Here is a 56,165-nt window from a genome sequence, read left to right on the forward strand (position 1 = left end):
GGCGAACCGCGGGCTCGCCACCAGCTCCGCCAGCGTCGCCGCCGCCTCGTCCAGGCTGAGCCCGAACGGCTCCGGCACGTCCGCCAGCGGCGCGTCCACGAAACTCAGCACGTCCACGTCGAAGTGGACCACGAACCGGTCGGCCGCGCCCTCGGCAACCGACCGGGCCCGGCGCGCCGCCGCCCGCGCGTCGGCGTGCACCTCGTCGGCAGGCACGTACGCCAGCCCCAGCTCCGCCACCAGTTCCCGCTCGTGGTCACCCCGGGGCAGCGAGTCCCCGTACACCACCACCCGCTCCGGCGACAGCAGCGGCACCGCCGGCCCGACACCGGCCACCTCGGGCAGCGTCCCCGGCAGGCCCAGCATGTGCGCCAGCCCCATCGCATCAAGGTTGCCGTTGGCGCGGGTCTCCGGCGTGTAGAGATCCGGGCCGCCGTCCACGTACACCAGCGCGGGCGACAGCCCGGCCCGCGCGCAACCGGCGACCAGGCCGACGGTCACCGTGCAATCGCCGCCGAGCACCAGCGGCGCGCGCCCCCGGCCCAGCGCCGCCGCGACCCGGTCGGCCACCGCCGAGGCGACGGCGGCCACCGCGCCCGCGTTCTGACCCCTGGGGTACGCCGGATCCGGCCGCCACCGGAAGCCCGGCACGTCACCGGCGTCCTCGACGTCGGCGCCCAGCAGGTCGAGCAGGCCGGCGGCGCGCAGGGCGGCGGGTGCGCGCTCGATGCCGGGGGTGTGGGCACCGGCGCTCGACGGCGCCCCGACGACCGTCCACTGACGATGATCCATCGCCCCACCTTAACCGCGTGTTTCAGCGCAGCACGAGCAGATCCAAGGCGTCGACGACCGGGCGGTCGACCGTCCTTGCTGCCTCGCGTAGCCGCTGGACGCCGGCGGCGTACTCCGCATCGGTGATGAGCTGAAGCGGCGTGTGCGCCTCCCGGCGCAGACCGGCCGCCGCCTCCCGCAGCGAGGGTGCGGTGACCTGCGGGACCGCCTCGACCGCCGCGGTGGCGAAGCCGGCGGCGGCGAAGGCGGCCCCGACGTCGGCGATGCTCGGGTACGTGTCGAGCACGCGGATCGCCTCCGGGAAGTAGTCGAACAGCGTGATCGCCTCGTGCCGTCCGGCGAACGCGGACCGGACGAGCACCGGGGCCCCGGGCCGCAGCACCCGGCGCAGCTCGCGTGCCGTCGCGGCCAGGTCGGGCACGTGGTGGATGACCGTGGACAGCCAGGCGCCGTCGACACTGCCGTCGGCCAGGGGGATGTGCCCGGCGTCGCCTGCGACGAGTAGCGCGAACATGCAGCGGGCGCGCATCGCCGCCGAAGGCTCGACGGCGACGACCTCGATGCCGGGGAACCAGTCGGTGAACGCGCGTGCCCAGCTACCGGTCCCGGCGCCCAGGTCGAGCAGTCGCATGCCCGGACGCGGGGTGAGGTGCCGGGCGACGGCGGCCCGCCAGGCCGTGAGACCGTCGTCGGTGAGGTGCCGGGTCGCGGCGAACGCCTCGGCGTCGGCGTCGTGGTACGCGATGCGGGCCATACTCGACAGCCAACTCCCCGGCGGGCCGCCGGGGCAAGAGACTGTGGCGGATCGGGCTCGGCTTCGGAGAGGGGTAGGGGTGCGGTATCGGATTCACTTCGAGGCCGAGCTGCCGGCGGATGCCGTGCGTGCGTTCCTGCTGACGGAGTACGGCGTCGCGCCGGAGAGCGTGTACGTCGGGCGGGTCGAGGACCGGGCCGTCGACGACCCACGGCCGGTGGCGATGCTCACCCCGCCCGATGCGGACGAGGGATTCGGCTGGATCCTCACCGGTGACACCGAGCTGGCCGCCGCCACCGGCCACGGCGAGCGCGATCTCGCGGTCACTCTCGCCCGCGAGTTCGGCGTACGGGCGCTCGTCGACGACGGCGGCGTCCATCCTGACCGGTGGGTGCTGGTGAGCGCCGACGGCAGCAGCGGCCGGGTGCTGACCGACCCCGACGCCGCCGCCGACGGGGACCTGCGGATCGTGCACGCGCTCGAACCGATCAGCGGGGAGCCGCAGCTCGCCGTCGTACCGCCACCGGACTGGGCCCGCGACTGGTGACGCGCCCGGGGTGAGAGGTCAGCGGACGAGGCTGGCGTGCCAGTCCCGCAGGAACGCCTCGGCCAGCGCCCGCGCCCGAGGGCGTACGTCGAAGCTCTCCCCGACCCGGCGCCGGGCCATGTGCGACAGGCCGTCGGCGGCCTCGTTGAGCGCGTGCCCGCTGTGCGCCTTTACGTGCTGGAAGGTCAGGTCCGGGCGCCGGCTGACCTGGTCGGCAAGACGTACCAGCGTCGGCCGGTCGGCCCAGCGGCGCCGGCGCAGGCTGTACCCGGCCGGCATGTCCGCCACCTCGCCGGACTGCCAGCGGTGCAACCACCGCAACGCGGAGAGGCTGTCCACCAGCACCGTCATCGCCGGCGGCGGGTCGTCGTACGCGGTGAGCAGGAAGTCCACCGCCCGCAACTCGTTGATCAGCACACGGGACGCGCCGGTCGGGTCCAGACGGCCCGTGCCCCGGCTGCGCAGCCCGTACCGGCCGTCGCTCACCACGTACCCGATGCCGCCGGCACGGCCCTTCCAGCTCGCGTCGGTCGCGGCGACGACCGGCGCAGACGCCGTCGCCCACCGCTGGACCTGCCCACGTCCCCGTTCCGGCTCGGGGCGTGGCCGGCAGTCGGTGCCGTGCTCCTCGGCGAGACGGGTGGCGTTGTCCAGGAGCTGTCCGGCCGAGGCGAGCTGGTCGTAGTGCGCCGCGGTCAGGGCGAGGGTGACCGCGTCGCCGATGCGCTGGCACTGCGGGCAGGTGGTGCGGAAGACGTAGCGGCGCAGCGGCAGGGCGCGCTCGTACAGGGGTGCGGGCAGCAGGCTCAGGGCGTGGCGGAACTCGTCGGGTCGCATGGTGTCTCCTGACGGGCGGGGGAGGGCGGACGGTCAGGCCGGTGCGAAGGTCCAGTTGCCGTCGGCGGTGATCTGCACGAGCGCGGGCGTGGTGAGCGGGCGGACCCCGGAGTAGGCGCCGATCTCGTTGACGAGCAGGCCGCCCTCGCCGTCGTCCAGCGAGTACGCGTGCACGACGAAGTTGGACGACCCGCGCCGGTGGGTGATCCGAACTGCGGTGGCGTCGCCGCCGAGCAGCAGCACGTCGTCACCCTTGCCGGACGCCCTTCCGGTCTCCGACGTGGTGGCCAGCTGCGCGACGGTGCCGATGGTCAGCGTCCACGAGCCGCTGGCCTCGATCTCGAACTGCGTGGTCAGCGAGCCGTCCTCCAGGTTGATCCACCGCTTGCCGGTGTAGGAGCCGATCTCGTTGACGAGCAACCCGTCGCCGTCGCTGGTGAGGACCGTGTTGCTGCTGCACCGGCAGGTGAACTTGACGACCGCGAGGTCGGTCAGGTCGGGGATGCGCACCACGTCGTCGCCGCGTCCCTTGACGACCTTCGGCTTCGGGGTGGGCGACGGAGCCGGCGGCTCGGTGGTGGCCGGCGCGGCCGAGGTTGGCGCGGCGGTGGTCGGAGCCGCCGTGGTGGGCGCGGCGGACGGGGACGCCGAGGCGGGGGCGGCGCTGCGCTGAGCAGCGGTGACCGGCTGCGCCTTCTCGTCCTCGGTGAGCGCGCCGGCCAGGACGACGCCGCTGATCGCGAGCGCGAGCACGACGCCGCCGGCGACGAGGGGACGCGCGCCTGCGGGGCGGTTCGCCGCGGCGGGCGGGGTCGGCATCGTCGCGTAGCCGGTCGGCTCGGGCGGCGCGGGCTGGGTCGGGTCGGACATTGCGGTTCCTCTCGGTTGGGGGGTGCGGGACGGGGGTGGGACCCGTCCCGCCGCGGCTTCCGGTCAGGTCAGCTCAGAGAGACGGTCACGCCGCCGGAGAACGGCGAGTCGTGCAGCTCCAGGCGGGCGAGCTTGACGTCCTTCGGGATGTCGAAGACGACCACGCCGGTGACCTGGTTGCCGGGGTTGATGTCGTTGAGGAACGTCTCGGCGTTCTTGTTGGCGTAGAGGGCGGCCGAGCCGTCGGCGGAGTACTCGGTGCCGTTGGCGGCGTACGCCTTCTGGCTGCTGCCGTCGAACATCTGCGACTCCTTGCCGATGTTCTTCACATTGAGCGTGACCAGGCAGAACTGGCCCTGCGCCTTGGCGCCGAACGCCGACGAGCCGACCTTGCTGACGCCGCACTTGGCGGACTTGACGGTGAACTCGAACTTGCCGTCGCGCGCCGGCTGACCGATCTTCGCGGTCTTCGGCTTGTCGTCGCTCTTGCCGGCGTCCGCCTTGCCGCCGTCGGTGTCGGCGGCGGTCGCCTCGGTGCCGGATTCCGCCTTGCTGCCGGTGGTGTCCTCGGCGGTGCCGGCACCGCAGCCCAGGGCGACAAGGGCGCCGGCGGTCAGGGCGAGCGTGGTGGTCTTGCGCATCGTTTTCCTCCTGCTGTGAACGTGGCGGCGTCAATGAGAGCATCATCTGTGAACCGTGTCAACAAGCATGATGCTTGACATGTGTGACACACTCCGAACGTGCAGGAGACACCGACAATCACCGCAGCGGAGATCGCCCGGCTCGCCGGTGTCGGCCGGGCCGCCGTCAGCAACTGGCGCAAACGGCACGGCGACTTCCCCGACCCGGTCGGCGGCAGCGCCACCAGCCCGGAGTTCGACCTCGCCCAGGTCGAACGCTGGCTGCACGCCCAGGGCAAGCTCCCGGAACTCGCCACCGCCGACCGGCTCTGGCGGCATCTCGCCCCGGCCGGCGCCTCACCGGCCGCCGGACTCGCCGCCGTCGGCGCCCGGCTGCTCACCCGGCAACGCGGCCAACGCCCCACCCGCCCGGCAGACCCGCAGCTCAAGGCGCTGGCACCGGACATCGACGCGCTCGCCGACGAACTCGGTCCGCAGGGCGCCTTCGACGCGCTCTGGCAGCGCTTCTCCGCCCCCGGACCGGCCCGCCCGCACGCCACCCCCGACGACGTGGCCGACCTGATGGCCGGGCTCGCCGCCGTCGCGGGCGGCTCCGTCCTCGACCCCGCCGCCGGCACCGGCGCCACACTGCGCGCCGCCGTCCGCGCCGGCTGCACCTCCGCGTACGGGCAGGAACTCGACCCCGACCTCGCCCGGCTCGCCGGACTGTGGCTGGCGCTGCGCGACGTACCAGGCGAGGTGAGCACCGGCGACTCGCTGCGCGCCGACGACTACTCCGGACGCACGTTCGACGCGGTCGTCTGCCACCCACCCTTCGGCGCCAGCAACTTGGGCGACGAGGAACTCGGCCACGACCCCCGCTGGATCGTCGGCACCACCCCACGTACCGAACCGGAGCTGGCCTGGGTCCAGCACGCGCTGGCCCACCTGCGCCCCGGCGGCCACGCCGTACTCCTCATGCCCCCCGCCGTGGCCGGCCGCCGGCCCGGCCGCCGCATCCGCGCCGAGCTGCTGCGCCGCGGCGTGCTACGCGCCGTCATCGCGCTGCCGCCGGGGGCAGCCGCGCCGCACGGCGTACCCCTGCACCTGTGGGTGCTGCGCCGCCCACCGGCCGACGCGCCGCCACCGGCGCGGACGCTGCTCGTCGACGCCGCCACCGGCGACCACACCCGCATCCTCGACACCTGGCGGTTCTTCGCCAACGACGGCGACATCGACGAGCCCGGCTACGCCCGCGCCGTCCCGGTCATCGAACTGCTCGACGAGGAGATCGACCTCACCCCCGCGCGTCGCCAGCCCGCCGTCGCGGGCGAGGCGACAGGCGAACATCTGGTACGCACACGCGAGCGCCTCGCCGCCGTCGTCGCCGACCTACCCACGTTGATGCCGCAGGTCACGCCAGCAGCCGACGAGGGTCAGGGAGAGTTCCTCACGGTCGGCGAGCTGGTCCGGGCCGGCGCGTTGCAGCTTCTGGGGCCAATCCGAGGCGCTGCCTCCGGCGAAGACGGTGGGCCGGCCGGTGACGGGAGACCAGTGCTGACCGTGCCGGACGTGCTCGGCGGTGGCGAGCCCTCGGGCCGCGACGACGGGCGACTTGGGCAGGAGATCGCCCTAACGACCGGGGACGTGGTGGTGCCGATGATCGCGCGGCAGCTCACCGCCCGGGTGGTGACGGCGGAGGGTGCGCTGTTGGGGCGCAACCTGTATCTGCTGCGGCCGAATCCGGCGGCGCTGGATTCGTGGTTCCTTGCCGGGCAGTTGCGGACGTCGACGAATGAGCGGCAGGCGTCGAGCTTGTCGGGGACGCTGCGGTTCGACGTGCGGCGGGCGCAGGTGCGGCGGGTGTCGCGGGAGGAGCAAGAGGCTTACGGGGAGGCGTTCCGGCGGCTGCACGCATTCGAGTCGGCGCTGCGGCAGGCGGCGACGCTCGGGGCGGAACTGGTGCAGCTCACCGCCGACGGGCTGGCCCGTGGCGCGGTCTGCCCCGCGGACGGGCCAACGTGATTCCCCGGCGGACATTCCTTCCGTCAGATATCCGACGCGGGGGCGGCGCTTCGGTGACAGATGCGGAAGCCTGCGGGCCGGTGGCCCGCCGTGCATCCTCCGCCTGAGACGACACGCTGACGCTCGGTTGATCGTTTCGGCCGAGTGGGCGACTACAACGATGCAGGACGGCAGTGATACTGCTTGTCTTAAGGCAATCGAAAGGAAACTGGTGAGCACCAAGCACCAAGAGTTGGCCAACTTCATCTGGTCCGTGGCCGACCTGCTCCGCGGCGACTACAAGCAGTCCGAGTACGGACGAGTGATCCTCCCGTTGACAGTGTTGCGACGGCTTGATTGCGTGCTGGAGCCGACGAAGGACGCGGTGCTCGCCCGGCACCAGCAGCTCAAGGACGCCGGCGTGCAGAACATGGACCCGGTGCTGCGGAGGGCAGCCGGGCTGTCGTTCTACAACACGAGCGAGATGTCGTTCCGCAAGCTGCTCGGCGACCAGGACCACGTCGCCCTCAACCTGCGCGCCTACATCGGCGGGTTCTCGCCGGGCGCTGTCGATGTGCTGGACAAGTACGGCTTCGACACCCAGATCAGCCGCCTCGCCGAGGCCGGGCTGCTCTACCAGGTGGTCGCCAAGTTCGCCGACATCAATCTGCACCCCGACGTGGTCTCCAACCACCAGATGGGCTACGTCTTCGAGGAGTTGATCCGCCGCTTCTCGGAAATCAGCAACGAGACCGCCGGTGAGCACTTCACCCCGCGCGAGGTCATCAAGCTGATGGTCAACCTGCTGCTGGCTCCCGACGAAGACGACCTGGTCACTCCCGGCATCGTCCGCAAGATCTACGACCCGGCCTGCGGCACCGGCGGCATGCTCACCGAGGCGCAGGAGCACATCCAGGCCCACAACCCACACGCCACCGTCGAGGTCTACGGTCAGGAGCTCAACGGCGAGACGTACGCGATCTGCCGCTCCGACATGATGCTCAAGGGCGGCGACCCGACGAAGATCGCCTTCGGGAACTCGTTCAACCAGGACGGCCACGAGGGCGAACGCTTCGACTACATGCTCGCCAATCCGCCGTTCGGCGTGGAGTGGAAGAAGGTCGAGAAGTTCGTCAAGGACGAGGCGGCCCGCGGCCACGCCGGCCGGTTCGGCGCCGGGCTGCCCCGGATCAACGACGGCTCGCTGCTCTTCCTCCAGCACATGATCTCGAAGATGAAGCGCCCCGAGGACGGCGGCAGCCGCCTCGCCATCGTCTTCAACGGCTCGCCGCTGTTCACCGGCGCTGCTGGGTCGGGGGAGTCGGAAATCCGCCGCTGGATCCTGGAGAACGACCTCCTGGAGGGCATCGTCGCGCTGCCCGACCAGCTCTTCTACAACACCGGCATCTCCACCTACTTCTGGATTCTCACCAACCGGAAGGACCCGGCTCGCAGCCGGAAGGTCGTGCTACTCGACGGCCGCGACTACTGGACGAAGATGCGCAAGAGCCTCGGCGACAAGCGCAAGATGCTCACCGACGACCACATTGCCGACCTGACCCGGGCGTACGTGAACGCGCTGGCCATCGCGGACGACCCGGAGCACCCGCAGCACGCCAAGGTGAAGGTCTTCAAGACCACCGACTTCGGCTACCAACGAATCACCGTCGAGCGCCCGCTTCGGCTGCGTTTCGAGGTCACGGAGGAGACGGTTGCGCTACTCGCGGAGGCGAAGGCGGTCCTCAAGTACGCCGAGCGGGAGACGCTCCTGGCGACGGCGAAGTCGCTGATCGGTACGTCCTCGGGGACGCGGGCCGAGTTCGCGATGAAGCTGAACGGGCTGGGGAAGCTGCCGGCGGCGGTGGAGAAGGCGGTGTGGGAGGCGTTCTCGGTCAGCGACCCGGAGGGCGAGGTGCAGACGGACCGCAAGGGCAACCCGCTGCCGGACGCGGAGTTACGCGACAGCGAGCATGCGCCGCTGCATGAGGACGTTCGCGATTACCTCAAGAGCGAGGTGCTGCCGCACGTCCCAGACGCGTGGATCGACGAGACCAAGACTAGGGTCGGGTATGAAATCCCTTTTACTCGCCATTTCTATGTCTACCAGCCCCTCCGGCCTCTGTCCGAGATTGACGCCGAGATCTCGTCGATGGATGAAGAAATTCGCGCGCTAGTCAGCGCGGTGAGGGCATGATGGCTGCTGCTAATTGGCCCCGACAACGGGTCGGACGCGTCGCGCGTACTATCGGCGGTTCTGGCTTCCCTCCGGAGTATCAGGGTTCCACCGAGGGCGACTTTCCTTTCGCGAAGGTGTCGGACATGCGGTTCCCTGGAAATGATTCCGGTATAAAATCGGCCGCGAACTATATTTCACGCGCTCAGGCTCGCCGCCTTGGTGCTCGCATCGTACCCCCGGGTTCTGTCGTATTTCCGAAGGTGGGCGCCGCGCTTCTGGGGAATGCGCGAGCCCGAACTCTTCGCGAGTGCTTCATCGACAATAATATGATGGCGATCGTGCCTCATGGGGGCGACTCGCGCTATTGGCTTCACCTTTTCTCGACCATCGATCTGGGGGAGTTATCTCCCGGTGGGCCGCTCCCTTATGTAAGCGAGGCTCAAGTCCGTGAGATCTCGGTCCCGATCCCACCCTTGGAAGAGCAGCGTCGCATCGCCGACTTCCTTGATGATCAGGTAACGCTATTGCGGAGGGCTGAGAGTCTCCTAATCAAGCAAGAGCAACTTGTTGGTGAACGCGAGGCCAGTCTTCTTCAGCAGGAAACCTCCATCTCTGATGCTCCAGCTATCGCCGTCAAGCGTATCGTCAGCCGCTTGACGAGTGGTCCTCGCGGCTGGGGATCTCTGATCGCGGACACAGGTATCCCGTTCATTCGTATTGGCAACATTCCCCGAAGTGGGATCGCACTGCTTCCAGATAACCTGGCCTTCGTTGATGTTCCTGGAGGTGCCGAACGTGAGCGAACGCGGACTCGAGCCGGCGATGTCCTTGTTTCTATCACGGCGGACATTGGATCGGTTGGACTTGTCGAGGAGTGGGCGATTGGTGGAAATGTAAGCCAACATGTTGCCCTGCTTAGGCCGATTGTCGAGCGTTGCCATCCAAGATGGCTCGCCTATTCACTAAAAGCTCCCAGTGCGAAAATGTCTCTGACGATGTCTAGCTACGGTGGTGCTAAGGTCGGTTTGGGATTGACGAATGTCGCGGAGACCGTCATTGCTCTACCCTCGATAGCCGAACAGGATCGGCGGGTCCGGCGTCTCGATGAAGCTATGAAATGGGCGGATAGCCTTCGCTGCGGCCTTAATCGGCAGAGGGCGTTGCTTGTGGAGCGACGGCAGGCGCTGATCAAGGCGACGGTTACCGGGCAGATAGACGTCGCGACAGCGCGGGAGGTGGGGCTGTGAATCCCGTTCATCAGGAGCGCTTGTTCGAGGTAGCCATTCAAGGGGTGCTACGAAGTTCGGGCTGGCTGGATGGAACGGCGAGCAACTACAACGTACAAGTGGGGCTGGACACCGCCGAACTGTCCGCATTCATCGGAGCGACCCAGCCGGACGCGTGGACGAAACTGCTGACCTATCACGGGAACAACCCCGACGAGGCGCAACGTCAGTTCGCCCAGTACCTCGCCAAGCAAATCGACGAGCGTGGCCCCCTCGACGTCCTCCGCCGTGGCGTGAAGGACAAGGGCGTCCTGATCCGGCTCGCCTACTTCAAGCCCGCCCACGCCATCACCGACGACGCGCTCAAGCTCTACCGCGCCAACCGCCTCACCGTCACCCGCCAGCTCGCCTACTCGACAAGCAACAACAACACCCTCGACCTGGTCCTCTTCATCAACGGCATCCCCCTGGCGACCGCCGAGCTGAAGAACCCGCTCACCGGGCAGACCGTCGAGGACGCCAAGGAGCAGTACCGCAAGACGCGCGACCCGAAGGAACTGCTCTTCGCCCGGCGTACCCTCGTGCACTTCGCCGTTGATCCCGACCTGGTCTTCGTTACGACGAAGCTCGTGGGGGAGAAGACCCGGTTCCTGCCGTTCAACACCGGGTCGAACGGGCCCGGCGTGTCCGGTGGGGCAGGTAACCCGCCGGCCACGGACAAGGGTTACCGCAGCTCCTACCTGTGGGAGCAGATCTGGCACCCCGACGTGTTCATGGACCTGGTCCGGCGGTTCCTGCACTACGACAAGGAAACCAAGGCGCTGATCTTCCCGCGCTACCACCAATGGCACGCGGTCACCCAGCTCACCGACCACGCGGCCCGCCACGGGTCGGGTCACAACTACCTGGTCATGCACTCGGCAGGGTCCGGTAAGTCGAACACCATCGCCTGGCTGGCGCACCGGCTGTCCAGCCTGCACACCGCACCCGACATCGCCAAGGACGGGCTGCGTCCCAACGAGCCGGTCTTCGACAAGGTCATCATCATCACGGACCGGGTCGTCCTCGATCGGCAGTTGCAGGACACGGTCTTCCAGTTCGAGCACGTGCCCGGCGTGGTGCAGCGGATCGACAAGGACTCCGCTCAGCTCGCCGCCGCGCTTCAGGGTGAGACGGCCAAGGTCGTCATTACCACGATGCAGAAGTTCCCGTACGTGCTCAACCAGGTGCAGGGGCTCAAGGGCAAGCGGTTCGCGGTCATCGTCGACGAGGCGCACTCGTCGCAGTCCGGCGACTCGGCTGCCGCGCTGAAGAAGGTGCTGCTCAAACTCGGCAGCGACGACGTCGACGAGTCGGGCGACCTGCTCACGGCGTCGGCGCTGGCCCGTGGCCGGCACGAGACGCTGTCGTACTTCGCGTTCACCGCCACCCCGAAGCCGAAGACGCTCGAACTGTTCGGCACGCCGCACCCGGTCACCGGCAACCCACAGCCGTTCCACACGTACTCGATGCGGCAGGCCATCGACGAGGGGTTCATCCTCGACGTGCTGCGCAACTACCTCACCTACAAGTCGTACTGGAAGCTGGCCAACGCCAACCCCGACGACCCGGAGGTCGACCCGAAGAAGGCCGGCGCCCAGCTCGCCCGCTTCGCCAGCCTGCATCCCACCATGCAGGCCCAGAAGGCGGAGATCATCGTCGAGCACTTCCGCAAGCACACCGCGCCGCGCCTCGGCGGACGCGCCAAGGCCCTGGTGGTCACCGGCTCCCGCGAGGCCGCCGTCCGTCTGCACACCGCCATCAAGAAGTACGTCGAGATGCAGGGCTACGTCGGCTGCGACTCCCTCGTGGCGTTCTCCGGCGACCTGGAGGTCGACGGCGTCGAGCACACCGAGGCGCGGATCAACGGTTTCGGTGAGGGTGAGCTTCCCGGCAAGTTCAGCTACACCGCCGCCGACGACAAGCACGCCGGGACGCCGAAGGCCAAGCAGGACACCGAGTACAAGATCCTGGTCGTTGCCGAGAAGTACCAGACCGGCTTCGACCAGCCGCTGCTCACCACCATGTACGTCGACAAGCTGCTCAAGAACGTCGCCGCGGTGCAGACCCTGTCCCGGCTCAACCGCACCCATCCGCTCAAGACGCAGGGTGACGTGTTCGTTCTCGACTTCGTCAACGAGGCCGGCGACATCGCCGAGCAGTTCAAGCCGTACTTCGAAACCGCAGCCACCACGCCCACCGACCCGAACCTGCTCTACACCGCGCAGAACACGGTCACTGGCTACCCGGTCCTCGTCGACTCGGAGATGCAGGCGTACGCCGAGGCGCTGCTGGAAGCGGAGCGGAAGGCAACCACGGAGACGGGGCTCCAGCGGGCCCACGCCGCCCTCTACCGCTTCACCGAGCCGGCCGTCCAGCGCTTCAACGCCCTGGCCGCCGACGACCCGGAGGCCGCGGACGGCTTTCGGTCCGCGCTGCGCGACTACACCCGGATGTACGCGTTCCTCAGCCAGGTGGTGCCCTACCACGACGAGGAACTGGAGCGGCTCTACCTGTACGGGCGTGCGCTGCTCAACCGGCTCCCGCGACGGCAGGACCCGTCCGTCGATATCGGCGAGGTGCAGCTGACCCACCTGCGGGTCAGCAAGACCGGTGAGCACGACGCCTCGCTGTCCCCCGAGGGGGAACAGATGCTGCCTGGCTTCGTCGGCGGTGGCGCCGGCTCGCAACACGACCCGGAGAAGGTCGCGCTCTCGGAACTGATCGACGTGTTCAACGACCGGTTCGGTATCGGCCTGGGCGAGGCGGACAAGGTCTGGGTCGAGCAGCAGATCGTTGCCCTGGCCGAGGACGGCACGCTGGAAGCCGCAGCGCTCGTCAACGACGAGAGCAACTTCGGCGTCGTCTGCGACAAGCGGATCGAGGACGTGATCCTGTCCCGCCACGACGACAACGGCAAGCTGATGCAGCGCTACCTCGACGACGAGAGCCTGCGGTCGCAGCTCAACCAGTTCGCGCGCCGGCAGGCGTACCAGATGATCCGCCGCCGCAAGGGCATCGCCTGACCCTTTGCACCTCGCCGAGAGGAGGACGGTTGTCCCCGTCCGAGCCCACCTTCCACCTCTGGATCGCGGTGGACGAGTCCCGGGTCATGACCGCGCTCACCCCGCTGAAGGTGACCCGCTCGCCACGTCGGCACAAGTGGGGCAGCATCACCGACCTGCGGGCGGTCCCGACCACCCCGGAGCCGTCCAAGCTTCCTGGCGTCGTCGTGCTCTGCACCGTCGCGGTGCTCATCTCCGTCGTGCTGTGCTCCGCGGGCGCGCCACTGCTGGTGATTCTGTTCCTGGTCGCACTCCTGCTGTGCCTCGGGCTCGCCGGTATCACGGCGACGAAGCCGCCACCTCAGATCGAGGCGCCCGACCAGGCGGCCTTTCCTGCCCTGCACCACACCCTGACCGAGGACGAGGACCGGGAAGACTTCCTCGACCTGGTGGAGCTGGCGGAGCGAGCCGGACGGGCGCTGCCCGAGGTGGACCGTGTGATGGACGCCGCGGAGGGCGGGCAGATCCTGGCCCAGGCGCTCTGGGAGGCGAGCGACGTGCTCAGCCGCCGGCAGCAGTTGCGTACTCAGATGGGGCGCCGGCAGCCTAGCCCGGCGGGGGACTCGACGAGCAGCGTGGGCAAGGCGCTGACCGAACAGCGGCAGCGCGTGACAACGCTGTGGGACGAGACGGAGGCGGAACTGACCCGGGTGCGTAACGCGCTCGAACTCGCTGCCGTGGCGGCTGAGAACGCGGCGCACGATCCCGGTGCGGACGACGCGGTCCGGGAGGCTTATCAGGAGTTGCTCGACATCTATGGGGAGCGGTACTAGCCGACGACTCGTTGGTGTCGTCTGACAGGGCTGCCGGGGGAGACGGATGCACGCGCAGGAACGAGTCGCGGATCGATACGAACTGACGTATCCGATCGGTCACGGCGGTATGGGGGAGGTGTGGGCGGGCTTCGACGAGAAGCTTGACCGGCCCGTCGCCATCAAGTTCCTGCGTAAGCTCGCCGTGTCCGAAGCCGACCGTGACACCGCTGTCGACCGGTTCATCCGTGAGGCCCGGGTGACCGCCCGCCTGGACCACCCCGGGGTGCCGAGCGTGCACGACGTCGGCCACCACGGTGACGATCTCTACATCGTCATGCAGCTCGTTCCGGGTGTGCTCCTGTCCGACCTGATCGCCGAGCGTGGTTGGCTCGCCGTTCCGTGGGCGGCCGCCATCGGCACACAGATCTGCTCGGTACTGGCGGTGGCGCATGCGGCCTCACTCGTGCACCGTGACCTGAAGCCGCAGAACGTCATGGTGACCCCCAGCGGCGCCGTCAAGGTCCTCGACTTCGGGGTGGCCGCCCTGCTTGGACCGGACGTGCCACGGCTGACCGCCACTGGTCACACGCTGGGCACGCCCACCTACATGGCTCCCGAGCAGGCGCTCAACAGTGCCGTGGGTCCGCGCACTGACCTCTACGCACTCGGTTGCGTCTTGTTCGAGCTGCTCACCGGCAAGCCGCCGTACCGGGCCGATAACCCACTCGGCATGCTGCACCGGCACCTGAACGACCCCGTCCCGTCGGTACAGGAGCACCGCGCGGGCGTGCCGGACGTCCTGGTGGACCTCCTCGTACGGCTGCTTGCCAAGGACCCGCAGCACCGGCCCGAGTCGGCGGCCGAGGTCTACGAGCTGCTGGCACCGTTCGGAGCGGTCGATGCCGAGAAGGCAGCCGACGCTGCCCCGACCGTGGCGGACGGGCAGCGGGTCGACCCGACAATGCCGTACCGGTATCCGTTCGGGCCGCTGCCGCCCCGCTCCCCGCTGCCGCCGACGCGCGTCGACATCGTCCGTCCACGAGCAGCGGCAGAGATCGTCGAGCCGCCGTCGCTCGACCAGCTCGCCGAGGTGGAGGAGCGCGCCTGGGAGCTCGCCGAGGAAGAGCGGTTCACCCAGGCCGCCGAGCTGCTCGAATCGGTGTTGCGGCCGATCAGCGGCGGGCACGCGGCAAGGCAGCCGCGAATCCTGGAGCTGCGGCTCAACCTGGCCAACCTGTACGTCCTGGCCGGCGCGTTCCGGCAGGCGCTTCCGGAGTTCCAGCGGCTCGTTGTCGACCTCGCCAAGCGTCCCGTGCCGGACGAGGAATTGATCTGGCAGTGTCGGCAGCAGGCGGCGAGCTGCCAGGCGGAGCTGGGCGAGGCGACCGAGGCGTTGAGAGAACTGCGGGCGCTTCTCGCCGAGGAGCAGCAGGTGATGCGGCCGGAGTCGCCGGAACTCTTTCCCCTACGGCAGCAGATCGCCATGCTTATCGCTGGCCTGGGTGACGTTCCCGAGGCGCGGCATCAACTGGAGGGACTGCGGCGTGACATCGGCGCGCTCCACGGGTCAGGGTCTGCGCCGGCAGCTGAGATTCAAGCGCTATTGAACCACCTGCATCGGCTGGGGGAAGAGACGCCCGGATCGACGGGCCGGACTTCGTCCGGGGCAACACAGCGTGAAAGATGAGGAGCATGTTCGAACTGGAAGACGCCGTCAAGCAATGCCTTGACCGGTTGGCGCGCTTCCGGCGCCAACACCAGCGCATCGGTGAGCAGAACACCAAGGCCGGACTCATCGAGCCGATCATCGGAGCCCTGGGCTGGGACCTTTTCGACGTCGACGAGGTCCATCGTGAGTATCGGCGCCGTGGCGCCGACAACCCCGTGGACTACGCTCTCCTGCTGCTGCGCACCCCACGCCTGTTCATCGAGGCCAAAGGGCTCGGAGAGAATCTCGACGATCCGCGATGGGCCAACCAGACCATCAGTTATGCCGCCGTCGCGGGTGTGGAGTGGGTTGCCCTGACGGACGGGGCGGAATGGCGCGTCTACAACGCCCACGCTCCGGTCCCCATCGAGCACAAGCTCTTTCGCGCCGTGCGGTTCGAGGAGGACTTCGAGGGCGCTGTCGAGCTGCTCTCCTTGCTCAGCAAGGAGAACATGCGCGACAACCGCATCGAAGAGTTGTGGAAGGGCTACTTCGTAGACCGGCAGGTACATGCGGAGCTGCGAAAACTGTTCGAGGCAGGAGAGCCTGCACCCGAGATGGTGGCGATGCTCGATCGCCGGCTCGGCCGGCTGACGCGGGATGAGGTGCGATCCAGCCTCGTCAGAGTGCGCGCCAGCTTCGATTTCCCTTCGTCCGCCGCGTCTGCCACCGGCATTGGCACCGGTCCGGCGGTGGTGGCCCGTGGGGCAATGGCGCCAGCAGCCGCACCGGCTGTATTGCCGACCCCGCGGCCTCCTCGATCGCAACCACCTGCGTCCGCGACCCGTCGTACCGCCAAGCGACCGGTTTCGGAGGCGGAGCGCGCAATCAAGCTTGTCGACCTGATCAGGGCTGGCCGACTGCGTCCCGGTACCAAGCTGTATGCGAAATACCTCGGCAAACAGTATGTTGCCGAACTGCTCGCCGATGGCACCATCCGGTACGGCAACCGTACTCATGCGTCCCCCAGCGCCGCCGGCGAGGCGGTGAAGATCGATGTGTACGGACCAGAGATCAGTGCCACACGTAGGGCAACCGACGGGCTGGACTTCTGGTCCGCCGAGGACGCACGAGCCGGTGATGTGGTGGCGCTCAAGGAGATTCGGCGGCGCGTGGCGATCGGAAGTGGGGCATGAGACGTCCACTGTCTCTCGTCGAAGTTCTTGCGGCCTTGGACAGTCCTCGCTCGGTACCCGAGCTTCAAGCGTATTTCGGGCTCGGAGGTGCGACGCCTCGTACCGGAAGCCAGTTCGAGCGGCTCGGTGGCGGTGGGGACCGTCCGGATTCCTGCAACGTCATCACCGCCGACGACCTGATCGCGATCGAGTTGCTCAGCGTGCGGGTGCCCCCTCAGACGGCCCTCGACCTGCTGCAGGGGCGGCTTGGCCGGGAGCTGTCGGCTCACCTGGCTGAGATCCCGACCGGCGTCGACCTGAGCGATGAAGGTGCCCTTGCCTTCGTCGACGATGGAAGCCACGCCGACCGAGCATGGCGTCTTGTCAAAAAGGCCGACGGTATCGGCTGGGTGATTGCAGGAAAGCTGCTGGCGCGAAAGCGCCCGGCGCTGGTGCCCGTTTACGACGAAGTCGTCTCCTGCGCGTTCGGGACCCGCAGGGGGTTCTGGCGCTGGCTGCACGGCCGTCTTCGCGAGGACAGCGGCATGCTCGTTGGGCGCCTCGCGGAACTGCAGGCTCAGGCGAGGTTGCCGCAGGAGGTATCGCGCCTGCGCACCCTCGACGTGGTGTTCTGGATGCGGCACCGAAGCGAGCACACGGCATACCGATGCCCTGGTCTGCGGCCGCAAGATGTCGGCCAGAGCCGGTAGCGCGCTTGTGCCCGAATCTGATGACTACACGCTGACGCTCACCTCAGACGACCTGTCGCTTCTCATCGTGGCCACGAATGCGGCCCAGGCGGCCGGCTCGAAGCTCAATAGCGGGCCGCCGGGGTCTCTGGAATCCCGTACCGCGACCATGCCGGGGAGGTTGGTGGCGACCTCCACACAGTTGCCGCCGTTGTCGCCGCTGCGGGTGCTCTTGCGCCAGGCGGCGCCGGTCAGGTCAGTCATGACGTGTCTCTCCGATGACCCTCTTGATCATGTCTCTCGATTCTGCCTCACTCAACGCCAGCGCATCCAGCCCGGTCCAGGCGTTCTCATAGGCGCGCAACTCGTCTGGCTTGTCCAGGTAGAGCGCTCCGGTGAGGGACTCGCTGTAGACGACAGACGGCTCAGCGGCTCGACCTCCCTTGCTGATGGGAAAGTCGAGGATGACGAACGAGCCGGCGACTGACCCCGGGTGAGGGCCGGCCGCGAAGGGCACGACGCGCAGGGAAACGTTCGGAAGTTCCGAGACTTCGAGCAAACGGGTGAGCTGGCCGGTCATGACCCCTGGTCCATGAACCGTCCTCCGGAGTACCGCCTCGGACAACACTGTGTCCAAGCGTGGGGGCTGCGGCAGCCTGCGGGTTAGGAGACTCTGCCGCTGGAGTCGCACCTCGACCGCGCGCTCGCGTTCTTCAACGCTGAGTCGGCTGCCGGGCTGGTAGAGGCCCAGAGCATAGGCGCGAGTCTGAAGCAAGCCGGGGATCAAGTTGTCGCCGTATTCCCGGAGGTGGGCGGCGGCGGATTCCAGGCCGACGTACAGCTCGAACCAGCTCGGCACCGCGTCCCCGTACGCGTGCCACCACCCCTTCGACTTCGTCTCCGCCGCCAGCCCTCGCATCGCCTCGGTCATCTCCGTAGACACGCCGTACAGCTCGCACATCGCCTTGACGTCCAGCACCCGCACCGGCCCGAGGCCGCACTCGATGCGCCAGATCTTCTGCCGGCTGTATTCCAGCGCCTCGGCGGCGGCGTCGAGGGTCACGCCGGCCTCGTTGCGGAACTGGCGTAGCAGCCGGCCGAGCTGTCGGCGCGGCACGGTCGAACCGATGTCTTCCGCCATCCGGGCACTCCCTGGTTCCATCCGGCAACAACGAGTGACGTAGCTCTGCAACGTCTACTCGTTTCCACGAAATAAGTCAATGCACAAACCAGAAATGCGCCCTTGGAACGTTGCGCGTCCACTGCGCACTGTCACAGGATGACTACCGGCACGACGGCCTGGCGATCTCTACGGCCCGGCCGCTGTGCCTGTCGATCGGTGATCCGTTGAGCAGCCCTGGTGCCGTACCGCTGAACGAAGCTGCGGTGTCAGGGCGGGGTGGGCGCGCCGGCGCGGGACGGGCAGGCGAGCCCACCCCTTCCACGACAAGGAGGACAGTCCGATGAGCAGCCGTAGCGATCGACCGGGGCGGGGTAGCGGGACGACCGCGTACCCCTCACTGCTGCCGTGGCAGGTGCGCGAGCGCCGCTTCCCGCCCGCCCGGTTCGGGCGCCGCGGCCTCGACCCCGACGCGGTGTACGCCTACCTCGGCCGTGTCGCCGGCGACATGGCCTCGCTCCACGCCGAGATCACCAGGCACCGCCAGGAGACCCTGCGGATCAAGGTGGCGCTGCGGCGCTGGCAGTCCGAGCAGGCGCGGCTGGCGAACGGCGAGCGCCGGTGACCGGACGCTGGGTCATTCATCTGCCGGTGACCGCCGCCGACCTGCCCGCCGCGCAGCGCCTGGCCCGCGTCGTCGCCCGGTGGACCGGGATGCTGCCGCAGGCCGACCCGGGGGAGACCACCGTGTCGGCCGAGGACGACCAGAACGTACGCCATCGGGTCTTCTGCGACCTGCTCATGCCCGGCGGCCGGCGGTGCCTGCTCCGCGCCGACCATGACGGCCCCTGCTCCCGCCGCGTCCTTCGCTGACGTGCTCAGCAGGGGAGGTGGTCGCGTCGGTGCGAGGGGCCCGCGCGGACACCGATCGTCGTCGATTGAGGGTCAGCATCGCGAGCGTGCGCCACGTAGGGTGGGCTTCGGACGTCTCCCCGTAACCGGAGTACATCTTGAGCCTCAAGTACTACCTCTATCTGTCGCATCTCAAGATCGGGCTCCTTGCGGCGCAGGTCGTCTCCTCCGCGCAGCACGAGACTGAGCTCGCCGTGGACCTGAAGGTCGTCCGCTACAGCCGCAAGGCGGTGCTGCCCGAGCGCCACGACCTCGACAAGCTGGAGAAGGTGATCCGGCACCTGCAGGACGCCGACCAGATCGGCGCCGCTTACGAGGAACGACCCTACGTCCAGGCCTGCCTGGAGATGCGCTGGCAGGTCTTCCCGACCGTCGGCATCGTGGTCTTCGCGGGGACGCTCGACGACCAGGTCATCGTCCTCGGCGGGTCGGCGTCGCACGTGGTCGGTGGAGGTGACGCCGAACCGGTCGGATCGGTCCCGCCGTACCTGTTCCGCAAGCTCCAGGAACTGCGAGCCGACCCGGGCGAGTTCGACGACGAGCGCTTCCACGAGTCGTTGGCGCAGATCGGGGCCGCGCTCCCGGGGCCGGCGCAACGGGTCGAGTTCGTCGCGAAGCGGCTGGCCGAGAAGCCGGGCCCGAACGGCACGCTGCTGGGCAGCCCGATCTACGTGGCGCTCGTCGACTAGGGCCTCGGCGTGGACGCGGGGCAGGTCATCCGGTGGCGGCCGGGGGAGACCGTCCTCGACACGTTCCGCATCGAGGCGGTCGTCGAGACGGGCGGCACGGGGTTCGTGTACCGCGCCCATCACCTCGCCTGGGGCGTCGACCTGGCGGTGAAGACGCCGCGCCCCGACCTGGCCTCGGCGCCCGGGATCCTCGATCTGCTCGCGCAGGAGGCGCAGGCCTGGACCGATCTCGATCCCCATCCGAACGTGGTCGGCTGCAACTACGTGCAGCGCGTCGGCGCGTACCCGGTGATCTTCGCCGAATGGGTCGCGGGCGGTGACCTGACCGCGGCGGTCCGGGACGGGCGGTGCCGCGACCTCCCGCGGGCCCTCGACGTCGCGATCCAGATGCTGCGCGGCATCGGCCACGCGCACGCGGCAGGTCTGGTGCATCAGGACATCAAGCCCTCAAACGTCATGTATGACGGCGAGACGGCGAGGGTGACCGACTTCGGCACGGCCAAGGCGAAGGCGTCCGTCTCCGCGCCCCCGCAGGGTGGCGACAAGATTTCGTACGCGACGCTCGGCGGCTTCACACCGCAGTACTGCTCGCCGGAACAGGTCGATCCGGAGGGCCGGATCGGCCGGGCCAGCGACATGTGGTCCTGGGCGCTGACGGTGATCGAGCTGCTGCACGGGCGCCGGCTCTGGAAGTGGGGACACGACGGTACGGATGCGCTGACGACGGTGCGCGGTGATCTCCCGGGGCCGCTGCGCGACCTCCTGTCCGGCTGCCTGGTGCGCGACCCCCGGTCGAGGATCGGCGACACCGCCGAGGCGGAGGCCGTCCTGCTGAACGTCTACGCGGACTGCGCATCTGGTCCCTACCCGCGCCCCGACGAGGTGTCGCCGTCTCTCCAGGCCGACGGCCTGTCCAACAAGGCGCTGTCCCTGTGGGACCTCGGCGACCAACGCCGCGCGATCGAGATGTTCGAGCGGGCCAAGGCGATCGACCCGCACAACGTCCGCGCGGTCTACAACCACGGGCTCCTCAAATGGGCCGACGGCCTGCTCACCGACGAGACCCTCCTGTCGGAGCTGCGCGCCACGGGCGACTCCTGGGAGGCGGACTACCTGGCCGCGATGGTGCACATGGAACGCGGTGACGGCGTCCTCGCGGCCCGGCACCTGGCTGAGGCGGACCGCAAGCATCCGGGATCGCCGGAGATCGCGGCCGCGCGGGAGCGCTGTGCCCGACTGGAGCCGAGGGGCACGCTCGAGGTGTTCGGGCAGCTGTCCGGCCGGGTCGTCGCGATGGCCTGCGATCACGACGCGACACACGTGGTGGTGGCCGAGAGGTCAGGGCGGGTGCGGGTCTGGGACGCCTTCGCGGGCCGGGTCGTCGCGGAACTCGCCGCCTCCGGCCCGGCTCCCGTCGACGTCGCGATCGACCACGCCGGAGCGCGGATCCTCGTCTGCTACCAGGACTCCCGCGTCGAGCGGTGGCGGCTCGCCGACGGCACGGCCCACCTCGAAGGCCGGCTGGACGGAGGAACAGCCGTGGCGCTCAGCCCCGAGGGTGGCTTCGCGGCTGTGGGTACGGCCGACGGCCGCGTCCTCGTCTTCCGCACCGGCGCGTGGAAGCCGGTCGCCGAGATCCGGCCCCACGACGGCACTGTCACCCGGGTGATCCTCGGCCCGGACGCCGAGGTGTGCGTCTCCGCCTCACTGGGCCGTCCCGGCTCCGCCGTCGACCACCGGGTGGAGCAGTGGTGGCCCATGCGGGACACGAGGATGCGGGGCCTGCACATACCCACCGACGAGATGGACGGCGACGGCCAGAAGGTCGCCCTGGCGCCGGACGGGTCGACCGTCCTGAGGATCGGCTACCAGTCCCTGACAGTGGTGGACATGCGGGTCTGGGACGAACCGCGACGGTGGGAGATCCCCTGGCTGACCGGATACCGCATGCTCGGCATCTCCGGCCGGGCCGGCTGGGCTCTGCTCGACCCCGGGACCGGAGACCTTCAGGTCCTCGAACTCGCCATCCGCCGATGCGTCCGCACCTTCCCGAAGGACTGGGCGCGGGGTTCACGCCGCGACGCGACGGCGTTCAGCGGGGACTGCGGCTACGCCGTCATCGCCGAATCGCACGGCTACAGTGGCCAGACCTCGCTCTCCCGACTTCCCATGCCACTCAGCGGACACCTTGCTCCCTGGTCGTACGCGCCGCCCCGCCCGGTCGGTGCCCTCGCGCGCGACGAGCGGGCGTTCGACCAGGTCATGGAACGCGTCGAGGCGATGATCGCGGCCGGAGAGGAACGGCGCGCAGCAGACGCGATCCGCGAGGCGCGTGCCGTTCCCGGCCACGAACGTCACCCGCGGCTACGCCGGGCCTCCAGGGCCCTGGGCCGGAGCCTGCGGCGCACCGGACTGACCGGCATCTGGCTGGAGCAGGAGCTGTCCGATGTCATGCTCACCCGTGGCACCTTCGACATCGGCGCCTCCGGCCGGTTGTTCGCCTTCGCCGCCAACGTCGACGAGGTCGAGATCTTCGACCTGGAGACGCTGGAGAAGGCAGGCGGGGTCACCGAGCGGCGGAACCCGGCCGTCAGCCTGTCCTTCGCCAGGGGCGGCCGGGACGTGATCATCGGCTACTCGGACGGATCGGTCGCCTGCCACGACACCAGGACGTTCCAGCCCCGGTTCAAGGTGGCCGGCGCCCTGCCTCGCGACGACGGGAACACCACGCTCGACATCTCGGGCGACCTGTTGGCGGTCGGCTTCGGCCACGGGTTGGCGACGGTGTGGTCGCTGGAGGCGGCCGCCTGCGTCGCGACGGTCCGCACCGGACCCGGCACGATCGTCGGCGTCACGGCCGACGAGGCGTCCCGCTCGATCGCCGTGCAGCTGCGAACCCAGGACGCGGCCGCCGTGGAGGTCCGGTCGATGAATACCGGAAAGCCGGTGAAGACCTTTGCGGACGTCGACCCGCACACGGAGATCCGGTTCGCCTCCGGGATGCTGCTGCTGGCCGAGATGACCCGCCTGGCCGCGTGGCGACCGGGTGACAGGCGCCCGTCGTACCGGCTCGACCGGGTCAAGCACAGCTCGTCGGCAACGTTGGCCTTCACGGACTCCCGTCGGCTCGCCGTCATCGCCGGGCTGACCGGCTTCGTCGTGTGGGACGCCGCGAGCGGAGAGCTGGTGTTCGACGGGAGGGCTCTCGACGGCCCGGCCGGAAGCCTCACCGGGGTCGAGGAGGTGGTGGTCTCGCCCGACGGGAGGTTCGCGGTGGCCGGAGACCCGGGAGAGCAGACCGTCGACGTCTGGGACCTGCGCGCCGGACGCCGGATCCGCTCCCTGCACGGTCACCACGTCCGGGTCAACGCGATACGCGCCGACGACGCGTTCGGCACCGTCGTCACCGGCGACCACCAGGGCAATGTCCGCATCTGGGGCCTCGATTGGGACTACGGAGAGTGATCCGATGACCGGACGCCGCCAGCGCGATGAACTGCGAGCCGCGTTCCTGGCCAACCGGGAGCGCGTCAGAAGCTGGCTCGATGCCTGGGAGATTCCCGAAGTGGTGTGGACCGACGAGTTCAACGAGATCCCTCTGCCCTGGATCGTGCGGGAGCGGGAAAGGGAGAGCTGGCTCAAGCGCCACGCACCCTTCCTGGACGCGTACGACTGGTTGTTCGTCGGACGGCCGCTGACCCCGGGGGTCCGCGAGGTGCGGGCACTGTGGCGCTTCGGGCCGGCACACCGGTTCGCGGAACTCGATCTGACGATCACCAGCGTCTGCGACCCCGAGTACCTGGCGGAGAAGCTGACCCTGGCGGTTCACCACGCCGGCTTGACGGGCTGGCGTGACGCGGACGCGCAGCCGCTCTATCAATGGCTCGTCGAGGGTGTGCACACGATGCCCCTCGGCAACGGTGTGCGGGGCAGCAACCGTTCGGGGTTCGTCCTGTTGCGGTTCACCCGCCTTCCGACCTCCGACGGCGACGTGATCGTGCGTCTGACCGCCGCGGAGACCGATCGCGCCCTGGACGGCTCACCTCTCGACGACGACGGTGTGTCGCTTCCTGGCGGCTAGACCAGCGGCACTGTGCGACACGGCCGCGGCACCTCCAGCTCACGCGGCGTCAGCCCCACGTCCGTCAGCGTGCCCTCGGCCGGGCGGCATACCGGCCGACGACCTGCCGCGTCGCCTCCGGTGCGAGCGGCGCGGCGCCGGAGGCGACGGTGCGGATGCCGGCCAGCAGGCGGGCCGCCGCAGTCGCCCACCGCGGCCATGTCCGGCTGCGCGCCGATGACGGTGGCGAATCCGGTACGGATCAGGGCCTGGTCGTCGCAGACCAGCACCCGGATCGGCGCGGTCACGGCGCGCTCCCGGGTGAGGATGCGCGCCCGGACGACGAAGCCGTCGCCGGCCCGGCGGTTGGGGCGTGCCTTGAGCAGAACTGCTGGCCTCGGGACGGTCGCGGCGGGCAGGCTGCCGGCATGGCGACGGGCTTCGGCGGTGAGGTGGCGACCTACTACGCACGGCATCGGCGCGGCTATCCGCCCGAGGTGCTCGACGCCCTGGCGGCAGCCTTCCGTCTCGGCGCCGATGACACGGTGGTCGACCTCGGTTGCGGCACGGGCCAGCTGACCATCCCGCTCGCCGATCGGGTGGGCGCGGTCATCGGCATGGACCCCGAACCGGACATGCTGGCGATCGCCCGGCGTACCGCAGTGGACCGGGGGACCGCCAACGCCACGTGGGTGCTCGGCGGCGACAGTGATGTGCCCGCGTTGTCCCGGCTGCTCAGCGGGGGGAGTGTCGGTGCGCTGACCGTCGCCGTCGCCATTCACTTCATGGACCGCGACACCCTGTCCGAGGCGGCCCGGCCGTTGCTGCGCCCCGGAGGCGGCATCGCCGTCGTCACAAACGGCGAACCCCTGTGGACGCAGGACACCGAATGGTCACGCGCGCTGCGGGGATGCCTGGAACGGATGCTCGGCCACCCCGTAATGGGGAGATGCCAGACCGACGAGGCCGGGCGCCGGCGCAACCGGGAGGCGCTCGTGCGTGCCGGTTACCGGTACGAGGAGACGTCGGTGCGGTACGACGCCCCGCTGACGGTCGACGACATGGTGGGCGGCGTCTTCTCCGCCATGTCCGCGGAACACCTGCCGTCCTCGTGGCAGCGCGCGGCGTTCGCCGCCGACGTACGCGATGCCCTCGGCGGGGTGGAGGTGGTGACCGAGCGGGTCACCGTCCGGTTGCAGTGCGGGATCCTCGGCTCATAGCCGATCACCGGACGGGGTTCAGCTACGTCACCAGGCGGTAGTTGGGAATGCCCTTGGTGCGTTCCTCGATCGGTGCGGCAGTGGACAGGGCGGTCACTCCGGCGGGAACCGGAGCCCGAGAGACGTGGATGCCCTCCAGGCAGGTGTCGCACCAGAACGAGACGTAGCCGTACCCGGCGCCGGGCGGCGTGGTGAACACCATGCGTAGGGTCCGGTGACCGCAGTTCGGGCACTGGTGGTCGGACTCGGCCGGCAGGGTGCGGTAGACGACTTCGTACGCGTCGAGCCACTCGTCGAATGAAGCCACCAGCTACTCCTCCGGTCTGACCGGGTGGTTCTCCCACCACTGGTCCTCGTGAGCATAGGCACGATCCTCGAATGCGATCGCCTCGTCACGGTTTCGGGGGTACGGGCGCCCTGCGCGGAGTTCCTCCACGTGGAACCGCTCATGCGCGAGCGTACGGGCGAGGTCCTCCTCGCTGTGGAAAGCGTTCCGGCAGAGCATGACCGACTGGTCAGCCCTGGTCACGCCGTGAATTGCCGACCGTCCCTTGTCGATCACGAACCGGATGTCGGAGGTCTCGATGCCGTACTTCGCGGCGATCTGCTGCACCGACTCCAGGGTCATCGGCATGCGGGGTCCGCGTCCTCTGCCGCGCACCCGGTTCAGGTTTCCCGCTTCGGGCTCAGCCGCTCGCAAGCGGCTCAGCGCCTCGCGGAGCTTGCCGATCAGGTCGCCGAGGCGCCGCATCTCCGGTATCAGGCGCCGCAGACTCGCCAGCAACCCCCGCAGCAACCGCCCGATCCGCGCCGCCCACGACGCCACGGTCGTCGTCACCTGCTCCACCACCAGCGGCGTCGCCAGCCCAGCCGTGGCGACCAGTTCGGCCGCGTACACGATCAGGCGGGACACGCACGCGGCGATCGCGTCGCGGACCAGCAGCCGCACGGCCGCGACAAGGCCGGCGGCGCCCTCGGTGATCGCTGCCATCGCCTCGGCGCCCTGCGCCAGCCCGGTGACGGCCTGCTGCTGCTCGGCCGCCCAGCGGCGGTAGCCGGTGGCGGCGGCGCCCGTCCACCCGGGGACCTCGGTGCGGACGGCATGGGCCAGCTCGGCGGCGTCCTCGCGCAGCGACGCGGCGACGTTGCGCCAGGTCTGCGCGTGCGCGGTGATCTCGGCGGGGTCGCCGGCCAGCCAGTCGAGGGCCTCGCTGAGCGGCTTGACGTGCTCGATGAGCCAGGCGATACCGTACTGGAGGAGGGCCCCGGCCGGGTCGGACACGAGGGCGAGCGCGTCGAGGCCGGCGCTGACCACGCCGAGGCTGCCGTCGATCCAGCTGCCGGTGCGGACGCCCTGAGCGATGAGTTCGATGTCCTCGCAGATCCACACGCCCGCCCAGGGACTCGGGCCGGTGTCTGAGGTGGCGGCGACCAGCGGGTTCGTGGTCACCGACGCTGTCGTACCCGGTCGAGCAGGTCCGCGGCGTGCGCGTCGGAGGCGCGGTAGCGCTCGGCGCTCGACCGCAGCTTCCCGGCGGTGTCCCGGACCGAGGTGGCGGCGGTGCCGATGCCGTCGGTGAGCGTCCGCTGGAGACCGTCGAGCAGGGCCGGCATGATCGCGCAGAGCTGCCCGTACGCGTCGGCGCTCAGCCGGACGTGCTGGCCGGCCTGCCGCGCGGTGTCGATGCTGTCGGCGCAGCGGCCGAGGTGGGCGGCGTGTGCGGTCAGGTCGTCCGGGTCGACCTGGAGGCCGTCACCGGGCGGCATCCGGCGCGTCCGGGTCGGGGCCGAGCCGCCGCTGGTGGGACTCGACGATCGCGCGTGCGGCCGGGTCGTCCGCGCCGAGCGTCTCGGTGGTGGCCTCGGTGAGCTGTCGCAGCAGGTCGGCGCGGGCGTCCCGGGTGACCGCCAGGATCTGCCGGGCGGTGTGTGCGGCGGAGTGCTGCCGGACGCGTTCGTCGAGCCGCAGGCCGGTGAGCAGCCCGGACGCGTCGACGATGACCTCGACCAGCCCGTCGGCGCTGCGGGCGGTGCCGGTCAGCGCCTGCGCGCGGGCGGACAGGTCCCGGGCGCGCGCCGCCCGGGCGGCCAGCGACGACTCCCACTCGTCGAGCCGTCGTGCCGCCGCGTCCAGCGCGGCCTCGTCCGCCCACATGGCCACCCTCCCCAGAGGACAACGGTGCCCGACACGGTAGCAACCGGTAGCGCTTCGTGTGGGCCCCGTGACGACACGGTGATGAGTGCGCTCCCCTGTGGAGGGACATCTCCGCGTGCCGGGCGTTGCTAGGGTCTGGTTGACCGTGACGGGGAGGCAACGGGATGACACAGGACGCCGCGGCCGACGACTACGCGCTGCGCGTCTCCGGCTACCGCGAGGAGCTGGCGGCCCTGCGCGCCGGCGCGCACCCCGCTGGCGGCGTGACCACCGACGGCCACACCGCCGGCGGGGTGACCGCCGAGGCGCACGGCCGGGCCGCCGACGGCCAGGTCGAGGTGACGGCGGAGGACGGGAGGCTGCGCTCCGTCGAGTTGGCCGCGCCGTTGATGCGGTTGTCCGAGGACGAGCTGGGCCGCCTGGTCGAGCAGGCGGTGAACGACGCGCTGACCGCGTCCCGGGGCAGCCTGGCGAGCAGTGAACCGGTGGCCGACCTGTCCGCGCTGACCGGAAGCCTCGGTGCCGTCCTCGCCGAGAGCGAGGCGGCGATGCGCCGGCTCCACGGCGCGATCGCCGACGCCGTCGCCACGGCCGGTCCGGCGACCGGGCTCGGCGGGGACGTCCCGGCGAACGGCCCGGCGGATCTCCTGCACCAGGTCATGGACGTGCTGGGCACCGCAACAGGCGGCACGCCGTCCGAGGACGGCGGGGACGAGCGGTGGAGCGGATCCGATGACGCCGGGACCGTGCGCGCGGAGGTCGACGGCTCGGCCCGGCTGACCCGGCTGGAGGTCACCCGCCCGCCCCGCCGGCTGTCCTCGGCGGAGCTCGGCGAGTCGATGGTGGTCGCGGTCAACCGCGCGCTGGAGCAGATCCCCCCGGCGGCGGCACCGCAGGGGCTCGGCTCGGCCGCGCTCGACGCGCGGCTGCGCGAGCTGCAGGAGGCCAGTGTCCGCCAGATGTCCGCGCTCACCGGCGCGCTGACCGGCGTGATGCAGACCATCCGGGACCCGGGACGATGACCGACGGAGGGGAGCGCTGATGGCCCGCGAGATCGAGATCGATCCCGAGTCGATCATCGGGGCGGGTGACGACATCGTCGCCTCGGCGCAGCGTATGCGTGCCGCACTGTCCGCGTTCGACGCCGAGCTGGCGGCCTTCGGCACGCCGTGGGGCAACGACGACCTCGGCTCGCTCATCGGGATGGTGTACGAGACGATCCGCGACCTGGCGCTGGAGAGCTACGACGCGAACCTCGTCGAGATCGAGGACATCGGCAAGCTGAGCCGGGTGATGGGCCTCAACTACCAGGAGACCGAACGCATGATCACTGAGAGCCTCGGCCGCTTCCGTGAGGTGCTCGGCTGACATGGGAATGACCCTGCCCGGAGAACTGGTGTCCCTGCTCGGCATGCTCGGCTACACCTGGCCGGAGGCCGACGAGACGAAGCTGCTGGAGATGGGCCAGGCGTGGCTCGCCTTCCCGGACCGGCTCCGTGCTCCGGTGGCCGACGCCGACCGGTCGGCGCAGCAGATGTGGACCCAGAACCGCGACGACGCCATCGAACGCTTCCAGACGAGCTGGCAGGCGGCCGACTCGGCGAAGACCAACCTGGACGACGGGGCCTCCGCGGCGGCGCTCATCGGGACCGGGCTCATGGTGTGCGCCGGGATCGTCCTGGCGTTGAAGATCAACGTGATCGTGCAGCTGACGCTCCTGGCCATCCAGATCGCGCAGGCGGTCGCCACGGCGGTGGTCACCTTCGGTGCCTCACTGCTGGAGATCCCGATCTTCAAGCTCATCACCGGTGTCCTCATCGACCAGTTGCTGAACATGGCGACCGAAGCGGTGCTCGGTGGGTAGGCGGGGAAAGGCAGGTCTCTTCACGCCGGTGGAGAAGTGGCTCCGGGCCCGGATGCGGCACCGCCGCTACGCGCACATCTTCCGCGGTCACGTGAACACCAACGCCAATCCGCCCCGGGGTACCGGCTTCCACCACCGGTTCATGGGGGAGAACCCGCCGGGGGCCCGGGTCCGCGTCGACGCGGACGGCCGCGAGATGATCCTCGAACGGCACGCCGACGGCACGTACCGCGCCCGCGTCGACGTGCAGGACGACGGCGGCGTCTGGCGTCAGAAGCGCGGTTCGAGCACCTTCTTCCCGGACAACTGGACGCCGCAGCGGGTCGACGAGACGATCGAGGGCGCGTTCCGGTCCGGCGGCCCGCACCCGGACGACCCGAACAAGTGGCAGGGGAGGGCCAACGGGCTGCTCGTCGAGGGCTTCTACAATCCCGGTGGCACGACGTGGTACTCGGCTTGGCCGGTGGGGGGACGCTAGCTGTGGGTGACATCCAGTTCGGGCGCAATCAGAACGGCGCGCCCACCATGACCAGCGGCGACGCGCGTTTCCGCCCGTTCGCCTCCCAGCTCGTCAGCGACATCCAGACCTACGCCCCGGACTGCCTCGAGCTGCTGCAGTGCATCGACGACGTGATGTCCGGGCGCTCGGACTACGAGGAGTACGAGGGCAACTCCGCGGTGGTGCGCTGCACGCCGACCGGCGTCAGCGTGGACAGCCTCGGCCCGGTGCCGTCGGGAGCGTCGTACACGGTCGACGAGGCCCGCACGGTGATCCTCGCCTACTTCGACTTCCTCGCCCCCTCGCCGGAGGAGAAGAAGCGCCACCTCGCCACCTGGGAGCGGGAGCACGGCGGCCCGTTCCCCGGGCGGCACCTGCTGCGTCTGCCCGGCTGACGCCGCTCAGCGGGCCAGCCGGGCGATCGCCGCCACGGAACGGTCCACGTCGGCCTCAGTGGTGGTCGCGTTCGACACCGAGATCCGCATCAGCCGCCGCCCCCGCCACGTCGTCCCACCGGCCCAGGACGTCCCGTCGGCCTGCACCGCCGCCACCACCCGGTCGGTGCGCGCGTCGTCGCCGAACCCGACCAGCACCTGGTTGAGCACCACGTCGTTCACCACCTCGAACCCGGCCGCGCTCAGCCCGTCGGCGAACCGCCGGGCCAGCGCGCAACACCGCTCGACCAGCGCGGCGACGCCGTCGCGGCCCAGCTCCCGCAGGCCCGCCCAGACCGCGAAACCACGGGCGCGGCGCGAGGACTCCGCGGTCAGCTCCGCGCCTACGGGCACACCACCGGAACCCACGAGGTACGCGGCCGCGAGCGACATGGCCGCCGCGTGCGCGTCGGGCCGGGCGCAGAACGCGAACGCGGTGTCGTACGGCAGGTTCAGCCACTTGTGGCCGTCGCACGCCCACGAGTCGGCCGCCTCCAGCCCGTCCACCAGGTGCCGGGTCGACGGGCTGACGGCCGCCCACAGCCCGAACGCGCCGTCCACGTGCGCCCAGCCGCCGTACCGGTGGACCAGGTCACAGGCGCGGCGCAGGTCGTCGCACGCGCCGGTGTTCACGTTGCCCGCCTGCAGGCAGACGATCGTCGGTCCGGGACCGGCGTCGCGCAGCGCCGCCGCCAGCGCGTGCGGGTCGATGGCGCCCTGCGGGCCGGTCGGTACCGGGCGCAGCGCGTCGGTGCCGAGGCCGAGCAGCCGCAGCGACCTGTCGACGGTGGCGTGCCGTTCGGCGCCGGCGAACACGCGCACCGCCGGTGCGCCGGACAGGCCGCGTCGTTCCACGTCCCAGCCGGCGTCGGCGAGGACCTGGTGGCGGGCGGCGGCGAGCCCGGCGGTGTTGGCGGCCTGCCCGCCGGTGACGAACCCGACGGACGCGGTCGCCGGGATGCCGAGCAGTTCCTTGAGCCAGGTACCGGCGGCCGACTCGGCGGCCACCGCGGCGGGCGAGGTGACGGCGTTGAACGCGTTCTGGTCCCACCCGGCGGCCAGCATGTCCGCGGCGGTGGCGGCGGGCAAGGCGCCGCCGATGACGAAGCCGAAGTAGCGCGGCCCGGCGGTGGCAACGAGTCCCGGTTCGGCGGCGGCCACCAGCTCCGCGAGGACCTGCTCGGGCGGGGTGGGAGCATCAGGCAGCGGGCCGGCGAACGCCTCGTTCAGCGCGGCCTGGTCCACGGGTACGCCGACCGGCCGGTCCGGCAGGGACAGCCGGTAGTCGGCCGCGTGGTCGGCGGCGCGCCGGAACAGGTGCCTCAGCTCGTCCATCGCCGCACCCTAGCCGAGGGCGCGGGCCATCCGAGCCGCCCTCATGAACGGTAGCGGCCGCCGGTCACCGCGAGTGCGGCGTCGAGCCGGTCCAGATGCAGGGCCACCGGCCCGACGGTGAGCAGGCCACTGCCCGCCCCGGCCAGCTCGCCCGCCGCCGGGGCGAGCGCGGCCCGGGCCCGCAGCATCGCGTCCCGGTCCTCGAGCGCCACGGCGGCCCGGCCGGTCAGGCACCACAGCGCCTCCATGAGCAGGTCACGCGGCGGCGCCGGGGCGCGACGCAACGCCCTTGCGGCCTCGTCGCGCCGCCCGTCGGCGAGCAGGAGCAGCGGGCGGGCCCAGGGCGCGTACGGGCCCCAGTCGGTGTCGGCGGGGAAGACGGCCGGCCGGTCGTGCCACGCCCGCAGGCAGAGCAGCGCCAGCGACGCCAGCCCGCGTTCCACGCCGGGCATCCCGCAGCCGGCCAGCCGGGTCGCCCACGACCGGTACGCGGCCTTCGCCTCCGGGTACGCGGCGCCGGTGGCGGCGGTCCGCATCGCGCGGTAGCCGCCGGTGAACACGCCGACGAGCGGGCTCTCGTGCCGGGCGGCGAGCCGGTCCGCCGCGTCGGCGTGCGCGTCGGCGGCGGTGAAGTCGGCGAGAGCGCTCCGCGCCTGCACCCGGATCAGGTGCCCGAGGATCTCGGCTGTGGCCAGGCCGTGCCGGGCGGCGAGCGCTACCAGTTCCACCCCGATCGCGTCCCGCTCGGCGGCCAGCCCGGTCCGGTGGAACGTCTGCATGTACACGCCGTTGAGCGCTTGGGCCAGCAGCGCCGGATCGGCCACCCGCCGGGCGATCGCCTCCGCGTCCCGCGCCGCCTCGGCGGGTCGCGGCGACGCCGTACCGCGGGACTCGATCGCGACGGTGGCCAGCAGCCGGGCGTGCGTCGCCTCCGGCGTATCGGGGCCCAGCCCGGCCAGGGCCCGCTGCGCCGCCGCGACGACCCGGGCCGCCTGCGCCGGGTCGTCCGAGCGGGTCCAGATCGCCGGTACGTCGTACCCGCCGATCACCCGCGCGGTGAACTCCGGGTCGCCCAGTTGCTCGGCCGCGGTGATGGCCGCCTCACGCTGGTCCCGGGCGGCCTCCAGTCCACCCGGCCCGGTCACCGCGAGGCTGCGCAGCAGCCCGACAGTCGACTCCAGCCGAGCCCGGGCGCCGGGGACCACACTGCGCTCGTACGCCGCTGCGGTCTCCGCCCAGACCCGCGCCGGACCGGTCGGCTCGGGTTCGGCCTGGCGCAGCAGGTCGGTCTCCAGCCGCCGCAGCCGCGGTCCCGGGTCCAGGCCGAGCTGGTCGCGCAGCAGCTCCCGGGCCCGGCGCAGCACGGCGAGCGCGTCGGCCTGCCGTCCGGCCCGGTAGAGCGCCGACGCCAGCAGCGCCCACCCGTCCTCCCGCCACGGGTACGCGGCGACGTGCGCGTCGAGGTCGGGTACGGCGTCGGCGGCCCGGTCCAGCGCCAGCAGCGCCTCGGCCCGCCGCTCCACGGCGGTCAGCCGGATCTGGTCGAGCCGGGACCGTTCGGCGTGCACCCACGGCTGGTCGAAGTCGGCGTACGCGGGTCCGCGCCACCAGCCCAGCGCCTCGTCGAGCCGGTCGAGCGCGGCCCGGGGCAGCGCCTCGGCAGTCGCGGTGACGGTGTCCTCGAACCGCCAGGCGTCGACGGTGCCCGGGTCGGCGCGCAGCGCGTACCCCGGTCCGTCGGTGACCAGCAGCCGGGCCGGCTCGCGCGGCGGACGGTGCGGTTCCAGGCGGCGGCGCAGCGCCGCGACGAACGTGCGGACCGCGCCCACCGCGCCGGCCGGTGGGTCGTCCCACAGGTCGTCGACGATCTGCCCGACCGGCACGGTCCGGCCCCGGGCGGCGACCAGCCGCGCCAGCACGGCCCGGTGCCGGGGCCCCTTCAGGTCGACCGGCACACCCGCGTCGTCCCAGGCCGTCACCGGACCCAGCACACCGAAACCGACAGGCACCGACCCTCCTCGACCAGGGTCACCGTATCGCGCTCATCGGTTGCTCATCCGGCGCCGCCACGCTGGTCAGGTACGACGAGACGAAAGAGGGATCATGATGAGCACCACCATCGCGGGATTCGACTACCAGCGCGTTCCGGTCGCCGAGGGCGTGACGCTGAACGTGGCGGTGGGCGGCTCCGGCAGCCCGGTCGTGCTGCTGCACGGCTTCCCGCAGACCCACCTGATGTGGCGGCACGTGGCCGCCGACCTGGCCGGCGGGCACACGGTGATCTGCCCCGACCTGCGCGGTTACGGCGCCAGCGACAAGCCGGCCGCGCACACCGAGGACACGTACAGCAAGCGGACGATGGCCGCCGACGTGGTGGCGCTGGTCCGCGCGCTCGGGCACGAGCGGTTCGCGCTGGCCGGGCACGACCGGGGTGCCCTGGTCGCGGTCCGGGCCGGTCTGGACCACCCGGACGCGGTCACCCACCTGGCGTCGCTTGATGTGCTGCCCACCCTCGACATGTGGGACGTGCTGCACGGCGTGAACGCCTCGGTGGCGTTCCACCTCTACCTGATGGCCCAGCCGCCCGGCCTGCCGGAGCAGATGATCGCGGGCAGCGCCGACGCGTTCTTCGGGCACTTCCTCGACGCCTGGGCCGGTGACCCGGCGGCCATGCCGGCGCAGGTGCGCGCCGAGTACCTGCGCGCCTCCCGGGAGGCGGTCGACTCCATCGTCGCCGACTACCGGGCGTCGGCCGGGATCGACGTGACGCACGACCGGGCGGACCGGGACGCCGGGCGGCAGCTGACCATGCCTACCACAGTCATCCAGCAGGACTGGGGCGCCGCGCTCGGCTACGACGCGGCGGCGGTGTGGCGGGCCTGGGCCCCGGACCTGGAGCATCGCACCACCACGGCCGGGCACTTCATGGCCGAGGAGGCGCCGGGCGAGATCGCCGAGGCGCTGCGCGCGTTGTTCAAGCGCTAGGTACGGCGGTCCGGGCGCGCGTGGCGCCCGGACCGTCCGCCCCCGTCCGCTCAGCCGGCCCGTCTCCGGACGTGCCACAGGCCGAGCGCCGCCAGCAGACCCGCCGCGCCGAGGTGGAGTGCCAGCTCGATCCACTGGAACGCCCAGAACCGGCGGTTCGGCTGGTACGCCAGGTCCACGTGCAGGCCGAGCTTGCCGAGGCAGACCGCGGTGTCGCCGAACGTGCCGGTGGCTCCGGTACGCGGCGGGTCACGGAAACAGGTGCCGAACGCCTCGTCGGAGAGCTGCCGCCCGTCGGCGGTCCGCAGCGGGCTGATGCCGGTGACCCACGCACCCGGCACGTCCAGCCCGCCGACGACCGGCGCGCCGGTGATGCTGCCCAGGTTGCGGGCCCGGTTGACGGTGTCGGCGGTCATCGGCACGGTGACCCGCTCCGGCGGCAGGTAGTGCGGGCGCAGCAGGTTCGGCACGGCGAGCTGCACCACGACCACGGCCAGGAACACCACTGCCATCGCCGGCAGGGTGCGGCGCAGCAGCAGCCCGGCGACCACGCCGAGGACGAGGCCGAACACGGCGTACCCGACCGGCGCGATCCCGCGCGCGCCGAACAGCACGGTGCTGAATCGGTCGCCGGCGACCCGGTCGACGGGCGCGGCCGCCCAGGTCAGCAGCGCGCCGAGCACACCGGCGACGAGCGCGGCGGCGGCCGACAGCACCGCCAGCTTGACCGCCAGCCAGCGGCGGCGCGGCACGCTCTGGTTCCACACCAGCCGGTGCGTGCCCTGCTCCAGCTCCCGGGCCACCAGCGGCGCGCCCCAGAACGCGCCGATCAGCGCGGGCACCAGCGCGAACCCGCCGGCGAGGAACAGCATCGTCTGCGCGTACCGGCCGGGCAGCCGGGCCGGATCGGGCACGGCCCGGATGTCCGCGCCGAGGCGCAGCAGGTAGGCGCCGGCCAGCACCAGCAGGACGGCGCCGACGAGCGCCGGGAGGCGGAACTGCCGCAGCGTCATCCGGATCATCTGGTCACCGCCGGGCGGGCGGCGGCCCGGGACAGGTACGCCAGGACCAGTTCCTCCAGCGTGACCGGCGCGTCGTCGCGTACCGCCGGGCCCCGGACCACGACGCGGCCGGGCTCGGCCCAGATCACCTCGGCCCCGGCGGGCGCGGCGGTGCTCCGGTGGTGCGTGGCGAGCAGGTCCGGGACCGGTCCGGCCACCTGCACCTGGGCGGCACAGAGCACGACCAGGTGGTCGCAGACCTGCGCCACGTCGCCGAGCAGGTGCGAGGAGAGCACCGCCCCGGCGCCGAGTTCCCGCACGAAACCGGCCAGCCCGTGCATGAACTCGCGGCGCGCGAGGGGGTCCAGCGCGGCGGCCGGCTCGTCGAGGATCAACAGCTCGGGACGTTTCGCGGCGGCCAACGCGAGGGCCAGTTGCGCGCGCTGGCCGCCGGAGAGCCGGCCCGCCTTCTGCGCCGGATCGAGGCCGACCTCGTCGACGCGCCGCCGGGCCAGCGCCGCGTCCCAGGACGGGTTGAGCCAGGCGCCCATCCGCAGGTGCTCGGCGACGGTCAGGGAGGCGTAGACCGGTGTGTCCTGGGCGACGAAACCGACCCGGGCCAGGTGCGCGGCGTCGGCGGCCGGCGGTGAGCCGAGCACCGTCAGCGAACCCGAGGTGGGCGCGATCAGGCCGCAGGCCAGTTGCAGCAGCGTGGACTTGCCGGCGCCGTTGGGGCCGACCAGGCCGACCACGTGCCCGCGCGGAACGCTCAGGTCGCAGTCGGCAAGCGCGGTGCGGCGGCCGTACCGTTTGGTCAGCCGCTCGGCGTGCAGGGCGAGTGGTGGATACATGCGGCTCATCCTGGGCACGCCCGGACCGGCGGGCATCGGTCCGGAGCAGGGTCCGGCACTCGGGCGGCCCCTACTTTCGGCCGGTTCGCGACGGCCCGCGATCTCCTAACGTGCTGGGCATGGCTGGTGAACGGATCACCCGCGTGGCGGCGACGGCGGGGCTCGCCGTGGTGCTGCTCGCCGCGATCGGCGTCCAGGCGGTGGCGATCGCCGCGAGCTGGGGGCTGCCGTACTGGCTTCCCGGCGGCACGGCCGCCGTCGTGGTCGGCGTGCTGGCTCTGGTACGCGACAGGCAGCGCGTCGTCACCGCCACCGCCGGACTCGTCGTCGCCGGGTCGGCCGTCGCCGTCGCCCGGCTGTTCGACCTGCCCACCGAGCCGGGGCCGGCGCTGGCGCTCGCGTCGGCCGTCCTGGTCGGATCGGCGGTACGCGCTCTGCCGCCGCTGCCCGCCGGACTGATCGGCGCCGGTGGTCTCGTGGTGGCGGCCGGGGCGTGGCCGGCCGCCCGGCCGGGGGCGGGCGGGTCGGGGGTGGTCGCGCTCAACGGGCTGTGCTGGCTCGGCGGGGTCGCCGCCGGGCTCACGCTGCGGCTGCTCGACGAGCGGGCGAAGGTCACCGCCGAGCGGGTACGCCGCGACGAGCGGCTGGAACTGGCCCGGGAACTGCACGACGTGGTGGCCCACCACGTCACCGGCATCGTGGTGCAGGCACAGGCCGCCCACCTGGTCGGGCGCCGGGATCCGGCGCGCGCCACTGAGTCGCTGGCCGGCATCGAGGCAGCAGGCGGCGAGGCGATGCGGGCCATGCGCCGCCTGGTCGGGCTGCTGCGCGACACCGCGGACGCGCCGCCGGCCTCGGCCGGTACCGAGCAGATCGAGGAACTGGTCGAGCGGTTCCGCCGGCAGGGCCCGCCGGTGCGGCTGCGGCTGCCGGCGGAGACGGCCTGGCCGCCGGAGGTCACCAGCACCGTGCACCGGATCGTCCGGGAGGCGCTGACGAACGTGGCCCGCCACGCGCCGCACACCGGCCAGGTCACAGTCGACGTGGCGCAGGAGCCGGACGCGGTGGTGGTCGAGGTGACCGACGACGCGTCCGCCACGCCCGCCGAGTCCCGGGGCGGATACGGCCTGATCGGCCTGCGGGAGCGCGTCGAGGCCCTCGGCGGCACGCTGACCGCTGGTCCCTGCCCCGGCGCCGGATGGTCGGTCCGGGCCTCCGTGCCGTACGGGAGGCGGTGATGACGATCCGGGTGCTGCTCGCCGACGACCAGGCGATGGTTCGCGGCGGGCTGCGGCTGATCCTGGAGGACCAGCCGGACATCACAGTGGTCGCCGAGGCGTCCGACGGTGTCGACGCGGTCGCCCAGGCCCGCCGCCTGCGACCCGATGTCTGCCTGGTGGACATCCGGATGCCGCGGCTCGACGGGCTCCAGGTGACCCGGGCGCTCGCCGGGCCCGAGGTGGCCGACCCGCTGCGCGTCGTCGTGGTCACCACGTTCGACCTGGACGAGTACGTCTACGGCACGCTGCGCGGGGGAGCGGCCGGGTTCCTGCTCAAGGACGCCGGACCGGCGCTTCTGGTGGAGGCGGTGCGGGCGGCGTACCAGGGTGACGCGCTCGTGTCCCCGTCGGTGACGGTCCGGCTGCTGCGGCACCTGACCCCGCCCGCGCCGCCCCGCGACGAGCGCCGCCCGGCGTTGTCCGAGCGGGAGATCGAGGTGGTACGCGAGATCGCCCGGGGCCGGACCAACCTGGAGATCGGCGCGGAGTTGTTCATCTCGCTGAGCACCGTGAAGAGCCACGTCTCGACGGTGCAGACGAAGCTCGGCCTGCGGAACCGTACCGAGATCGCGGTCTGGGCGTGGGAGCACCGGATGATCGGCTGAATCATTGGCGGACGCCATACCGTACGTTGTACGTTAGTGCCCTCGTCGACGGAGGGGGAACAGACGTGGAACATGCGATCCTCGCGGAGGGCCTGCGCAAGCGGTACGGGGACACGGCCGCGCTGGACGGCTTCGACCTGCGGGTGCGACCGGGCACCGTGTGCGGGCTGCTCGGCCCGAACGGCGCCGGCAAGACCACAGCCGTCCGCATCCTGGCCACGCTGCTGCGCTTCGACGCCGGGCGGGCCGAGGTGGCCGGCTTCGACGTGGCCGGGCAGGCCGACCGGGTGCGCCACCGCATCGGCCTGGTCGGCCAGCACCCGGCGGTGGACGAGGCACTGAGCGGCCGGGAGAACCTGGTCATCTTCGGTCGCCTGTTCCACCTGGACCGGGCCGCTGCACGACGGCGGGCCACCGAGCTGCTCGACCGGTTCGGGCTCGCCGACGCGGGCGGGCGGCCGGTACGCACGTACTCCGGTGGCATGCGCCGCCGCCTCGACCTGGCCGCCGGGATGATCCTCGCGCCGTCGGTGCTGTTCCTCGACGAGCCGACCACGGCGCTGGACCCGCGCGGGCGCAACGAGGTGTGGGAGGCGGTACGCGATCTGGTGCGCGCCGGCACCACGGTGTTGCTGACCACGCAGTACCTGGACGAGGCCGACCAGCTCGCCGACCGCGTCTGCGTGCTCGACGCCGGGCGGGTGATCGCCGAGGGCACCCCCGATGCGCTCAAGTCCCGCCTCGGCGGCGACCGGATCGACCTGGTCGTTCGTGACGCCGCCGACCTGGCCACCGCCGCCGCGCGGCTGCGCGCCGTGGCCCGTACCGAACCGGCGCTCGATCCGGACCGGCGGGCGGTCAGCGCCCAGGTCGGCGACCGGGCCGGCGCGCTGACCGAGGTGCTGCGTGCGCTGGACGCCGACGGCGTGGACGTGGCCGACGTGGCGCTGCGGCGACCCACACTGGACGAGGTGTTCCTCCAGCTCACCGGCGGGCCGTCCGCCGACCGGACCGGTGTGGAGGTGACCGCGTGACCGCGACGGTGACCCCGGCCCGGCGCGCGTCGCTGGCCGGTGACGGCCTGACGCTGACCGGTCGTGCGCTGGCGCACTGGCGGCGTGAGCCCGGACCGCTGATCGGCTCGCTGGGCTTCGACATCCTGATGGTGCTGATGTTCGCGTACCTGTTCGGCGGCGCGCTCCAGGTACCGGGCGGCGGCAGCTACCGCGAGTTCCTGATGCCCGGCATGTTCGCCATGACGATGGTCTTCGGCATCAGCATGACCACCCTGGCGGTCTCGGCGGACCTGGAGCGTGGCGTCACCGACCGGCTGCGGTCGATGCCGGTGTCCCGGCTGGCCCCGCTGCTCGGCCGCGCTGTGGCCGACCTGATGTTCGCGGTGGTGACGCTCGCCGTCATGCTGCTCGTCGGCCTGGCGATCGGGTGGCGGGCACGCGGCGACCTCGGCGACACGCTCGCCGCGCTCGGGCTGATCCTGCTGCTGCGGTTCGCGCTGGTCTGGGTGGGCGTCTTCCTCGGCCTGACCGTGAAGGGGCAGAGCGCGGTGACGGCCGTGCAGACGCTGGAGTTCCCGCTGGGCTTCCTGTCCAGCGCGTTCGTGGCGCCGTCCACCATGCCCGCGTGGCTGGGCGCGGTCGCCGAGTGGAATCCGCTGTCCGCGACCGTCGGGGCCACTCGCGAGCTGTTCGGCAACCCCGGCTGGGGCGGCGACTCGTGGGTGGCCGCGCATCACCCGCTGCTGGCGGTGCTCTGGCCGCTGGTGCTGGTGGCGGTGTTCCTGCCGCTGTCGCTGCGCCGCTACCGGGCGCTCAGCCGCTGAGCCGGACCCCGGGGGCGGTCTGTGCGCCGCCCCCGGGGCCCGGTCACGGCCCGGTCAGCACGACCAGTTCGCCGGTGGCCCGGGTCATCGCGACGTACCGGTCCACCGCCCCGGCGACCCCGTCGCCGAACGCCTCCGGGTCGACAAGCACCACCAGATCGAACTCCAGCCCCTTGGCCAGCACCGGGCTCAGCGACCGGACCCGCTCCGAGGCCGGGAACGCCGGATCACCGATGACGCACACGACGCCCTCGCGGTGGGCGGTGAGCCAGCCGTCCACCACCGCGCGCAGCTCCGCGCGGGAGCCGTACCGCACCGGAGCGCCGTCGCGGATCGACGTGGGCACGTTGGCGTCGGGCAGCACGGCCCGGATTACCGGCTCGGCCGCCGCCATCACCTGCGCCGGAGTGCGGTAGTTGACGGACAGCGTCGCCACCTCGACGCGGTCGAACCCGGCCCGCGCCAGCCGCTGCGGCCACGACTCGGTGAACCCGTGCCGTGCCTGCGCCCGGTCACCGACCACCGTGAAGCTGCGCGACGGGCAGCGCGCCAGCAGCATCTGCCACTGCGCGTCGGTCAGCTCCTGCGCCTCGTCCACCACGACGTGCGCGAACGGCCCGGCCAGCAGGTCCGGATCGGCCACGCTCAACACGCTGGAGTCGACCAGGCTGGTGCGCATGTCCTCGCCGTACAGCATGGTCATCAGACCCTCGCCGTCGTCGTAGGCGTGCGACGCGATCAGCGCGTCGACCACCGTGTCCATCTCGGCGCGCTGCGCCGCCAGAACCCCCTCGTCGCGGCGCCGCCGCAGCGACGCCTCCGGGTCACCGACCCGCCGCCGGGCCGCGTCCAGCCACGGCAGGTCCGCCGCCGTCCAGGCTCGAGGGTCGGCCCGCCTCAGCGTACGGATCTCCTCGACGCTCAGCCAGGGCGCGCACCGGCGCAGGTAGGCCGGCACCGACCACAGGTCGGCCACCACGTCGAGCGGGTCGAGCAGCGGCCACGCCCGGCCGAACGCGGTGACCAGTTCCCGGTCGCGCCCCAGCGCGCGGCGGACCGCCTCCTCCGGCTCGTCGCCGCGGTACTTCTCCACCAGGATCGTGAGCAGTTCCTCCCACACCTCGTCGCGGGCCTCGTTGTGCGGGACGCCCGGCCCGGCCACCTCGAACGCCGTCGCCCAGTCGCCGGCGGTCAGCCGCACCTCGGCGTCCCCGACCCCGACAGTCATTGCGGTCGCGGGCGGCTCCTCGTAGAACCGGACCGCGGCGTCGACAACGCGCACCACGTCCCCGGACGCCTTCAGCCGCGCCACCTCCGGGTCGGTCTCCGGCGCCGCCGCCGCGCCCTCCGGCACCAGGTCGGCGAGCGTGCAGATCTGCACGTCCTCCTCGCCCAGGCTGGGCAGCACGTCGGAGACGTAGTTCAGGTACGGCTGGTGCGGCCCGACCACCAGCACCCCGCCCCGGCGCTCGCCCAGCCGCGGGTCGGCGTGCAGCAGGTACGCGGTGCGGTGCAGCGCCACCACGGTCTTGCCGGTGCCGGGGCCGCCGTCGACCACCAGCGCACCCCGCGACCCGGCCCGGATGATCGCGTCCTGATCGGCCTGGATGGTGCCGAGCACGTCGCGCATCCGCGCCGACCGGGTCGCGCCCAGGCTGGCGATGAACGCCGACTGGTCGTCCAGCGCGGCGTGCCCGGCCAGCCCGTCGGCGGTGAACACCTCGTCCCAGTAGTCGGTGATCCGGCCCGCGGTCCACCGGTACCGGCGGCGGCTGACCAGGCCCATCGGGTCGGCGTGGGTCGCGCCGAAGAACGGCTCGGCGGCGGGGGAGCGCCAGTCCAGCAGCAGCCGGCCGCCCGCGCCGTCGGTCAGGCCGAGGCGGCCCACGTACACCGGTTCGCCGCCGTCCGCGCCGACCATCCGGCCCAGGCACAGGTCCAGGCCGTAGCGGCGCAGCGTGCGCAGGCGCGCGCTCAACCGCCGGACCTCCTGGTCCCGGTCGACCGCCTGCCGGCCCCGGCCGCCCGCGGCCCGGCGCGTGGCGTCGAGCCGGTCGGTCAGGTCGGCGATCGAGCGGCGCAGGCTGTCCGCGATGGCGGCGAAGTGCCGCTCGTCGGCGGCGATCAGCTCGGGGTCGGCCTTCGCCGACAGTCGCTCGGGTAGATCGAAAACGCTCGTGGCAGGCAGGTTCAACTCGTCTCCGATCGCGGGCACGGCCGAGCCTCCGCTCTTCGCGGCTTTTCGAATGGCACGGCAATGGGTTACGGCCGGCAATTGTGCGCCGTCACCCCGGTCTTGCGGCAAGACCGGGGTTGCGCTATATGTTGGTAGTGGCGGGAGAACCCGCCATTCTTTTTGCCCGAACAATTCTCGGGCTCCCCTTTTCCGGCGTCCCGCCGACGGCTGGTGACCGGCCCGGCCGGTAGGATGACGGCACCATGTCGAAGGAGCGCCGGCGCAAGGCCGATCCCGCCCGCAGCCTGGCCCTTCTCTGGCGCACCCGGGAACCGGCCAGCCGCGGCGCAGGTCCCGGTCTCAGCGTCGACCGGATCGTGCGGACCGCGATCGAGATCGCCGACGCCGAAGGTATCGACGCGCTCACCATGCGCCGGGTCAGCGAGGCACTCGGCGTGGGCACCATGTCCGTCTACACGTACGTGCCGGGTAAGGCGGAACTGCTCGACGTCATGGTGGACGCCGTCCTCGGTGACCTGCCGCGCCCGGCCGACGTGCCGGGTGGCTGGCGGGGCCGGCTGGAACGCATCGCGCGGGACAACCTCGCCCTCTACCGGGCCCACCCGTGGCTGCTGCGCGCCGAGACGACCCGGCCGGTGCTCGGCCCGAACGTGCTCGCCAAGTACGACTACGAGCTGCACGCCGTGGCGGACATCGGGCTCGACGACGTGGAGATGGACGCGGTGCTCACGCTCGTGCTGGGGCACGCCAAGAACGCGGCCCGGGTCGCGCTGGACGTGGTCGAGCTGGAACGTGAGACCGGGATGACCGACGACCAGTGGTGGCGGACGCACGGGCCCTGGCTGGAGAAGTTCATGGCCGCCGGCAGCTTCCCGCTCGCCGCGCGGGTCGGCACCGCCGCGGGCATGGCGCACGGCGCGGCGTACGGGCCGGACCACGCCTTCGAGTTCGGTCTGCAGCGGGTGCTCGACGGCATCTCGGTGGTGGTGGCCGCCCGCGCCGCGGGTGAGCCGGAGCGCGGGAAGACCTTGTAATCCTACTAGTTAAGTAGGAAACTCTCACTGGGGTCGATGATCCCTGTCACCCCTCGCCTCCGGCTGCCCTCCGTCGCCCGCGCGTACCCGTAGGAGCCCCGCATGAGCAACGCGCCCACGCCACCCGAACCGCCCACCGCCGGCACGTCCCGGCTCGCCTTCAGCGAGGACTGGGCCGCCACCGTACTCGGCCTCGCGCTGCTGCTTCTGGTGCTGGCCGGCGCGATCCCGGCCGGGCTGGTGCCGTGATGGCCGCCGCCCCGGAACCCGCCGTCCGCAGCACCGCCGCCGGGCCGTCCGCGGCCTCCACCGTGGACGCCCCGGCCGCCGCGACCTCGGACCGACCCGCCGGTACGCCCGCGGTCGCTTCACCCCGGGCCGACCTGCGCTCCGGCGCGTTCTGGGCCTGGACCGGCCTGGGCCTGCTGGTGGTGCTCGGTCTCGCCGCGCTCACCCGGTACCTCGAACAGAACGTGCCGGTCTGGGCCGAGGGCAGCGCGATCGAGGACGTGGCCGGCGCGGTCGAGTACCCGGTCTACGCGATCCTGCTCGGCCTGCTCGGCAACCTGATCGTCACGGTGACCGGGCTGCGGGACCGGATCTCCGCCGCGTTCCGTACCGAGTTCTTCATCAAGACCGGTCTGGTGCTGCTCGGCGCCTCGATCAACCTCGCAGTCATCGCGAGCGCCGCCGGTCCCGCCATCGCCCAGGCGTTGCTGCTGATCAGCGGCGTGTTCCTGTTCACCTGGTGGCTGGCCGGGCGGTTCGGCCTGGACGAGAAGCTGCGCGCGCTGCTCGCCTCGGCGGTGTCGATCTGCGGGGTCAGCGCCGCCATCGCCGCCGCCGGTGCGGTACGGGCACGCCGGGAACAGCTCGCGTACACGGCCAGCCTGGTCATCGCGTTCGCGCTGCCGTCGATCTTCCTGCTGCCGTGGCTGGCCGACGTGCTCGGCCTCTCCGACGCGGTCGCCGGCGCCTGGATCGGCGGCAACATCGACACCACCGCCGCCGTCACCGCGGCCGGCGCGCTCGCCGGTGAGGACGCGCTCCAGATCGCCAGCATCGTCAAGGTCACCCAGAACGCGCTGATGGGCGTGGTCGCGGTGGCGCTCACCGCGTACTTCGCGCTGCGGGTGGAGCGCCGGCCGGACGCCCCGCGCCCCGGGCTGGGCGAGCTGTGGCGCCGGTTCCCGAAGTTCGTCCTCGGGTTCGTCGCCGCCTCGGTGATCGCCACCTGGTACCTCGACGCCGCGGGCGCGGACGGCAAGACCACGATGGCGGTCGTCACCGACCTGCGCGTCTGGTTCCTCATCCTGGCCTTCGTCAGCATCGGCCTGGAGGTCCGCGTGTCGTCGCTGCGCGAGGCCGGCTGGCGGCCGGTGACCGTGTTCGGCGCCGCCACCGTGTTCAACCTGGTGCTGGCCCTCGGGCTGGCGTCGGTGCTGTTCCACGGTTTCACGGTCTGACCGGTCCCGTCCCGTACACCTTGGAGGAACACCGTGACCGAGCCCGCCGACACCCCGGTCGACGCCGACGCCGACGCGCTGCGGACGCTGCTGCGGCACCAGGCCAGCACCGTCACAGTGGTCACCGCCGCCGGTCCGCCCGCGGCCGGGTTCACCGCCACCTCGTTCACCGCGGTGTCGCTGCGACCGCCGATCGTCTCGTTCTGCCTGGACCGGGGGTCGTCGAGCTGGCCGGTGGTGTCCCGGGCCCGGCACGTCGGGGTGCACCTGCTCGGGCACGGCCAGCACGAGCTGGCCCGGACGTTCGCCACCAGCGGGATCGACCGGTTCGCCGGGCCGACCCGCTGGCGGCCCGGCCCGGAAGGGGTACCGGTCCTCGACGACACGCTGGCCTGGCTGCTGTGCCGGGTGGTGGACCGGGTGGTCGTCGGGGACCACGCCGTGGTGCTTGCCGAACCGGAACTGCTCCGGCACGCCGACGTCGGCTCGCCGCTGCTCTACCACAGGGGGCGGTACGCGGGCCTGGCCGACACGACCGACCCCGGCGACCGCCGCTCCGCCGCCTGACCGGCCGCCGCTATCGTGGCCGCGTGATCACCTGCGTCGTGCACTACACGATCGACCCCGCACAGATCGAGGCGTTCGAGCGCTTCGCCCGCACCTGGATGCGGCTGGTGGCACGGCACGGCGGCGTGCACCACGGCTACTTCCTGCCCGCCGAGGGCGCCAGCGACCGGGCCGAGGCGCTGTTCAGCTTCTCCAGCCTGGCGGCGTACGAGCAGTACCGGGCCCGGTTCGGAGTGGACCCGGAGTTCGTCGCCGCCGACCGGATCCGCGAGGAGTCGGGCTGCGTCCTGCGGTACGAGCGCACGTTCATGCGCCCGCTCCTGCCCACCGACTGACGCCCCGGCCCGGGGCTACCGAGGCGTGTGCCGGCCCTCTGCCGCGGCGGCGTAACGGCGGGCCAGGCGGGCGAACGCCTCGCGCAGCTCCGGCGGCCCGACCACCTCGATGTCGGCGTCGTAGCGGCCGAGCACGGCGGCCAGCCCGGGCCACGACCAGGCGCCCAGCACCAGCCGGCAGCGGTCCGGGCCCAGCGCCTCGACGATCCCGTCGCGGGTCCACCCGGACACCACCCGGGCGGGCAGGTCGAGGATCACCTCCCCGCGGCAGGGCCAGTCACCCGGCCCGGTGGCGCCCTTGAACCGGCCGGCGACGTACGCGGCCACGTCCCCGCCGGGCAACTCGCGGGGCGTGAACCGGGGGCCGGTGGGCGTACGCGGGCTGATCCGGTCGACCCGGAACGTGCGCCAGTCGTCGCGGTCGAGGTCCCAGGCGACGAGGTACCAGCGGCCGCCCCAGGTGACCAGGTGATGCGGCTGCACCCGGCGCGGCGGCCGGTCCGGATCCGGTGGCGCGGCGGACACCGGCTCGTAGTCGAAGCGCAGCTCCTCGCGGGCGTGCACGGCGGCGCTCAACGTCATCAGCAGCGCCGGTTCCACCCGGTGCTGTGCCGGCGTGCCGGCGCGTTGCACGTCGACCACCCGCAGCGCGTCCACCCGGTGCCGCAGCCGCGCCGGCATCACCTGCCGCACCGTGGTCAGCGCCCGCGCGGCCGCCTCCTCGATGCCGGTCACCCCACCGGCGGCGGTCTGCAACGCCACGGTGAGGGCGACCGCCTGCTCGTCGTCGAAGAGCAGCGGCGGCAGCGCCGAGCCGGCGCCCAGCCGGTAGCCGCCGTCCGGCCCCTTGGCGCTCTCGATCGGATAGCCCAGCTCCCGCAGCCGGTCGACGTCGCGGCGCACCGTACGCGGGCTGACCCGCAGCCGTTCGGCGAGCAGCGATCCGGGCCAGTCGCGTCGCGCCTGCAACAGGGACAGCAGGGCGAGCAGTCGGGCGGAGGTCTTCGGCACGACACGCATTCTGCCGCGAGAAGAGGACACTTCCTGACCGCTATGCCTGCGAGGGTGGACCCGTACCCGATCAGGACCGGAAGGAACCGATGACGATGACCGGCACCACCACGACCCCTGCCACCCTGGACGCCGAGCGGACCGACCTGCTGGCCGAGCTCGCCGAGGCCCGGAACATGCTGATCAACACGGTCCGTGGCCTGACCGACGAGCAGGCCGGGCAGAAGCCGACCGTCAGCGCGCTCTGCCTGGGCGGCCTGATCAAGCACGTCGCGTCCACCGAGGAGGCGTGGCTGCGGTTCGTGGTCGAGGGCCCCTCGGCGATGTCCTTCGCCATGCCCGAGGGCGTCACCTGGGAGGACTTCATGTCCGGGCAGGCCCGCGAGCTGCCGCAGTGGGCGATCGAGCGGGGACGGGACTTCCAGATGCTGCCCGAGGACACGCTGCCGGCCATCCTCGACCGGTACGCCCGCGTCGCCGCCCGTACCGAGGAGATCGTGGCCGGCGTCGAGGACCTGTCGGCCACCTGGCCGGTCCCGGACGCGCCGTGGAACGAGCCCGGTTCGGTCCGCAGCGTCCGGCGGGTGCTGATCCACGTCATCGCCGAGACCACCCAGCACGCCGGGCACGCGGACATCCTGCGCGAGAGCATCGACGGCCAGACCACCACCTGAGCCGGCCGGAGAACGAAGCCGTGACAGTGCTCGACCGGCGTGCGCTCAACCGGGCGACGCTCGCCCGGCAACTGCTGCTCGACCGCGCCGACCTGCCGGTGACCGACGCGGTGGCGCACCTGTGCGGGTTGCAGGCCCAGGAGCCGCAGGAGCCGTACGTCGGGCTCTGGTCCCGGCTGCGGGCCTTCGACCCGGCGGTCCTGGCGGACCTGCTGGTGCGCCGCCGCCTGGTGCGTACCCACCTGATGCGCCGCACCGTGCACCTGCTCGCCGCGGACGACGTGCTGGCCTGGCGGTCCCGGCACGACGCGATGCTGCGGCAGCGGGTGCTGGGCGTCTACCGCGGCGAGTTCGACGGGGTCGACCTCGACGAACTCGCCGCGGCGGCCCGGAAGGTCCTGGCCGACGGCGAGCCCCGCACCACCGCCGAGATCGTGGCGGCGCTCGCCCCGCGCTGGCCGGCGACCGACCGGCGGGCGCTCGGCGAGATCGTGCTCGCGCTGGTGCCGGCCGTGCAGGCGCCGCCGCGCGGACTGTGGCGGACCACCGCCGGCGTCCGTACCGTCGCTCTGGCCCGGTGGCTGGGCCGCGACGCCGAACCGCCCGGCCCGGACGGCGACGACCCGGCCGGGCGGGCGCTGGTGCGGCGCTACCTGGCCGCGTTCGGGCCGGCCGCGTCGGCGGACCTGCGCGCCTGGTGCGGCCTCGCCGGGCTGCCCGCCGCGGTGGCCGCGGTCCGCGACGAGCTGGTGGCCTTCCGGGACGCGCGGGGCCGCACGCTGCTCGACCTGCCGGACGCGTCCCGGCCCGACCCGGACACCCCCGCGCCGGTACGGTTCCTGCCCGCCTTCGACAACGCCGTGCTCGGCTACCACGACCGCAGCCGGATCATCGACGACGCCCACCGCAACCTCTCCGTGGCCGGGGCCCGGTTCGTGCTCGTCGACGGCCGGGTCGCCGCCACCTGGACGGTCGACGCGGGCGTCGTGGTGGTCACGCCGCTGCGCGCGTTCACCCGCGTCGAACGCGCGGCCGTCACCGCCGAGGGCGGCGCCGTGGCGTCGTTCCTGTCCGAGGGTGACAACCAGGGGGTACGCGTCGTCGCCCGTTGAGCCGCACGTCAGGCGGTCGCCGCCGCCCGGCCCATCCGGGTGACCGCCTCGGTGAGCACGGCGGGGGAGGTGGCGAAGTTGAGCCGCACGAACCCGGCACCACCGGCGCCGAAGACGTGCCCGGAGCTGAGCGCCACCCGGGCCCGGTCGAGGAACATCCGCGCCGGACCGGCCAGGTCGCTCGCCACGCCCGGTCCGTCGCCCGCCTCGGTGGGTACGCCGAGGCGCCGGCAGTCCAGCCAGGCCAGGTACGTGCCCTCGGGCGGCTGCCACGACACGGTCGGCAGGTGCTCGGCCAGCAGTGACCCGAGCAGCGCCCGGTTCGCGTCCAGGCCGTCGAGCAGCCGGTCCAGCCACGGCCCGCCGGCTCGGAACGCGGCCGTGTGCGCGAGCACCCCGAGGTGGCTGGGGCCGTGACTGACCTCCTCCGGCATCCGGGCCAGGTCGTCCGCCGCGTCCGGCCCGGCGACCGCCAGCGCCGCCTTGAGCCCGGCCAGGTTCCACGCCTTCGATGCCGACAGCAGCGCGAACGCGTTCTCCGCACCCGGCACCGTCAGGTACGGGGTGAGCCGCGCGCCGGGCAGCGCCAGCGGTGAGTGGATCTCGTCGGCCACCACCCGTACGCCGTGCCGGGCGGCCAGCTCGGCGACGGCGGCCAGCTCGTCGGGCCGGTGCACCACACCGGTCGGGTTGTGCGGGTTGCAGAGCAGGAACGCCGGGCGGTCGCCGATCGCGCGGGCGCGGCGGAACGCCTCCTCCAGCGCGGCCGGGTCGAGCCGCAGGTCCGCGCCGAGCGGCGCCTCGAGGACCTGACGGCCGGCGTTCGTGACGAACGCGTAGAACGGCGGGTAGACCGGAGGAGTGACCACCACCGCGTCACCCGGGCCGGTGACCAGGCGCAGCACCTCGACCGTACCCATCATCACGTCCGGCACCAGCGAGGTCCGGCCGACCGGGAAGTCGGCCCAGCCCCACCGCTGCGCGGCGAACCCGCCGACCGCCTCGGCGTACCCGGTGCCGAACGCGTAGCCGGTGTCGCCCAGCTCGACCGCCCGGCGCAGCGCCTCGGCCACCGGCGGCGCCAGCGGTACGTCCTGCTCGGCCACCCACAGCGGCAGCACGTCCGGCGGGTAGAGCCGCCACTTCACGCTGGTGCGCTGCCGGAGCTGGTCGAGCGTGAGCCGGGTGAGCGGGTTGCCGTCGTCGGCGGAAACGACCATGCGGCCCACCCTAGGTTCCTCCTACCATCGCCGGATGACCCACCCGGCGTACCCGCTGCGCACGCCCCGGCTGCTGCTGCGCCCGGTCACCCTCGACGACCTCGACGACGTGCACGCCTGGCAACGCCGCCCGGACGTGGTCCGCTGGATGGCCGGCGCCGCGCCGCGTACCCGGGCGGAGTCCCTGGCGTCGGTGACCGCGATGGCCGGCGAGGACGCGCTGCGCGCGGAGGGCGACTGCCTGACGCTCGCCGTGGTCCGCGACGCGCGGGTGATCGGCGCGGTCGAGCTGGTGTGGCGCAGCGCCGCGGACCGCACCGCCGAACTGGGGTACGTCTTCCACCCCGACCACGGCGGCCGAGGGCTGGCCACGGAGGCGGCCGGCGCGCTGCTGGACTGGGGTTTCGCCGGGTTCGGGCTGCACCGGGTGATGGCCCGCTGCCACGCGGACAACGCGCCGTCGGCGCGCCTGATGGCCCGGCTCGGGATGCGGCGGGAGGCGCGGCACGTGCGCAGCTACCGGTTCCGGGACGGCTGGGCCGACCAGCTCGTCCACGCGATCCTGGCCGACGAGTGGCGGTCCCGGCAGGTCAGGTCGGGCTGACCGCGCTCAGCCCACCCGCGCCGGCGAGCAGCACGGTGTCCGGGTCGAGGGCGTGCAGGGAGTCGATCCGGCGTAGCGCGGTGGCCCTCTCGTGGACGCCGTCGTCGTCCACGCGCAGGAGGACGCCGGACCGTCGCGCCGCGACGTGACAGTGGCCCGCCGCCACCACGCCGGAGACCGGCGGGTCACCCGCACCCACGCGCCGGCGGACACCGCCGGTGGTCAGGTCGACGGCGGTAAGGCCGCCCCGGTTGTCGCGTACCCAGGCCAGGGTGCCCGTGACGGAGGGCGCGTCCGGGGTGAGGTCGGCCTCGGCGCGGAAGAACTCCTCGCCGTCGCCGGATTCGAGGTGGACCCGCCGGATCGTGCGCGGGCCGCACCGGAGCAGCACGTGGTCGTCGTCGACGGTGACGAGGGCCGGCGAGTGGTCGCTGTCCGTCAGCGGCTCGGGCAGGGCGAGCCGGCGTACCTCGTCGCCGCTGTCGGCGTCGAGTATCCGCAGCTCGGACCCGCCGAGGGCGCCCACCACGACGACGCCACCGGCAACCGCGGGCCGGACCGTGGCCACCCGCGCCGTGGTGGCCCACCGCGTCGTCCCGGTCTCCCGGTCCAGCGCGCGCAGTGCGGTGTACCCGCGCCACCCGCCCACCAGCACGGTGTCCTCGTCCACCACGAGATGACCGGTGTACGGCGGCACCGGCGCGCGCCACACCAGCGATCCGGTGCGCAGGTCGAGGCAGTCCACCTCGTCCGGGCCACGCATGTGCGACGGTCTGCTCCACCGCACCGACACCGGCGCTACGCCTGTCACATCGCGTGGCATTCGTCGCCGACCCGGATCTCGCCGGTGGTCAGCGGGACCAGGCGGACACCGAACCAGGTCTTGCCGCCGTGACGCCGGTGCCGGGCCAGCGTGCGGATCGGCTCCTTCCCGCCGGCGAGGGTCTCCGGGTCGATGAGCGTCACCGAGCAGCGGTCGCAGCGTTCGGACACCCGGAAGTCGACGGCCCCGATGCGCACCCGCGTCCAGCCGTCCTCGGCGAACGGTTCGAGCGGTTCGTCCAGCACCACTGTCGGCCGGAACCGGGCCATCGCCAGCGGCTCCGGCGCGGGCTCGCCGCGTTCCAGCGCGCCCTCGACGATCCAGTCCCGCAGCCGCCGCAGCGACGGCACCGTGGCGACCAGCAGCGGTCCGGCGTCGGAGAGGTTCAGCGGATCACCGGGCCGGCCGCCGTGCTCGGCCGACATCGGCCGGCGGCGCGGATCGTCCAGCCAGGCCAGCCGTACGGGCCGGCCCAGCCGGGCGGAGAGCCAGTCGTGGGCCTCGTCGGCGGCGAGCCGGACCGTGTCCAGCCGCGACACGTCGGTCGGGACCGGCGGCCCGTCCACCGGTTCGGCGACTGTCAGCGTCGACCCGTCGCGGGCGGTGAGCGTGATCGACCCGGGGCCGGGCGCGGCGGTCAGGCCGAGCAGCGCCGGCGGGGCGGTCGAGCCCACTTTGCGGCCGTCCGGGCGCAGCACCACCCAGCGGCGGTCGTGACGCAACCCCCACGGCTGCACGTCGGCCCGGTCGACGTCGACGCCGCCGAGGGACTTGACCGGATACAGGTGTATCGAGGCGAGCCGCATCACCACCCCCTCAGCCGATCTTCGGGGTGGCGCGGTCGATGATCGCGGCCAGGTCCAGTCCGCCCGGCAGCGTCCCGTACGCCTGCCCGTGGTCGCCGTCGAGCCGGGACGCGCAGAACGCGTCGGCGACCGCCGGGTGGCCGTGGCGCACCAGCAGCGCGCCCTGCAGCACCAGCGCCAGCCGCTCCACCACCCGCCGGGCACGCAGCTCCAGGTCGGTGTGGTCGGCCATCTCGTCGCGCACCCGGCGCACCGCCGCGTCCAGCCGGGCGTCCGCCCCGGCCGCGGCGGCCACCTCCGCCTCGTACGCGGCGAGCACCTGCGGTTCCCGGGTGAGCGCGCGCAGCACGTCGAGGGCGGCGACGTTGCCGGAGCCCTCCCAGATCGAGTTCAGCGGCGACTCCCGGAACAGCCGGGGCATGCCGGACTCCTCCACGTAGCCGTTGCCGCCCAGGCACTCCAGCGCCTCGGCGGCGTGCCCCGGCCAGCGCTTGCACACCCAGTACTTGCCGACGGCGAGGGCGAGGCGCTTGAACGCGGTCTCGCCGTCGTCGCCGCGCGCGGACCGGTCGGTCGCCCCGGCCAGCCGGACCATCAGGACGGTGGCAGCCTCGGACTCCACCGCCAGGTCGGCCAGCACGTTGCGCATCAGCGGCTGGTCGGCCAGGTAGGCGCCGAACGCCCGCCGGTGGGTGGCGTGGTGCACGGCGGTGGTCACGCCGTGGCGCATCCCGGCCGCGGCGCCGATCACGCAGTCCAGCCGGGTCAGGTTGACCATGTCGATGATGGTGCGTACGCCCCGGCCCTCGTCGCCGACGCGCCACGCCACCGCGTGCTCGTACTCGACCTCGGCGGAGGCGTTGGAGCGGTTGCCGAGCTTGTCCTTGAGCCGCATGAGCCGCATCGGGTTGCGGGTGCCGTCGGGCAGCACGCGGGGGACCAGGAAGCAGGTGAGGCCACCGGGCGCCTGGGCGAGCGTGAGGAACAGGTCGCACATGGGCGCCGAGGTGAACCACTTGTGCCCGACGAGCCGGTAGCTGCCGTCCGGCTCCGGCCGGGCCGTGGTGGTGTTGGCGCGCACGTCCGAGCCGCCCTGCTTCTCGGTCATCGACATGCCGGCGAGCAGGCCGCGCTTGGTCTGCGGCGGGCGCAGCCCGAAGTCGTACTCGCGGGCGGTGAGCAGCGGCTCGTAGCGGGCGGCCAGCTCCGGGCTGTGCCGCAGCGCGGGCACGGCCGCGTAGGTCATCGAGATCGGGCAGCCGTGCCCCGCGTCGGGCCGCCACAGGTAGAACCCGGCCGCGCGGGCCACGTGCGCGCCCGGCCGGTCGTCGGCCCACGGCGCGGCGTGCAGGCCGTGCCCGACGGCGGTACGCATCAGCTCGTGCCAGGACGGGTGGAACTCCACCTCGTCGACGCGGTGGCCGTACCGGTCGTGGGTGCGCAGCACCGGCTGATGCTCGTTGGCGAGCCGACCGTGCTCGGCGGCCTCCTCGCCACCGGCGAGCCGGCCCAGCTCGTGCAGGTCGGGCAGCGCCCAGCCGGCGCCCTCGCGGGCCACGCCGTCGCGCAGCGCCGGGTCGTCGGCGGTGTCGTGGCCGACCATCGGCGGGACCTGGTTGACGACCTCGTGTGTGGTCACGGCGGCAACTCCCAGCGCAGGTGGCGGATCAGGTCCGGGCCCGGATTGAACCACCGTTCACTCCGCACCGGCAAGCGCGCGACGACAAGTCAATTTGGCTGGATTCGTTTGACATCATCCGGCTCGGAGAGAAGACTCGCCGAAACTTTCTTTTGTCCGGGAAGTGGCTAGGGGGGCCTGTGTCCAGGAAGAAGCTCGGCGTGCTCGGCGCCGCACTCACACTGACCGTCGGCGTCCTGTCCGGATGCACCGGCGGCGAGGCGGTCGACGTCGGCGGCGGGGGGAACGCCGGCGGCTCCGGTGGAGTTCTCAACGCCGCGATCGGCGGCGAACCCGACCAGCTCGACCCGCACAAGACCTCGGCCTACTACAGCTTCCAGGTGCTGGAGAACGTCTACGACACGCTCGTCGAGCCGGACGCCGACCTGAAGATGGTGCCGTCGCTGGCGACGAAGTGGACCACCAGCGACGACCAGCTCACCTGGACGTTCACGCTGCGCGAGGGCGTCACGTTCTCCGACGGGTCGCCGCTGACCTCCGAGGACGTCGTCTACTCGTACGAGCGGATCATCAAGGAGAAGCTGAACAACGCGTACAAGTTCGCCACCGTCAAGTCGGTCACCGGGCCCGACCCGGCCACAGTGGTGGTGACGCTCAGCGCGCCCACGCCGAACCTGCTCGCCAACCTCGGCGGCTTCAAGGGCGTGGCGATCGTGGAGAAGTCAAACGTCGAGTCCGGCAAGGTCAAGACCGCGCCGGTCGGCAGTGGCCCGTTCAAGGTGGCCGGCTACACCTCCGGTGACAGCGTCAAGCTGGTGCGCAACGACTCGTACTGGGGGGACAAGCCGAAGCTGGACGGCGTCACGTTCACCTTCGTCAAGGACCCGACGGTGGCGCTGCAGAACCTGCGCAGCGGCCAGGTCCAGTGGACCGACAACCTGCCGCCCCAGCAGGTGAAGTCGTTGCAGGACGGCGACGACCCGGTGGTGAAGTCGGCGGCCTCTACCGACTACTGGTACGTGGCGCTCAACGAGGCCCGCAAGCCGTTCGACAACCCCGAGGTGCGGCGCGCCGTCGGGTACGCGCTGGACCGCGAGGCGATCACCAAGGCCGCGAAGTTCGGGTTGGCCACCGTCAACCAGACCGCCATCCCGAAGGCCAGCGCGTTCTACTACGACTACGCGCCCTACAGCCACGACCCGGGCAAGGCGAAGCAGATGCTCGGCCAGGCCGGCGTGAGCAACCTGACCATGGATCTGATGGTCACCAGCGAGTATCCGGAGACGGTCACCGCCGCGCAGGTCATCGCCGCGCAGCTCAAGGACGTCGGCATCACCGTCAAGATCCGTACGCTGGACTTCGCCCAGTGGCTGGACGAGCAGGCGAAGGGCAACTTCGACGGGTTCATGCTCGGCTGGCTCGGCAACATCGACCCGGACGAGTTCTACTACGCCCAGCACCACAGCGGCGGCACGTTCAACTTCCACAAGTACAAGAACCCGGCGGTCGACAAGCTGCTGGACGACGCGCGCACCCAGACCGACCAGGGCGCCCGCAAGCAGGCGTACGAGCAGGCGGCGAAGCAGATCGTCGACGACGCCAGCTACCTCTACCTCTACAACCCGGACGTGGTGCAGGGCTGGTCGAAGAAGGTCTCCGGCTACGAGGTGCGCACCGATCGGGCGATCCGGTTCCGGTCGGTCGCCCTGGCGAAGTGATGGCCCGCTTCGTCCTGCGGCGGGTCCTCCAGTCGGCGGTCGTGCTGGTCGGCGTGACCCTTGTGGTGTTCCTGCTGCTGCAACTGGTGCCGGGCGACCCGGTCCGGGTGGCGCTCGGCACCCGGTTCGACCCGCAGACGTACGATGCGCTGCGGGAACGGGCCGGCCTCGACCAGCCGCTGCCGGTGCAGTACGTCAGCTACCTCGGGCACGCGCTCACCGGTGACCTGGGGGTTAGCTTCCGCACCGGCCAGCCGGTGAGCCAGATCGTGCTGGAACGGCTGCCCGCCACGCTGTCGCTCGCCGTCACCGCCGTGGTGTTCGCGCTGCTCGTCGCGTTTCCGCTGGGCATCGTCGCGGCGGTACGCAGCGGCTCCGCCGTCGACCACGCCGCCCGCGTGTTCAGCCAGTTCGGCGTCTCCGTGCCGGACTTCTGGATGGGCATCATGGGCATCCTGCTGTTCGCCGGGGTGCTCGGCTGGCTGCCCCCGTCCGGCTATGTGGCGCTGACCGACGACCCCGGCCGGTGGGCCACCCACGTGGCGCTGCCGGCGGTCACCGTCGGCCTGGTCACCGCGTCGATCCTCACCCGGTTCATCCGCTCCTCCGTGCTGGAGGTGCTCTCCGCCGACTACGTGCGCACCGCCGAGGCGAAGGGGCTGCGCAACCGGGTGGTGATCATGCGGCACGTGCTGCGCAACGCGCTCATCCCGGTGGTCACCGTGGTCGCGGTGCAGCTCGCCAGCCTGCTCGGCGGCGTCATCGTGATCGAGGTGCTGTTCGCCTGGCCCGGTATCGGCCGGCTCACCTTCGACGCCGTGCAGGCCCGCGACTATCCCGTCCTGCAGGGCGCGGTGCTGCTCGTCGCGGCGCTGTTCCTGCTTGTCAACCTGCTGGTGGACATCCTCTACG

56 protein-coding genes and 1 pseudogene (2 of these 57 cut by a window edge) are annotated in these 56,165 nt (G+C 71.9%); 35 read left to right on the forward strand and 22 right to left on the reverse strand.

Going from position 1 to position 56,165, the window contains the following annotated elements:
- Both O7611_RS13190 and O7611_RS13195 read right to left on the reverse strand, forming a co-directional pair.
- A protein-coding gene (locus O7611_RS13190; RefSeq protein ID WP_194802439.1) for an arginase family protein crosses the window boundary here: on the reverse strand, nt 1–792 show its 5' portion. Its footprint begins 99 nt before the window's first position; only the first 792 of its 891 coding nucleotides appear in the window; its start codon is at nt 790–792; its stop codon lies beyond the left edge, outside the window.
- Between the two features lie 22 nt (nt 793–814).
- Nucleotides 815–1,546 (reverse strand): class I SAM-dependent methyltransferase, encoded by a 732-nt coding sequence (locus O7611_RS13195; protein WP_269696909.1) that lies wholly within the window; start codon nt 1,544–1,546, stop codon nt 815–817.
- A gap of 79 nt (nt 1,547–1,625) precedes the next feature.
- Here O7611_RS13195 and O7611_RS13200 point away from each other — a divergent pair, with 79 nt between their 5' ends.
- Nucleotides 1,626–2,093, forward strand: coding sequence for a hypothetical protein (locus tag O7611_RS13200; protein ID WP_269696910.1), 468 nt, complete (start codon nt 1,626–1,628; stop codon nt 2,091–2,093).
- Nucleotides 2,094–2,111: 18 nt separating this feature from the next.
- On the opposite strand, the gene O7611_RS13205 is transcribed toward O7611_RS13200, so the two are convergent.
- The 3 genes from O7611_RS13205 to O7611_RS13215 all read right to left on the reverse strand — a co-directional run bounded on the left by O7611_RS13205 (nt 2,112) and on the right by O7611_RS13215 (nt 4,441).
- A complete protein-coding gene (locus O7611_RS13205; protein ID WP_269696911.1) occupies nt 2,112–2,930 on the reverse strand; it encodes a ribonuclease HI in 819 nt (272 codons plus the stop codon).
- A 33-nt stretch (nt 2,931–2,963) separates the two neighbouring features.
- A complete protein-coding gene (locus O7611_RS13210) occupies nt 2,964–3,800 on the reverse strand; it encodes a hypothetical protein (protein ID WP_269696912.1) in 837 nt (278 codons plus the stop codon).
- Between the two features lie 68 nt (nt 3,801–3,868).
- On the reverse strand, nt 3,869–4,441 hold the full coding sequence (locus O7611_RS13215; protein WP_269696913.1) for a DUF4352 domain-containing protein: 573 nt from the start codon (nt 4,439–4,441) through the stop codon (nt 3,869–3,871).
- Between the two features lie 99 nt (nt 4,442–4,540).
- On the opposite strand from O7611_RS13215, the gene O7611_RS13220 reads away from it, so the two are divergent.
- From O7611_RS13220 to O7611_RS13255, 8 genes are all read left to right on the forward strand, one after another.
- Nucleotides 4,541–6,445: an N-6 DNA methylase gene (locus tag O7611_RS13220; RefSeq protein WP_269696914.1), complete on the forward strand. Its 1,905-nt coding sequence runs from the start codon at nt 4,541–4,543 to the stop codon at nt 6,443–6,445.
- A 160-nt stretch (nt 6,446–6,605) separates the two neighbouring features.
- A complete protein-coding gene (locus O7611_RS13225) occupies nt 6,606–8,618 on the forward strand; it encodes a type I restriction-modification system subunit M (RefSeq protein WP_269696915.1) in 2,013 nt (670 codons plus the stop codon).
- Between the two features lie 125 nt (nt 8,619–8,743).
- A complete protein-coding gene (locus O7611_RS13230; protein WP_269696916.1) occupies nt 8,744–9,847 on the forward strand; it encodes a restriction endonuclease subunit S in 1,104 nt (367 codons plus the stop codon).
- A 98-nt stretch (nt 9,848–9,945) separates the two neighbouring features.
- Nucleotides 9,946–12,891 (forward strand): type I restriction endonuclease subunit R, encoded by a 2,946-nt coding sequence (locus tag O7611_RS13235; protein ID WP_269696917.1) that lies wholly within the window; start codon nt 9,946–9,948, stop codon nt 12,889–12,891.
- Nucleotides 12,892–12,920: 29 nt separating this feature from the next.
- Nucleotides 12,921–13,703, forward strand: coding sequence for a hypothetical protein (locus O7611_RS13240; protein WP_187694418.1), 783 nt, complete (start codon nt 12,921–12,923; stop codon nt 13,701–13,703).
- Between the two features lie 46 nt (nt 13,704–13,749).
- Entirely contained in the window at nt 13,750–15,372 is a 1,623-nt protein-coding gene (locus O7611_RS13245) for a serine/threonine-protein kinase (RefSeq protein ID WP_269696918.1), read from the forward strand.
- A gap of 5 nt (nt 15,373–15,377) precedes the next feature.
- Nucleotides 15,378–16,529 carry a hypothetical protein gene (locus tag O7611_RS13250; protein WP_222948845.1) on the forward strand — a complete coding sequence of 384 codons (1,152 nt, stop codon included), beginning with the start codon at nt 15,378–15,380 and terminating at the stop codon, nt 16,527–16,529.
- The gene (locus O7611_RS13255; RefSeq protein WP_187692930.1) at nt 16,526–17,218 is read left to right on the forward strand and encodes a DUF6308 family protein; all 693 of its coding nucleotides are present in this window, start codon (nt 16,526–16,528) and stop codon (nt 17,216–17,218) included. Before O7611_RS13250 ends, O7611_RS13255 begins: the two co-directional genes overlap by 4 nt.
- 24 nt (nt 17,219–17,242) lie before the next feature.
- Here the strand turns inward: O7611_RS13255 and O7611_RS13260 are convergent, their stop codons facing one another.
- Entirely contained in the window at nt 17,243–17,461 is a 219-nt protein-coding gene (locus O7611_RS13260) for a DUF397 domain-containing protein (protein ID WP_269696919.1), read from the reverse strand.
- Entirely contained in the window at nt 17,454–18,338 is an 885-nt protein-coding gene (locus O7611_RS13265) for a helix-turn-helix domain-containing protein (RefSeq protein ID WP_269696920.1), read from the reverse strand. Before O7611_RS13265 ends, O7611_RS13260 begins: the two co-directional genes overlap by 8 nt.
- A 322-nt stretch (nt 18,339–18,660) precedes the next feature.
- Between O7611_RS13265 and O7611_RS13270 the strand changes: the two genes are divergently transcribed.
- The 5 genes from O7611_RS13270 to O7611_RS13290 all read left to right on the forward strand — a co-directional run bounded on the left by O7611_RS13270 (nt 18,661) and on the right by O7611_RS13290 (nt 23,999).
- Nucleotides 18,661–18,942 carry a DivIVA domain-containing protein gene (locus O7611_RS13270; protein ID WP_187692927.1) on the forward strand — a complete coding sequence of 94 codons (282 nt, stop codon included), beginning with the start codon at nt 18,661–18,663 and terminating at the stop codon, nt 18,940–18,942.
- Nucleotides 18,939–19,190 (forward strand): hypothetical protein, encoded by a 252-nt coding sequence (locus tag O7611_RS13275; RefSeq protein ID WP_187692926.1) that lies wholly within the window; start codon nt 18,939–18,941, stop codon nt 19,188–19,190. The genes O7611_RS13270 and O7611_RS13275 overlap by 4 nt, the downstream gene beginning before the upstream one ends.
- A 137-nt stretch (nt 19,191–19,327) precedes the next feature.
- Nucleotides 19,328–19,918, forward strand: coding sequence for a DUF7019 family protein (locus O7611_RS13280; protein WP_187692925.1), 591 nt, complete (start codon nt 19,328–19,330; stop codon nt 19,916–19,918).
- 9 nt (nt 19,919–19,927) lie between these two features.
- Nucleotides 19,928–23,383, forward strand: coding sequence for a protein kinase domain-containing protein (locus tag O7611_RS13285; RefSeq protein ID WP_269696921.1), 3,456 nt, complete (start codon nt 19,928–19,930; stop codon nt 23,381–23,383).
- Nucleotides 23,384–23,387: 4 nt separating this feature from the next.
- Nucleotides 23,388–23,999, forward strand: a complete 612-nt coding sequence (locus O7611_RS13290; RefSeq protein WP_194802455.1) for a hypothetical protein — start codon at nt 23,388–23,390, stop codon at nt 23,997–23,999.
- A gap of 23 nt (nt 24,000–24,022) precedes the next feature.
- Here O7611_RS13290 and O7611_RS13295 read toward each other — a convergent pair.
- Nucleotides 24,023–24,286, reverse strand: a pseudogene (locus O7611_RS13295) (hypothetical protein); the annotation flags it as partial.
- A gap of 120 nt (nt 24,287–24,406) precedes the next feature.
- Here O7611_RS13295 and O7611_RS13300 point away from each other — a divergent pair.
- Nucleotides 24,407–25,198 carry a class I SAM-dependent methyltransferase gene (locus tag O7611_RS13300; protein WP_269696922.1) on the forward strand — a complete coding sequence of 264 codons (792 nt, stop codon included), beginning with the start codon at nt 24,407–24,409 and terminating at the stop codon, nt 25,196–25,198.
- Nucleotides 25,199–25,220: 22 nt separating this feature from the next.
- Here the strand turns inward: O7611_RS13300 and O7611_RS13305 are convergent, their stop codons facing one another.
- From O7611_RS13305 to O7611_RS13320, 4 genes are read right to left on the reverse strand one after another with little or no spacing between them, the layout of a single operon-like run.
- A complete protein-coding gene (locus tag O7611_RS13305) occupies nt 25,221–25,505 on the reverse strand; it encodes a hypothetical protein (protein WP_194802457.1) in 285 nt (94 codons plus the stop codon).
- 3 nt (nt 25,506–25,508) lie between these two features.
- Nucleotides 25,509–26,648 (reverse strand): WXG100 family type VII secretion target, encoded by a 1,140-nt coding sequence (locus O7611_RS13310; protein ID WP_269696923.1) that lies wholly within the window; start codon nt 26,646–26,648, stop codon nt 25,509–25,511.
- The gene (locus tag O7611_RS13315) at nt 26,645–26,965 is read right to left on the reverse strand and encodes a type VII secretion target (RefSeq protein ID WP_194802458.1); all 321 of its coding nucleotides are present in this window, start codon (nt 26,963–26,965) and stop codon (nt 26,645–26,647) included. The genes O7611_RS13310 and O7611_RS13315 overlap by 4 nt, the downstream gene beginning before the upstream one ends.
- Nucleotides 26,952–27,353, reverse strand: coding sequence for a YbaB/EbfC family nucleoid-associated protein (locus tag O7611_RS13320; protein ID WP_269696924.1), 402 nt, complete (start codon nt 27,351–27,353; stop codon nt 26,952–26,954). The genes O7611_RS13315 and O7611_RS13320 overlap by 14 nt, the downstream gene beginning before the upstream one ends.
- 164 nt (nt 27,354–27,517) lie before the next feature.
- On the opposite strand from O7611_RS13320, the gene O7611_RS13325 reads away from it, so the two are divergent.
- Genes O7611_RS13325 through O7611_RS13345 form a run of 5 tightly spaced genes read left to right on the forward strand, consistent with a single transcriptional unit; the run spans nt 27,518 to nt 30,111 of the window.
- Nucleotides 27,518–28,375 carry a hypothetical protein gene (locus O7611_RS13325; protein WP_269696925.1) on the forward strand — a complete coding sequence of 286 codons (858 nt, stop codon included), beginning with the start codon at nt 27,518–27,520 and terminating at the stop codon, nt 28,373–28,375.
- Between the two features lie 19 nt (nt 28,376–28,394).
- Nucleotides 28,395–28,721, forward strand: coding sequence for a hypothetical protein (locus O7611_RS13330; RefSeq protein WP_091427010.1), 327 nt, complete (start codon nt 28,395–28,397; stop codon nt 28,719–28,721).
- A 1-nt stretch (nt 28,722) separates the two neighbouring features.
- Complete coding sequence (locus O7611_RS13335) at nt 28,723–29,217, forward strand: WXG100-like domain-containing protein (protein ID WP_120569992.1); 495 nt, start codon at nt 28,723–28,725, stop codon at nt 29,215–29,217.
- Between the two features lie 28 nt (nt 29,218–29,245).
- Nucleotides 29,246–29,695 (forward strand): EndoU domain-containing protein, encoded by a 450-nt coding sequence (locus O7611_RS13340; protein WP_120569991.1) that lies wholly within the window; start codon nt 29,246–29,248, stop codon nt 29,693–29,695.
- 2 nt (nt 29,696–29,697) lie between these two features.
- Nucleotides 29,698–30,111, forward strand: a complete 414-nt coding sequence (locus tag O7611_RS13345; RefSeq protein ID WP_128136620.1) for a hypothetical protein — start codon at nt 29,698–29,700, stop codon at nt 30,109–30,111.
- A gap of 6 nt (nt 30,112–30,117) precedes the next feature.
- On the opposite strand, the gene O7611_RS13350 is transcribed toward O7611_RS13345, so the two are convergent.
- Together O7611_RS13350 and O7611_RS13355 are read right to left on the reverse strand one after the other, a co-directional pair.
- Complete coding sequence (locus tag O7611_RS13350) at nt 30,118–31,485, reverse strand: pyridoxal phosphate-dependent decarboxylase family protein (protein WP_269696926.1); 1,368 nt, start codon at nt 31,483–31,485, stop codon at nt 30,118–30,120.
- A 41-nt stretch (nt 31,486–31,526) separates the two neighbouring features.
- Nucleotides 31,527–33,494: an AfsR/SARP family transcriptional regulator gene (locus O7611_RS13355; protein ID WP_269696927.1), complete on the reverse strand. Its 1,968-nt coding sequence runs from the start codon at nt 33,492–33,494 to the stop codon at nt 31,527–31,529.
- Between the two features lie 97 nt (nt 33,495–33,591).
- On the opposite strand from O7611_RS13355, the gene O7611_RS13360 reads away from it, so the two are divergent.
- Nucleotides 33,592–34,470, forward strand: coding sequence for an alpha/beta fold hydrolase (locus O7611_RS13360; RefSeq protein ID WP_269696928.1), 879 nt, complete (start codon nt 33,592–33,594; stop codon nt 34,468–34,470).
- Nucleotides 34,471–34,520: 50 nt separating this feature from the next.
- Here the strand turns inward: O7611_RS13360 and O7611_RS13365 are convergent, their stop codons facing one another.
- Both O7611_RS13365 and O7611_RS13370 read right to left on the reverse strand, forming a co-directional pair.
- On the reverse strand, nt 34,521–35,492 hold the full coding sequence (locus tag O7611_RS13365) for an ABC transporter permease subunit (protein WP_269696929.1): 972 nt from the start codon (nt 35,490–35,492) through the stop codon (nt 34,521–34,523).
- The gene (locus tag O7611_RS13370; RefSeq protein ID WP_269696930.1) at nt 35,489–36,322 is read right to left on the reverse strand and encodes an ABC transporter ATP-binding protein; all 834 of its coding nucleotides are present in this window, start codon (nt 36,320–36,322) and stop codon (nt 35,489–35,491) included. The genes O7611_RS13365 and O7611_RS13370 overlap by 4 nt, the downstream gene beginning before the upstream one ends.
- A gap of 119 nt (nt 36,323–36,441) precedes the next feature.
- Here O7611_RS13370 and O7611_RS13375 point away from each other — a divergent pair, with 119 nt between their 5' ends.
- From O7611_RS13375 to O7611_RS13390, 4 genes are all read left to right on the forward strand, one after another.
- A complete protein-coding gene (locus O7611_RS13375; RefSeq protein ID WP_269696931.1) occupies nt 36,442–37,560 on the forward strand; it encodes a sensor histidine kinase in 1,119 nt (372 codons plus the stop codon).
- Entirely contained in the window at nt 37,560–38,207 is a 648-nt protein-coding gene (locus O7611_RS13380; protein WP_269696932.1) for a response regulator, read from the forward strand. The genes O7611_RS13375 and O7611_RS13380 overlap by 1 nt, the downstream gene beginning before the upstream one ends.
- A gap of 65 nt (nt 38,208–38,272) precedes the next feature.
- Nucleotides 38,273–39,241, forward strand: a complete 969-nt coding sequence (locus tag O7611_RS13385; protein WP_194802470.1) for an ATP-binding cassette domain-containing protein — start codon at nt 38,273–38,275, stop codon at nt 39,239–39,241.
- Nucleotides 39,238–40,047, forward strand: coding sequence for an ABC transporter permease (locus tag O7611_RS13390; protein WP_269696933.1), 810 nt, complete (start codon nt 39,238–39,240; stop codon nt 40,045–40,047). The genes O7611_RS13385 and O7611_RS13390 overlap by 4 nt, the downstream gene beginning before the upstream one ends.
- A gap of 43 nt (nt 40,048–40,090) precedes the next feature.
- On the opposite strand, the gene helR is transcribed toward O7611_RS13390, so the two are convergent.
- Nucleotides 40,091–42,262, reverse strand: coding sequence for an RNA polymerase recycling motor ATPase HelR (helR, locus tag O7611_RS13395; RefSeq protein ID WP_269696934.1), 2,172 nt, complete (start codon nt 42,260–42,262; stop codon nt 40,091–40,093).
- A gap of 224 nt (nt 42,263–42,486) precedes the next feature.
- On the opposite strand from helR, the gene O7611_RS13400 reads away from it, so the two are divergent.
- From O7611_RS13400 to O7611_RS13420, 5 genes are all read left to right on the forward strand, one after another.
- Nucleotides 42,487–43,278: a TetR/AcrR family transcriptional regulator gene (locus O7611_RS13400; protein ID WP_194802473.1), complete on the forward strand. Its 792-nt coding sequence runs from the start codon at nt 42,487–42,489 to the stop codon at nt 43,276–43,278.
- 102 nt (nt 43,279–43,380) lie between these two features.
- Nucleotides 43,381–43,527: a hypothetical protein gene (locus O7611_RS13405; protein ID WP_162959099.1), complete on the forward strand. Its 147-nt coding sequence runs from the start codon at nt 43,381–43,383 to the stop codon at nt 43,525–43,527.
- Complete coding sequence (locus O7611_RS13410; protein WP_269696935.1) at nt 43,527–44,744, forward strand: YeiH family protein; 1,218 nt, start codon at nt 43,527–43,529, stop codon at nt 44,742–44,744. The genes O7611_RS13405 and O7611_RS13410 overlap by 1 nt, the downstream gene beginning before the upstream one ends.
- 33 nt (nt 44,745–44,777) lie before the next feature.
- Complete coding sequence (locus tag O7611_RS13415) at nt 44,778–45,311, forward strand: flavin reductase family protein (RefSeq protein ID WP_269696936.1); 534 nt, start codon at nt 44,778–44,780, stop codon at nt 45,309–45,311.
- Nucleotides 45,312–45,334: 23 nt separating this feature from the next.
- On the forward strand, nt 45,335–45,646 hold the full coding sequence (locus O7611_RS13420; RefSeq protein WP_269696937.1) for an NIPSNAP family protein: 312 nt from the start codon (nt 45,335–45,337) through the stop codon (nt 45,644–45,646).
- Nucleotides 45,647–45,661: 15 nt separating this feature from the next.
- Here O7611_RS13420 and O7611_RS13425 read toward each other — a convergent pair whose 3' ends face one another.
- A complete protein-coding gene (locus O7611_RS13425; protein ID WP_269696938.1) occupies nt 45,662–46,666 on the reverse strand; it encodes a helix-turn-helix transcriptional regulator in 1,005 nt (334 codons plus the stop codon).
- Between the two features lie 86 nt (nt 46,667–46,752).
- Here O7611_RS13425 and O7611_RS13430 point away from each other — a divergent pair, with 86 nt between their 5' ends.
- On the forward strand, nt 46,753–47,331 hold the full coding sequence (locus tag O7611_RS13430; RefSeq protein ID WP_269696939.1) for a DinB family protein: 579 nt from the start codon (nt 46,753–46,755) through the stop codon (nt 47,329–47,331).
- 20 nt (nt 47,332–47,351) lie between these two features.
- Complete coding sequence (locus O7611_RS13435; protein ID WP_269696940.1) at nt 47,352–48,443, forward strand: winged helix DNA-binding domain-containing protein; 1,092 nt, start codon at nt 47,352–47,354, stop codon at nt 48,441–48,443.
- Nucleotides 48,444–48,451: 8 nt separating this feature from the next.
- On the opposite strand, the gene O7611_RS13440 is transcribed toward O7611_RS13435, so the two are convergent.
- On the reverse strand, nt 48,452–49,663 hold the full coding sequence (locus tag O7611_RS13440; protein WP_269696941.1) for a MalY/PatB family protein: 1,212 nt from the start codon (nt 49,661–49,663) through the stop codon (nt 48,452–48,454).
- 34 nt (nt 49,664–49,697) lie between these two features.
- On the opposite strand from O7611_RS13440, the gene O7611_RS13445 reads away from it, so the two are divergent.
- Nucleotides 49,698–50,267 (forward strand): GNAT family N-acetyltransferase, encoded by a 570-nt coding sequence (locus tag O7611_RS13445; RefSeq protein ID WP_269696942.1) that lies wholly within the window; start codon nt 49,698–49,700, stop codon nt 50,265–50,267.
- Here the strand turns inward: O7611_RS13445 and O7611_RS13450 are convergent.
- The 3 genes from O7611_RS13450 to O7611_RS13460 are packed head-to-tail and all read right to left on the reverse strand — an operon-like array spanning nt 50,254 to nt 53,535.
- Nucleotides 50,254–51,030, reverse strand: a complete 777-nt coding sequence (locus tag O7611_RS13450) for an outer membrane protein assembly factor BamB family protein (RefSeq protein WP_269696943.1) — start codon at nt 51,028–51,030, stop codon at nt 50,254–50,256. The two genes, O7611_RS13445 and O7611_RS13450, sit on opposite strands and share 14 nt — an antisense overlap.
- A gap of 44 nt (nt 51,031–51,074) precedes the next feature.
- On the reverse strand, nt 51,075–51,896 hold the full coding sequence (locus O7611_RS13455) for an MOSC domain-containing protein (RefSeq protein ID WP_269696944.1): 822 nt from the start codon (nt 51,894–51,896) through the stop codon (nt 51,075–51,077).
- A 10-nt stretch (nt 51,897–51,906) separates the two neighbouring features.
- Nucleotides 51,907–53,535, reverse strand: a complete 1,629-nt coding sequence (locus O7611_RS13460; protein ID WP_269696945.1) for an acyl-CoA dehydrogenase family protein — start codon at nt 53,533–53,535, stop codon at nt 51,907–51,909.
- A 179-nt stretch (nt 53,536–53,714) separates the two neighbouring features.
- Here O7611_RS13460 and O7611_RS13465 point away from each other — a divergent pair, with 179 nt between their 5' ends.
- Together O7611_RS13465 and O7611_RS13470 are read left to right on the forward strand one after the other, a co-directional pair.
- On the forward strand, nt 53,715–55,253 hold the full coding sequence (locus O7611_RS13465; RefSeq protein ID WP_194802485.1) for an ABC transporter substrate-binding protein: 1,539 nt from the start codon (nt 53,715–53,717) through the stop codon (nt 55,251–55,253).
- Nucleotides 55,253–56,165 carry the 5' portion of an ABC transporter permease gene (locus O7611_RS13470; protein WP_269696946.1) on the forward strand. 32 nt of this gene lie beyond the right edge of the window, so only the first 913 of its 945 coding nucleotides appear in the window; it begins with the start codon at nt 55,253–55,255; the stop codon falls past the right edge of the window. The genes O7611_RS13465 and O7611_RS13470 overlap by 1 nt, the downstream gene beginning before the upstream one ends.

The sequence above is a fragment of the Micromonospora sp. WMMC273 genome (assembly GCF_027460285.1).
Taxonomy (GTDB): Bacteria; Actinomycetota; Actinomycetes; order Mycobacteriales; family Micromonosporaceae; genus Micromonospora; species Micromonospora aurantiaca.

Bases quoted from the DNA above. Each gene is read 5' to 3' on its own strand.
- O7611_RS13195 (WP_269696909.1), bottom strand. From the start codon at position 1,546: ATGGCCCGCATCGCGTACCACGACGCCGACGCCGAGGCGTTCGCCGCG.
- O7611_RS13205 (WP_269696911.1), bottom strand. From the start codon at position 2,930: ATGCGACCCGACGAGTTCCGCCACGCCCTGAGCCTGCTGCCCGCACCC.
- O7611_RS13210 (WP_269696912.1), bottom strand. From the start codon at position 3,800: ATGTCCGACCCGACCCAGCCCGCGCCGCCCGAGCCGACCGGCTACGCG.
- O7611_RS13215 (WP_269696913.1), bottom strand. From the start codon at position 4,441: ATGCGCAAGACCACCACGCTCGCCCTGACCGCCGGCGCCCTTGTCGCC.
- O7611_RS13225 (WP_269696915.1), top strand. From the start codon at position 6,606: ATGCAGGACGGCAGTGATACTGCTTGTCTTAAGGCAATCGAAAGGAAA.
- O7611_RS13230 (WP_269696916.1), top strand. From the start codon at position 8,744: ATGCGGTTCCCTGGAAATGATTCCGGTATAAAATCGGCCGCGAACTAT.
- O7611_RS13245 (WP_269696918.1), top strand. From the start codon at position 13,750: ATGCACGCGCAGGAACGAGTCGCGGATCGATACGAACTGACGTATCCG.
- O7611_RS13250 (WP_222948845.1), top strand. From the start codon at position 15,378: ATGTTCGAACTGGAAGACGCCGTCAAGCAATGCCTTGACCGGTTGGCG.
- O7611_RS13255 (WP_187692930.1), top strand. From the start codon at position 16,526: ATGAGACGTCCACTGTCTCTCGTCGAAGTTCTTGCGGCCTTGGACAGT.
- O7611_RS13260 (WP_269696919.1), bottom strand. From the start codon at position 17,461: ATGACTGACCTGACCGGCGCCGCCTGGCGCAAGAGCACCCGCAGCGGC.
- O7611_RS13265 (WP_269696920.1), bottom strand. From the start codon at position 18,338: ATGGCGGAAGACATCGGTTCGACCGTGCCGCGCCGACAGCTCGGCCGG.
- O7611_RS13270 (WP_187692927.1), top strand. From the start codon at position 18,661: ATGAGCAGCCGTAGCGATCGACCGGGGCGGGGTAGCGGGACGACCGCG.
- O7611_RS13290 (WP_194802455.1), top strand. From the start codon at position 23,388: ATGACCGGACGCCGCCAGCGCGATGAACTGCGAGCCGCGTTCCTGGCC.
- O7611_RS13300 (WP_269696922.1), top strand. From the start codon at position 24,407: ATGGCGACGGGCTTCGGCGGTGAGGTGGCGACCTACTACGCACGGCAT.
- O7611_RS13315 (WP_194802458.1), bottom strand. From the start codon at position 26,965: ATGCCGCCCGGTGACGGCCTCCAGGTCGACCCGGACGACCTGACCGCA.
- O7611_RS13320 (WP_269696924.1), bottom strand. From the start codon at position 27,353: ATGTGGGCGGACGAGGCCGCGCTGGACGCGGCGGCACGACGGCTCGAC.
- O7611_RS13325 (WP_269696925.1), top strand. From the start codon at position 27,518: ATGACACAGGACGCCGCGGCCGACGACTACGCGCTGCGCGTCTCCGGC.
- O7611_RS13330 (WP_091427010.1), top strand. From the start codon at position 28,395: ATGGCCCGCGAGATCGAGATCGATCCCGAGTCGATCATCGGGGCGGGT.
- O7611_RS13335 (WP_120569992.1), top strand. From the start codon at position 28,723: ATGGGAATGACCCTGCCCGGAGAACTGGTGTCCCTGCTCGGCATGCTC.
- O7611_RS13350 (WP_269696926.1), bottom strand. From the start codon at position 31,485: ATGGACGAGCTGAGGCACCTGTTCCGGCGCGCCGCCGACCACGCGGCC.
- O7611_RS13360 (WP_269696928.1), top strand. From the start codon at position 33,592: ATGAGCACCACCATCGCGGGATTCGACTACCAGCGCGTTCCGGTCGCC.
- O7611_RS13365 (WP_269696929.1), bottom strand. From the start codon at position 35,492: ATGATCCGGATGACGCTGCGGCAGTTCCGCCTCCCGGCGCTCGTCGGC.
- O7611_RS13370 (WP_269696930.1), bottom strand. From the start codon at position 36,322: ATGTATCCACCACTCGCCCTGCACGCCGAGCGGCTGACCAAACGGTAC.
- O7611_RS13375 (WP_269696931.1), top strand. From the start codon at position 36,442: ATGGCTGGTGAACGGATCACCCGCGTGGCGGCGACGGCGGGGCTCGCC.
- O7611_RS13380 (WP_269696932.1), top strand. From the start codon at position 37,560: ATGACGATCCGGGTGCTGCTCGCCGACGACCAGGCGATGGTTCGCGGC.
- O7611_RS13400 (WP_194802473.1), top strand. From the start codon at position 42,487: ATGTCGAAGGAGCGCCGGCGCAAGGCCGATCCCGCCCGCAGCCTGGCC.
- O7611_RS13405 (WP_162959099.1), top strand. From the start codon at position 43,381: ATGAGCAACGCGCCCACGCCACCCGAACCGCCCACCGCCGGCACGTCC.
- O7611_RS13410 (WP_269696935.1), top strand. From the start codon at position 43,527: ATGGCCGCCGCCCCGGAACCCGCCGTCCGCAGCACCGCCGCCGGGCCG.
- O7611_RS13425 (WP_269696938.1), bottom strand. From the start codon at position 46,666: ATGCGTGTCGTGCCGAAGACCTCCGCCCGACTGCTCGCCCTGCTGTCC.
- O7611_RS13430 (WP_269696939.1), top strand. From the start codon at position 46,753: ATGACCGGCACCACCACGACCCCTGCCACCCTGGACGCCGAGCGGACC.
- O7611_RS13440 (WP_269696941.1), bottom strand. From the start codon at position 49,663: ATGGTCGTTTCCGCCGACGACGGCAACCCGCTCACCCGGCTCACGCTC.
- O7611_RS13445 (WP_269696942.1), top strand. From the start codon at position 49,698: ATGACCCACCCGGCGTACCCGCTGCGCACGCCCCGGCTGCTGCTGCGC.
- O7611_RS13450 (WP_269696943.1), bottom strand. From the start codon at position 51,030: ATGCGTGGCCCGGACGAGGTGGACTGCCTCGACCTGCGCACCGGATCG.
- O7611_RS13455 (WP_269696944.1), bottom strand. From the start codon at position 51,896: ATGCGGCTCGCCTCGATACACCTGTATCCGGTCAAGTCCCTCGGCGGC.